The organism is Oceanobacillus arenosus (assembly GCF_003369575.1).
Classification (GTDB): Bacteria; Bacillota; Bacilli; order Bacillales; family Amphibacillaceae; genus Oceanobacillus; species Oceanobacillus arenosus.
This window is the reverse complement of sequence record NZ_PIOC01000017.1, coordinates 287885-345555: the sequence shown is the minus strand read 5'-3', so window position 1 is coordinate 345555 and position 57671 is coordinate 287885. Positions and strand designations below refer to the sequence as shown.

The following is a 57671-nucleotide window of genomic DNA, read 5'->3' as shown; positions in this document are numbered from 1 at the left end:
TAAGGGCACTTCCATTACTAATCGATCATTCACTAATCTTGTTTCAATATAATAATATTCGGAGTCCTTAAACGTATCGAGAATCTCTTTTAGCATCGGAATCTCTTCAACAGTTGATTGATTACCAAAAACATCAACCGTTGGAATTTCTTTTATCTCCTTGAGATCAAAATTAGAGACTTCACCAGTACCATTCGTCGTTCGATCAATTGTCTTATCATGCATCGCTACTAAGGAGCCGTCAGCTGTCATCCGTAAATCAATTTCAAGTGCATCGACACCATCTTCTGCCGCAATTTTATATGCACTGATGGTACTCTCATTGAACCGATCATTTGCACCGCGATGAGCAATTATCTTCGGAAAATCGGCGACCATTGGTTCAACCTCATGTTCGCTGGTAATATAAAAAACAAGCAAAATCATAAGGCCAACAAAAAGGATAAACCCAATAATTCTTTTAAACAAATGATTTTCTTTCACTGCGGTAAAATAATGCTCTTCCCGGGAAGTCGGTAATGATTGCATCTACATTTAAATCTAATAATTGTTTGATTTCATCCTTATCATTTACTGTCCAAACGCGAATTTTATCAAAAAAATCTTTTAAATAGTAAACATCCGATAAGACGACATGCTTAGATAGATGTAATGCTTCTAAGTCTAAGCTTTGAATGTAATCCAATGGATGTGAAATTCGTTGATCCAATAACCAGGCAATCTCAGCGTCTTGATCTATATTTTTAATCCGTAACAAAGTTGGTAGATGGAACGATGAATAAATTATTTTGCGCCCATTTCCAAACTGCTCGACTAAAGATAATACCTTTTCTTCAATACCCTCGTAATTTATTAAGGACGTTTTCAATTCAATATTTAATTCGGTATCATATGGAGAAAGCAATTCCAGTACTTCTTGAAGCGTCGGTACACGTTCTGCTACCCATGTTGCTTCATCATAATTAGGGAAATGTGCATAATTAGCACCAGCACTGAATTGTTTTACTTCTTGTAATTTTGAATCCTTAATGTAACCATTTCCATCTGTTGTTCTATCTAAAATTTCATCATGGATCACGACTACCTCGCCATCCTTAGTTAACTGAACATCTAATTCTAGACCATCAACACCTTGCTCAATTGCTTTACGAAATCCTAGTAAAGTATTTTCTGGATACGTACCCATACAGCCTCGGTGCCCGTATATTTTTGTAGCAGTCATCGTAATACATCCTCCTAATAGTTAATTAGAATCTTACCATTATCATTATTATTGCTTAGAAAACTTGGTTGTTACCAAAACTTTGGGTGACAACCTTAGTTGCACTTATGTAGTACGAAAGTCGTTTTACTTTCTTACCTACCAAAGAGAGAATAAAGCATATTACGTTGCTTTATTCTCTCTATTTTAGCAATCTTTATTGTACGAGTGAAAGCTTATTCTCCTCGAGCAGCATTTGCTTGTTCAATTGCAGTATTAAATTGATCAACTGCAGTATTATAAGCATCGTCTACTTCTCCGCCATTATATACGGTTTCCAGTGCAGTTTCCATAATTTTACGACCTTCAGGAATCATATCCATTAATGCACCTTGTGTCGCATAAGAAGATTTAGTTGCTTGTAATTGATCTACTGTTACTTGTAATTGTGGCATTTCTTTATGGGCATCGATTACTAGTTGTTCATCGTATGCAGCTGGATTAATTGCAAAATATCCAGTTCCTACATGCCACTGCGCTTGAATCTCTGGCGTTTGTAGATACTTCATGAAATCCCATGCAGCTTTTTGTTCTTCTTCTGATTTATCATCGATCATCCAAAGACTTGCACCACCAATGACTACACCAGCGCGATCTTTTGCTTCAGGATGTGGTAAAAATGCAATTCCAACTTCAAATGGTGCATTATCAATAACATCCCTTGAGCTTGCTGACGATTGTAAGAACATGGAAACATCACCAGCTAAGAATCCAGCCATCATATTATCTCCATTTGTACCATAGTTTGCAAATGTTTCATCATCAACCATATGTTTTACCCATTCGAAAATGGATTTACCTTCTTCTTCTGTCCAGCCAATTTCAGTAGGTGTGTCTGTACGTCCATTATCATTATTTAATAGTAATGCACCTTGGTTTGCTAATAATTGCTCATATAACCAACCATATGCTTGTAGTGCAAAACCTTTCATTTCTGGATTTGATTTTACGATTGCTTTACTTGCTTCCTCTACTTCTTCAAATGTTTCTGGTGGTGCTTCTGGGTCTAATCCTGCTGCTTCGAATGCATCTTTATTATAGTACATTACAGGTGTAGATGAGTTAAATGGCATTGAATAAAATTTTCCGTCTAATGAGTAGTAGTTCACAATATTCTCTTCTAATCCACTCATATCATAACCATCTGCATCAATTAACTCCTGAATTGGTACAATACTTCCACTATTGATCATGGACATCGTTCCAATTTCAAATGTTTGAATCATTGTTGGTGCACTATCAGTACCTGCAACACTGTTGAACTTCGTTAGTGCTTCATCATATGTTCCTTGGTATTCAGCATTAACTTGCACTGCATCTTGAGAGCTATTATAGCTATCCACGATTGCATTTAATGCCTCTTGTCCAGCTCCACCCATTGAGTGCCAGAATGTAACGTTTTGCTTCTCGCCAGTTGCTTCACTATCTCCTGCACTATCTTCTGTATCTGTTTCAGTTTCCCCTGATTCAGTTGCTCCATCTTTTTCTGGGTCTTCTGTATCTCCTTCTTGACTACATGCTGCAATGAAGAGCACTAGTCCTAACATCAATATTGCGAATAGCTTTTTCATCCTCTGTACACTCCCTGTGTTTTTAATTTATATAGTTAATCTGTCATATTAGAGACAGTATCACTCGTTGATTAGGACTTTCTATTTTAATGCACCTTCTGTTAACCCTTTTTGAAGCTTATTTTGACCTAAGAACAATAGAATCAAAGTTGGAATGACGACAATGATTGCACCCGCCATTATTACTCCCCAATCATTTAATTGCTCTTGTGTTTGTAATTGCTTTAACCCAATTTGCACTGTACGGACATTATCATTTGTTGTTGCTAGCAGTGGCCATAAGTACATATTCCAAGATGTTAAGAATCCATAAACACCTAATGTTAATAAACTCGTTCTTGAAATAGGTAAGACAACAGATAAATAGAATTTAAAATCGCCCATACCAGCAATTTGACTTGCTTCTCGTAATTCTTTCGGGATTTGTTTAAAATTCTGCCTTAGCAAGAATGTACCAAATGCAAGTGCAAAAAATGGAATCGATAATCCTTGGTACGTATCAATCCATCCCAGATCACGAATGATATGGAAGTTCGGAATGATCGATGCTTCAAACGGAACCATCATTGTTGCAATAAACACATAAAATAAAACATCTCTTCCTTTAAACTCTAAGAACACAAATGCATATGCTGCTAGACTAGACAAAATCAACTGACCTAGCATGATGACGATTGAAACAATAAGACTGTTAAATAAATATTTTAATAATGGAAATTGTCCAAATGCCTTTACATAGTTATCAAATGATAAGCTGGTTGGCAAGCTTCCCGTCATAATATCCTTGTTCGACATGAAACTCATGACAAAGGCCATAAGCGTTGGTGCAAACACGACAAGTGCCGAAATAATGAGTAAAATATAGAATATAATTTTTTTGCTGATTGGCATGGTCATTGATAATGAACCTTCCTTTCACCAAATTTAAACTGCAGAAATGTCATGATTAAAATAATAATGAATAGTAAAACAGCTTGAGCACTTGCTGAACCGAACTTATAGTTCATAAATGCTTCGCGGTAAATTGAATACACGACAAGATTGGTAGAATTCACTGGACCACCTTGAGTCAAAATATCAATCTGTCCAAATGTTTGAAATGCGTTAATGATCGTTACGGTAACGACGAAAAACAATGTTGGCGAAAGCATTGGGATGGTAATCCGTCTAACTTTATAAAAATAACCTGCACCATCAATATCCGCACTTTCATATAAATAGGAATCTATTGATTGTAATCCACCTAGCAAAATAAGAAAGGTAAATCCTAAATTCATCCAAATCGTTGTAATTGAAACAGCAAATAATGCCCAATTAGGATCTGTCAGCCAGCCAATTCCATCTGCCCCAATCGCTTTTAAAACCATATTCAGTAAGCCAATCGACGGATGGAAGAGATACAACCAGAAGACAGAGGCAGCCGCAACGGAAATTCCCATTGTAGATGAATAGACCGTACGGAAAAAGCCAATCCCTTTCAGTTTTTCATTTGCAATCATCGCTAAAAATAAACTAATGATAATCGTAATTGGAACGGTATATAAGACAAATAAAAATGTCGATTTAATACTCTGCAAAAAAATTGGTGAGGTAAACAGGTTTACATAGTTTTGCCAACCAATAAAAACGGTTGTTTCCCCAGCAGCGTTCGTTAAGAAAAAGCTTAAATAAATGGTTCGAACAAGTGGGTAGAAAAGAAATACACTAAATAATATAATGGAAGGAAGTAAGAACAACATCCCTTTAAAGAAACTGATCGTCCGTTGCTTTTTTTTCACTTTTTCAAAATCAATTTGGGTCATTGGCGTTTCTTGAATAGCAACATTGTTTACACTCATATCAATACAACCTCTTGTTTCTTACCTGCCTTTGCAGACTTAATTAAATCACCAGTATCTGAATGAAAGAAACATAGGTTATCCATATCTATTTTTACCGGCACAACGTCTCCTACAGTAATATCCCATTGTCCTGGCCATTTCGCCGTCCATAATTCGGAACCAATATCAAATGCAATGGATGTTTCATTTCCTAATTGCTCGACATTTACTACTTCCAAATGGTGTGTTGTATTCTCATCTGTTCCAGGGAATATATGCTCTGCTCGAATCCCAATCGTTACATTTTCATTTCTTGGTATATCATCCACATTAGGGTTAACCTTTAAATTGAGCATGTCTTCAATTAATAATTGACCTTGCTCTTCGTTGAGAACCGCTTTACCTAAATTCATTTTCGGTGTGCCGATAAAGGAAGCCACAAATAGGTTTGCTGGCTCATTATAGAGCGTGATTGGTTTCCCAACCTGTTGAATCTTACCATCGTTGAGGACCATAATGCGATCCCCCATCGTCATCGCTTCTACCTGATCATGTGTTACATATACCATTGTTAAACCTAATCTTTTTTGCAGGCGGCGAATCTCGATACGCATATGCGCACGAAGCTTTGCATCTAAATTAGATAATGGCTCATCCATTAAGCAAAGTGGTGCTTCACTTACCACAGACCTCGCTAATGCGACACGTTGTCTTTGACCACCAGAGAGCTCCCTCGGTTTGCGTTTTAATAATTCCGTTAGTCCCATTGTTGCCGCAGTTTCTGTAAGCCTTTTTTGTTGTTCTTGCTTGTCTATCTTCTTCGCATTTAAACCAAATAGAATATTTTGTTCTACCGATAAATGCGGATATAAGGCATAGTTTTGAAAGACCATTGACAAATTTCTATCTTTAGGTGGCATATGATTTACCACTTTATCATTAATTTTTAATGTACCAGATGTTATGTCTTCTAGTCCTGCAATCATTCGAAGCAAGGTACTTTTTCCAGAACCAGATGGCCCAACAAGTACGAAAAATTCACCTTCTTCAATTGAAAGATTAATTTCATCCAATACGCTTTTTTGCTTATCGTATGACTTGGAAATATTAATCAGATCAATTTGTCCCATAAATGTACCTCCTTTTTTCCTTGGCAAGTTCCATTTAACCATATTTTTTTCTATGAAAGCTTAGATTTACCGATTCATTACAACTAGTTAACAGTAGATTCATATTTTTAATACTGCGTTTACAATAAGCGGTATAAAAGAACTAGTATTTTTTCCGAAATCAAGAAAAGCAGATATTTTGATGCGACATTCCGACGATAGATGAGTAATACTACCCAATGTATAGTTAACAGCTTACAGGGAGGAATTAATGACGGCCAATCCAAATCAAACATGTACAAAAAGGGATAGTAACGAATCACTAGTGAATTAGAAAGTTAATATCGGAAAACATAGATTTCCAGTTCCAAGTTAGCTTCAATTTCTTCATATTAAAAAGGGAAATCGGATGCCGATTTCCCTTTTGCTATTGATTCTTTGCTACTATCCTCTACTATATATTATTGTGAGTAATAATCTACCTTACCCAGCTGTAGCTGGTGTATTTTCCTGAATCGTTTTTATCTGATCAAATAAGCTCTTCACTGTACCTAACCCAACATTATCATATTTTGCTAGAATCACTAACTCTCTAGGCAGCTGTCCTACCGTTTCTATTTGATCTTCATGTAGTTGTTTTAATAGGCTCGGAAATCCACTAAACAAGTCTGCTGTTAATGATATTGCAGCGATTTCTTCTGTGATAATTAAATAATCTGTCTTGTAGAAAAAAAGCAATTCACCTGGTCGTTCCAGCATGATATCCCTGCGATCTTTCTCCTCTTCAATATAATTGCTAAGCTCACCAAACAAGATCTCTTCATTCTTTTCACCAAAACGTTTAACATGTTTGGATAGCCCTTCAAGATTATTTGGCAGCTCACTCATAATCCGTGCTTGCTGTTCCGCACCTAGACGAATCAAGAATGTCTCTGAACGTTCAAAGCGTTGTGGCAGTAAGAATGCATCCCTAAGAAAATATGGTACTTCTAGTTCTTTCTTTTTATAGATAATCTTACGAATCGTTGTGAATCCAGGAGGGACTGGATATGAAGGACGTTCTTTACTGTCATCCATCACGGCTTCTACTTCCATTTTTGTATCCTCTTGCAATGATGTTGTTAATAGTACTTCAAGCGCTCCTAATCGCACCTCAATTTCCGAGATATCATAGGATTCCGAAGTCTGTGGCATTGGATCCTGGTAATCTGGAAAATTAAATTCTACTGGACCATATGTCTCCGAATACCATCTCACAATTAGGTATACAGCCTCCCATGACAATAATGCTTCAGAATAGCGGAATTTCCTTGTATCATGTGCTGCTTGATTTCCCAACATCCTTACTCTATGCAATGCATCTGATATTTCAGCAGTAATATAACCATTGCCGCTTAACGTGTCGATTCTTTCTACTAGTGTAATCCAGGATTCTACTGGAAGCTTTTCTTCCTTCATCACAAATTGCAAGATATTTTCTACAAAAACGCGGGCATGTGTAAGCATTGTTCGTGGACTCGTAAATATACTATTCTCTAATTCGCCTGCAATTAACGCGAGTTCTTTATTCAATGGTTCTAAAAAGTGATAGTAGTTCTGTATCTTCATATAAATTATCTCCTAATAATCCGTGCTGAATAATATTTTAACATAAATAGAGCACTGATTTATGACAAGATGGCTAAAAAACACGCAATTTATACATCGGTCGACAATTAAAAACAATTTTCACAATATACTATATTTTGTAAACAATTTGTAATCTTAACGAAACCTATTTGTTATTGGTTATGTGTTAGTATGCTAGTAATGTTAAACGAGGGGGAAATACGAATGAAAAAAATAGTAATTGCTCTTGCGTTAATAATTTTCAGCTTTATCGCCTGGTCATCAAAGGTTTCAGCAGAAGAAATCACCGTACATAAAGGAGAGACGCTTTGGGACATTGCCCAAGCACATAATATTACTGTTGAAGAATTAATAGAGACAAATAATCTCACAACTACTGTTATCTATCCAGATCAAGTAATTTTGACGAAAAATATTACGAATAAACATATTGTGGAAAAAGGCGATACACTGTGGGACATTGGCAAAGAATATAGTGTGACGGTAGAAAACCTACAGGATTGGAATAATTTAACTACCGAATTGATAGTTATTGGGCAACATTTGCTCATACACAAAGGAAATAATGCCGAAGAAATATCGCTAGAAGCAGAGTCAGTGGATAGCCAAGATAAAGAGATAGCTGCTACGACTATACAAGAAACAGATCCACCTTTAGTGATAGTTGAAGAAGAACAACCTACTAATGAAGCAGTTGAAGAAGAAAGTATTGCAGGCCACACCATCACTGTTACCGCAACAGCATATACCGTACAAAGTGCTGGTGGATCAGGTATTACCGCTACCGGAATTAATCTAAATCAAAATCCAAATATAAAGTTAATTGCCGTTGATCCAAATGTAATTCCACTTGGTACAGAGGTTTATGTTGAGGGATACGGCCACGCAATAGCTGGTGATACGGGTGGCGCAATTAGAGGAAATAAAATAGATATTTACGTACCAACAAGCAATGAAGCATTCGATTGGGGAGTTCGAACGGTTAATGTTACGATTAAATGATAATTTAATATTCTGAAAAGTAGTAATATCACAGTTACAAACTAGCAAGGAATGGCAAAATACCATTCCTTGCTGTTCTACTGTATGAATTACCTATAAAACTCATCTATAACATATAAAATCCAATTGCCATAATCGCATATGCGGCGAATAGCACAAGACCATCAAACCAATTGGAATCTCCATCAACCGTAAGCATGATGACAAGGAGTACTGCCGTTACCATACTAATTAGTTCAGGCCATGTAAAGATAAGTGGCATCGAGACAGGGAAAAACAATGAAATCAGCACGAGCACTGGTGCCACAAACATTGCCACCTGCAAAGTAGAACCAACCGCAATTTCTACTGCAACATCCATTTTATTTTTAAATGCCATCATCACGGCAGATGCGTGCTCTGCTGCATTACCAACAATCGCAACAATAATGATTCCAATAAATAATTCTGTCCAACCAAATGCTTCACCGACCGCGCTAAACGTATGGACCAGATTTTCTGAAACGTAGGCAACAGCAATTGTCGCTAATGCAAGAATGATAACTGCTTTCTTTTTACTCCATTCTGGAACTTCCTCCTTTTGACCCACTATCCCCGATTCAACATTACTTTGATAAACCCCACGATGGGTAACGAGCTTAAAGAGTAGCATGGACAAGTATAAAATAATTAAAACAATCGAAATACCAATACTAAGTCCAATTGTTTCCTGATTACTCATTGTGTGTGTAAAAACTTCCGGAATAACAAAAGCAACAATAACTGCGAATATTAGAAGTCCGGCATTATGTCGAGCATCATTCACGCTAAAAGACTGCCGTTTATATTTCAAACCGCCAACAAAGAACGATAGTCCAGCTACAAGCAATAAATTCCCTAAAACGGAACCTGTTAGAGATGCTAACACAATACCGGTCAGTCCTGCCTTTAATGAAAAAATGGAAATAATCAGTTCCACCGCATTTCCAAATGTCGCATTAAGTAGCCCGCCAATTCTAGGTCCCATCACAATCGTTAGACTTTCCGTTGCCCGTCCGATGAACCCTGCTAACGCAATAATAGTCAGACAATAGATAATAAACATCATGACAGCTGACCAATGAAAGATGGAACCAATTATGGAGAGTGGTAATCCAATCACAATGAGAATGATAAATAGTTTATTCATCATAGAAATTTGCCCCTTTATATGCTAATGTCTTTAACATTCCCATTTTGGTTGGAATTAATTTATTATTTCATCCTCTATTGTGCTGGAAAAAATGAAAAAGCAGGATCAGTTTCATCTTAATTAGGTATGTGTTCTTGCTTTCATTTACATTGACTATTTTGAGTTTTTTTTCATAAAATTGCTTCAGCCTAAATTCTTACCTAAGTTGTATTTCATAATTCTTCCTAATTTCTTTCTAGTGTTAAGAATCTGTATTTCTTATATATAAGGTTTAAGGGAAATCTTCCTTTTCGGTATGAATTCTCAAAGTTGATGCCGATTCTATCTTTTTTTGCTATATCGATGTTTGCCTCTATTATAAGAAATTCCCATTAAACGCTTCTTACTGATGTATGGTAAGATCTTTTAGCCCAATCATTTCAAATATCTCTATATGAAATACAAAGTGAATCCCTTTCTCAACTAAATTCCAAACACCCAATCCCCTTCCAAAAAATTCAATAACCATTTATCATGATTGTACAAGGAGGTGAAATACCATTGAACAGGAAACGATGTTGAAAGAGATTCTAAATGCATTGAAGCTTCATTCAACCCATATCGATGATTAAATGGAAAATTCGAAAACTTAATTAATTGCGAAAATTGATAGCTTGGAAAATCGCACAAACACATTAGAAAAGCGAATGGATGAAGGCTTCGCACAAATTGATCAACAGTTTGATCATTTAGGAAAGAAGGTTAATGGCATTCACATAGAATTAAATAAAACACAGGAAACAGTTGGATAATCTGCATCTAAGGTTATCCAGCATGAAAAAAATCTTCGCCAGATCAGTCTACAGCAAAACTAAATAATTAGCCTCATAATATTTAAATCCAATTAAATGAAAATGCCTTCGCTTTTCCCCATTTGATACAAAAATGGACTTAAGAAGAGCGAAAACATTCAAATATCCGATAACCAAACCACTATTACCCTAACCACTAAAAATACCATATATAAAACCATCTCCTCTATGTAAACGTACAAAAAGAGATGGCTTATAATATACAACTAATCCATTTTTACAGGTGTACAGACTGCATATAAATTTTCAGCTGAATCAGAGATATTTGCTTCGATAACCTTATATCCATCAATAACTGAATCATTGTTTACTGTGATTATTTGAATATTATTCATCACTTTTCTTCCTCCCTCATACATTTCTCACACAGAAGTTAATATATGCTTGAGGTTGAAAAGTGTGCATCGTAATTGTTTTGGTTTACATATTACTAATAAGATAGTCCAAAGTTATACCCGTAACGATTTCCATTTTTATCACGATAAGTATATGCCGGGACTTCGTCATATCCTGGGATATCGCCAACTTCATTATTTACTGCTTCCTGAGTTGCTGGAATAGTAAACGGAAGTCTCCCAGTTGGGTTAAACTTACCACGAATGACATCAACAAGGGCCTCTGGCTTTACTCCAAATGTGCTTATGACCGCTGCTGCGTTAGGTTCAATCTTATCAATCAGCCATGGATTAGACATATTAATAGCCGTTATTGTAGGGATCTTCTTCTGAATCTCCATAATTCGTTCAACTTGATCAATCCCTGTATCAGGTCCAATAACCAATGTTGGATTATTCTTAAACAGATTTTGCCAAGGAAGCACCCAAATAAACGCATGTGTAGCATTTTCAAGACTATCTACGATGGTAATGGATTTATCATAGTTCCGGATTCTTGCTTTTAATTTCTTCGTTTCTTCACCATTTTCTCCACTAGGAAATTTCTCAACATAGAGTTTAACATTCTTAACCTTTTCATCATTCAATGGCAAAAGATTATTATCATTTCTTAATAAAACAACTGATTTCCGGTGTGCTTCATCCGCAATTTCCTGGGATACGGGATCATTCGCAATGGCTAGCGCCTCAGCTGGATCCTTATATGGATTTTCAAACTGCCCCAATTTCATCATTTCTGTCAGCAAATATTTTACTGATCTGTTAATACTTTCTTCCTTAACTAGCCCCTGATTTACAGCAGAAATAATTGGGTCCGGATTTGGAACTCCAGAAAAAATATTTGTTCCAGCATTTATTGCTTTTGCGAATCTTTCCTCTAATGATAAATTCTGTGCACCCCATGCCCGGTCAATAATAGCACTTGTATCAGAATTAACATAACCTAAGAAATGAAGTTTATCGCGTAAGTACCCGTTAATAAAATTTTCATTTAGGGCAAATGCAACTTCTTCAAATTGCTGTTCGGCACTAAACGGAGGCAGGTTTTGTGCAGCACTATCATTACTTGGGAAGGCATAATATGGCATCATTGCCGTCGTTTCCGCTTCAATCGCTGCTTGGAAAGGCGGCATATGATACTTCAGAAGACTGCCTGGAGTCGGATAAATATTAGATTGACCTTCTTTAAAATGCGGGTCCTTACCATCTGTTCGGACGCCGCCACCAGGATAATGCCTGGTTGTTAGTGAAACACTGTTTTCATTTAATACATCACCTTGAAACCCCTTGATGATATTAGAAATCATTCCTGACACAAGCTCTGGATGTTCGCCAAACGTTTCCTCTACTCTTGCCCATAAAGGATCTGTTGCAACATCTGCAGAATAGCCATACATTTTGCGAATACCAGTAGATGTCCACTCTTTGGCTGCAATCTGGCCAAACTCCTTAGCTAGATTAGATTCACGCGTTGCTGCAAAACCTAAAGTATCTGGCCAATAGGAAAACTGACCGGATTCTTCTATATTCGGCATTCCTGAAATATGATTTCGCGGGTTGGAAATGACAACAACTGGAATACCAAGCCTGGATGACTCAGCAGCTGCCTGTAGCTCATTATTATAGTTCGTTATCACATCTGCACCCTGTGTTCCCCTAAATATAAAATAGCGTGTATGTTGATTGAGAAACTTATTTGGCAGGACGAGCTTATTATCCTTTATTTCGGGATACTCATTAATCGTCATTAGACCAACCTTCTCTTCAAGCGTCATCTGAGATAACAAATTTTCTATCCTCTCTTCAATAGATAACTCCCAGTTTTCATAGGGGTCTAATTTCCCATTATCATTTAAATCTCGGTATCGTTTCTCACCAATAGTTAATATAGCTTTATTTCTCGTTTCTACTTCGGGATTATTTTGTGCATGGACCTGTGGAACGAAAAACTGCATGGATACAAGAATCGCCACAATAAATCGAATTGAATTCCTCGAAATGGTAACCATCTAATTTCACCTCATGATAGTATTTTTTATGTGATTTTCCACCTTTCCACTTTACTATCCCATATTTGGCAATTCTTTATCCAAATTTTCGAAATGCCTGGTCACCATTATTCTTATTCCAATATTCCTATATTTACTTCCTCCCCGATTTCAAACTTTAAATGTGCAGCCATATGTGCAACAATGGTTTTCCCCGCTACTTCAACTGTGTAGTGATATTCTTTTCCTCGGAATTGCTTCGTAATGATTTTCCTGGAATTCCATTGACAAATAATAGCCACTTTTCCCTCTTTACTGTCAGTTGCACGCTACTATTTACTGCAGTAAAATAAAACGTATTTAATAATTTATATTTTTGAAAGGACTTCGAAATATGAAACGTAGAATTGGATTTATTGGTACCGGAAATATGGCAAGGGCGATCATTGGGGGCATTGTGAAATCGGGATATGCGAATTCTGATGATGTCTATGCTTCAAACCGCTCCATAGCGAAATTAATTGATATAAAAGAGGAATATGGAATAAATCTATTTGAGGAAAATGTTTCTATTGCAGAAAACTGTGACATTATTTTCCTCTCCATTACCCCAGATATGTACCCAGAAGTAATTGAGGAAATAAGGGATGCCGTTCGCGAAGATGCGATTATCATTCACATTGCAGCCGGACAAACCATTTCCCAAAGTGAAAAGCATTTTCAACGGAAGATCAAAATTGCAAAGGCAATGCCGAACACTCCTGTCAATGTTGGCGAAGGAATGACTTCAATTAGCTTCAATCAATTTGTGTCGGTTGAGGAGAAAGAAGAAGTTCGAGCATTGTTTGAAAGCTTTGGAAAAGTAGAATTCATTGATGAAAGTTTAATGGATATCGCAAGTGCTGTTGGTGGCTCCTCTCCTGCCTTCGTTTACGTGTTCATTGAAGCACTTGCAGATGCTGCAGTATTATACGGAATGCCAAGAGATAACGCCTATAAGATTGCTGCGCAAACCGTACTCGGTTCTGCTAAAATGGTATTGGATTTGGACGAGCATCCAGGAAAATTAAAAGATGATGTATGTTCACCAGGCGGAACAACAATCGCATCCGTTGCAAGTTTAGAAGAAAACGGCTTCCGATCAGCAATTATCGAAGCGGTAAAGGCAAATATGGGTAAACTTAAGAGTTAATTAACATTGTACCTTTAGTTCTATCTGTGAAAAATGGCAATTTTAAAGCTGATCTAATGTAAAAATTAGACCAGCTTTTTTCTTAGTTTGCTTCCCGATATGCGGTAGGTGTCATGCCCGTTTCTTTCTTGAATACTCTTGCAAAATAAGAAGAATCCTCATAGCCGACAATCCAAGCGATTTCTTCTATTGTTAATGGATCCGATACGAGCAAATACTTTGCACGATTAATCCGTAACATCTGCTGGTATGCAGTTATTGTCAAACCGGTTTCCTTTTTAAACCTCCTGGAAAGGTTACTTGGATGCGTATTGCACGCATCCGCTATTTCTAACATATTTAGCTGCTGATCATAAAACGTTTGGATATGTTCAATTGCCATTTGGATCATTTTTGAATAATGGCTTAATGCGTTTGCTGCAACAAGATCACAATATGCTACAATCATACTATCCTGCAACTGATTGAGCGTTGCTAATTTTTTTGAGTTTTCAATTTGCAATGCATATTTCTCGGAGATACGATGAATTAATATTGTTGGTACATTACTATTTTTTGCAGCAATTCGCAACATTGTATTCATGATAATCAAAATATTTTTTACCCTTCTAATTGGCTGATTAGGAAAACGATCTGAGAACGAGAACAATAGATTACCTGAACCAATAAGCTTTAATGCCTCTGTTTTATTTCCTTGCTCAACCGCATACATAAAATCCCTTTCAATCTTATAACGTAGTTCTACTAATTCCGTTTCTTCATCTAATTTCGTGTTTGCTATACGTGTTTGCTCAGCTTCTTTCGCTTTATTGGTAACCAAGATTATCTGCTTCGGCTCTTTCTCTATCATGAATTTGAATTGTGCGAGTACGCTAGCATAACTATTTGCCTGGTCTGTCGTTAGTACGTGAATTTCGTCAATAATTTCTCCCAGTTCTTCCCCTTTTAGACTACTCAAATTATAATTCCTGGACAAACTATATATGCTTGGTGTTACATCTAAATATGGACCAATGATAATTGTATAACGATCCAGCTTATCGGGAAAGCGGAATCCGAAATAATGTAGTCCCCATTCATTTATATAGGAATAAACACGTTCATCATGATCCATTTTTTTATGTAAATCGATTATATCTGCCTGACTTGAACCTGGCATAAAATCGGGAATCTTTAATATCTCATGATAGTAAATGAAATCTTTATATTGATCTAATATATATATATTTAAATTCGAAATCTGATTTAATTTCATTGCAGTCGGAATTAATCGTGACGGTTCCATATTTCCCCTCCAAAAATATCACATCCTAAATATTGATATTATAATCCTGTTTTTGTTAAAAAAGTCCTATCAATATTTATAAAACTTAATTATAATTGTAACATAACAACGCTTACACAAACAAAATAAAGCGCTAACCGTATAAAAGAATCATTAGAAATTTAGGTTGTTACTAGTCTTTTGGTAATAACCTTCGTCACACATATCTATCAAAGAGGAAACCTTTTGCGTTATTCAATATTAAAATGAAGTTTAGGAGAATTATTATGAGTAATCAACCAGAGCAATCAAATATCAAAAAAGAATCATTTTTATCTAAAATTTTAGATGTACTTTCTGGAAGCTTTGCACCTATCATTGGACTACTGGCAGGCGCTGGATTGTTAAAGGCACTTGTAGCGGTTTTATCGATGATAGGTTGGCTATCTTCTGAAAGCGGTACCTATATCGTCTTGTCCGCAGCTGGCGGAGCGGTCTTTTATTTTCTACCAGTATTCCTAGGAATATCCATCGCCAATAAACTTGGTGCCAATGGATATGTCGGAGGGGTTGTCGGTGCTTCACTACTCACACCTGAAATCGTACACCTTGTGGATAACGGTGTGGGTTCAATCGACTTCTTGGGAATGCCCGTCCTGTTGGCGGATTATTCTTCAACTGTGTTTCCAATTTTTATTGCAATGCTAGTTTATGCACCATTGGATAAGCTCCTGAAAAAAATAATTTATAAAGATATTCAAATGTTTATTAATCCAATGATTTCCTTAATCATACTTGTCCCATTGACAATGCTCGTATTTGGACCATTTGGGACTTTACTTGGTGAAGGTCTTGGCTCAATCATTAGTTTCTTAAGCGCTAAAAGTGGAATTCTTGCTGGGGCTGTACTAGGTAGTACATGGACGTTCCTTTCAATTGCTGGTCTGCATTGGACTGTTATTCCTATTGCTATTGCTAATCTTGCAACAGGCTCAGACCCTATTATACCAATGGCAGCTGCTGCACCATTTGCACAGGTTGGGATTGCAATCGCTGTTTTCCTTAAGACTAGAGACAAAGATTTAAAAGCACTTGCTGCAAGTGGGATCGTACCTGGTGGATTAGCCGGGACTACCGAAGCAATTAGCTATGGTATCATTTTACGGTATAGACGAACAATGATCTATATTATTATCGCTGGAGCAATCGGTGGGGCAATTAATGGTGGTCTTGGTGTAAAAATGATAGAATTTGTTCTTCCTAGCTTACTATCGATTCCAGCCTTTTCACCTATTGGGAAATATGTAATCGGGATCGGAGTAGCCTTCTTATTAGGATTTATTTTGACCTATGTATTCGGTTTTGAAGGAAAAGGTAAGAAACAAGCAGATAACTTTAATCATCTTGTCGTCGGCGTGAAACCAGAAACAATTGGCAGCCCATTAGCTGGGAAAGTTATACAGCTATCTGAGGTCGATGATTTACTATTCGCAACAGGAACTGTCGGAAAAGGGGTTGCCATCGAACCAGAAGTTGGAAAAATTATTTCACCCATTAATGGTAGGGTCACTTCCCTATTCCCAACTGGACATGCAATCGGCATTACAACAAATGCTGGTGCTGAAATATTAATTTTTATTGGTGTCGATACCATTAAACTTAATGGGCAATATTTTACATCACATGTTCAACAAGGTGATCAAATCAAACAGGGTGATTTACTTATCGAATTTGACATTAATGCAATTCAAAAAGCAGGTTATAAAACAACTACACCTGTCGTTATTACCAATTCAGAGGAATACTTGGATGTACAAGCGACCCCAGGAACAACAGTTAAACATAATGACGATTTAATTAAGTTAAGAACATTGTAATCTAATAAAGAGCGTGGCAAAGTCGAAAAGATTTGCTACGCTCTTTTCATCTACTGCACTCGTGTTATGTAAAGAGTATAATACCTTATGTTTGATCTGCCTGCATATTAGGTTGAATTCTAATTGTCTCGTGGATGGTTTTAATTTGAAATGCTCTCGATTGTTCTTGGATTACGTCGATTAGATGATTGCGGATGATGAAGTTGAAGTATGTAGAAAGGTCCCCTTTATCCGGCTCGTTTGGTTTGTGTGGACACCACATTGTAAATAGTTCACCATTATAAACTATTTGTCCTGCATCATTCATGCTTAACTTTTGAATATGCTGTATATACCGCTTCTGATTTTGTGAAACTAATTCTTGATAACTATTAAACTTCATCCCCACTCTCCCACCTTTTCCAGAAATATTGATCGCTCCCAACGATTAACATAATGATAAAGATCTCTTTTTTGTATCTTTGTACTCAAATGTAAATTACACCATACTTATTGCCAGCGTTTTCCTTACAAGACAGTAACTACTTTTTATTATAGTTAATTCGCACTATTATTTCAATACAAAATAATACAAATTAACTATTTTTTACAAATAAATTAACAAAATTAGCTAAAAATACCAACTTGAATCGACAAATCGAAATACAAAAATCTTAGTAGCCCCTTCATTCACAACTACAGCTTGCTTTTCAATGTAAGGATTAAAGTAGTCAACTCTATCAATGAGATTGTATGGAGGGAATTTATTCTTTTTATATTTATTAGAAAACTAGGGTTGAGCCAAAACTTTGGATAACAGCCATAATTGCACTTACCTGCTAAAATAAACGCTCCCTATTTCATAATTAGAGAGCGTTTAGATTTCTGATGATTCATTTGTAAAAATAAAGTGCGAGCGTAATTACGCCAATACATTTCCTTCTGTTGGAATTGGATTATTTGCTAAGATCTCCGCTAAATGTACAAGATTATAACTGGCTACTTGGGCATTATTTTTCGTAAATTCGTTTTTATATCCTTCCGCTTCAATATAGGATGGTCCTGGTCCAGCCTCACCGACCCAATAGGAAAGCGGATTTGGCGGTAACGAGAATCCATAGTGCCCAAGACTAAAGAGAATGTCTCTTGCTGCATGTTTCGCACCATCCTCATTTCCTGTCACTACAGCACCTGCAACTTTATTATAATAAACTGGTTGTCCCAGCTCATTCGTCTTAGCCCCTGATCCACTAATTCTTTCCATTACCATCTTAGCAACACTACTCTTCTCTCCAAGCCAAATTGGTGTACCAACAAGAAGAATGTCAGCTTGTTCAATTTTATCCGCAATGATGGGCCATTCATCCCCATTTCCCATATCATCATCCACGCCAAATGCGACATTATAATCTGCCACTCTGATTGTTTCAGTTTCTACTTGTTTCTCTTCAAAGGTAACAATGAAATCCTGCAAAAGCGCATCTGTATTCGATTTTTCATTAGAAGGCTTTAGCGAGCAATTCAAGATTAATGCATTCAACTTATTCAAAACTAACACTCCTTTTTCTTATATTAATATTCTCTTCCCTATCTCAATCTTAAGAAAACATTTATTCAAAGAACAAAAGCTTAAAGCTAGTTTGAGCTGTGTACGGACTGCGCCCCACAGGAAGTGGCGGCCTTAGTCGAACTTCTCCTTGCCTTTTGAGATAAAGAAAACTCTTTGGGAGCGTAAGCGGTTGACTTAGATTACGGAGGTGAGGGAAGCCTCGCTAGGAGCACGGGCGCTGGAGCTGGACGTGGCTATTCTCAGTATTAAAGTTATCTACTGCATTAGAATTTTATAGTGTCCTAAGCAATCAAAAAAATAAGCTATCTGCTGCTGATAGCTTATTTTCCTAAATTATTTCTTATCATTCAACTTCTATTTATAGCCAAGATGCTCCGACAATAATTAGTAAAATAAATAGTACAACGATTAATACAAATCCTCCACCGCCATAACCAACAGTAGGTGCACCATAACCATATCCACCGTATTCACATCCACAATTAGATCCAAACCCCATTTTGTTCTCCTCCTATATGTTTAAATTTATATTAATATACTCCTCCAACAAAGGATGTACCAACGATAATCAGTAAAATAAACAACACGACGACCAATGCAAAACCTCCACCGTAATTTCCTTGACCAACTGCTTCTCCCATGAATATCACACCTCCTCGAACTTTCAATATTAATGTATGCAACGATCACGTAATTGATATGGGCTGGTCTAATCGGATAAATATTAAGTAGCACTATAATAATTCAGCATTTCCCCTGATACACCTGTCCTCTAGATATTCTGATTACTTGCATATACTATCCTGTATTCATTAGCAGGTAATGGAGGTGGAAAGGATGTCTTATGAACAAAACCACGCACTTTGCCATAAATATATGGGAAGAGCTGTAGAGATTAGAATGCGTGACGGAAGAATTCATAGAGGAATTATCCGGCGTGTTGATAATAGAAGAGTCTATTTAACATCAATGGAGAGGAATCGAAATTTTGGCGGGTTTGGATATGGATATGGATATGGATTCGGTGGTTATGGTGGATTCGGCGCGGGATTTGCGATTGGTGCGATTACGTCCCTCGTTTTACTACCTTTTTTATTCTGGTAAAATGATTTATTCCTGCGCTGATTCGGGTTCCATCATGTAATAATAGTTAGAAGCAATGATAAACAGACGAAAAGTATTCGTCTGTTTATCATTTATTTGGGCAATTCAATATTATTTTTCTATTTGTGCCAGTATATTCGATTCAATTGCTAGTAAATCCCTACACATAAGATTTGACGATTTGGAATAATTGCCTATTAAATAATAACCAACACTGTAGCCTAACATGTCTGGATATTTCGTTAGACCAAATAGTATTTCTTTGTGTTTTCGCTCTGCTTTTGCAAGATTTCGATTCGGATAAACATCGTTTTTCCACATATTCTCTAATTTGTCTTCAGAATAATTGGATGCCCAATGTGCTACATAATCTTCCCCATATTTTTCATAAACAGCATGCTCTGCTAGTCCTTCCAAAATAACGGTATCTAGTAATACATAATCCTGTTCCTTTTTATCATAATGCTTTAAGCGGCATACATGATTATATTCATGTGTAAGCAATGCCTTGATTTCAGTGCCAGAGTTATCTGGTGATACAAATAAAAAGACTTTGTCATGAAAGGCTAAACCCGATTTTCGATTAAAACTACGAAATAGCTTGCGATTATTCGATTCCGATGGAAAAATGAATACTGGTACATTTGGGCCTTCCCAGTCTTTCTGTAGCTTTCTCCGTTCCTTCTCAACTAGTTTCCAAACTTCTCTTTCTTGTAAAGACTTCACTTGATCCAATCCACGTTTTGATGGACGATACATTCCGTGTAATGTTAAGTATTGATAAATTTCATATCCAGTAGCACCTGCAAAATATGGAATTAGCTTTTCACACATTTTAATTGGGTCATCATACGAATCGAGCAACCATTTGTCTGTCCGGATAATGCTCATCAGTACACTCCTTTCATCATTTCTATCACTAAATTATGCAAAACAACAGAATCGGTTCAATCAACCATAGGCTGCTTCACTTATTGTAAATCTGTACTTTGAATAAAATATTGGTAGAGCACTGAATAAAGGAGGTGTGTATTCCATGTTTCCACCTAGACAAAGACGTGCATTCCCCCCTCAATACCCTTCTCGGTATCAGCGGAGGCGAACCCAAAGGGCACAGTCACCTAATAATCCAAAATTATTATCTCTATTTCAAGATAATGAAGGAAAATTCGATATGAACCGTATCTTTTCATCCGTCAACCAAATGCAAAGTGCGTATAAACAAGTAAGCCCATTGATTAAAGGTTTTATTAAACGGTAAGATAACCCAATATTGTTAAAGCAGGAGTTGAATAGGCTTGGTCCACACATATCTTGATTTTTTGGCATCCTTTGGTGTTGGCGGTGCACATCCCGGTGCCCTTCAACTGACGAAGCATATCTTCTCTACGATAAATCTTGATGCAACAAAGCATGTATTGGACGCAGGCTGTGGTACTGGACAATCCACTGCATATATTGTAGAAAAATACGGTTGTCTCATAACTGCGTTAGACAATAATGAGATGATGCTCAACAAGGCAATCAAACGGTTTTCATCTAACAATCTGCCTGTTCATACCGTAAATGGGGATATTGAACATTTATTGCTTGATAATGCCTCTTTTGATCTAATTCTTTCTGAATCTGTATTAGCATTTACAACCATCCCTGTCGCATTAAATGAATTGAGGCGAATACTAAAGCCCGGTGGTATGCTCATTGCCGTTGAAATCGTACTGGAGCAACCACTTATTGAAAGTGAAAAGAAATCGATAATAGATTTCTATGGCTTTTCACAGTTACTCACGGAATCGGATTGGCATAACTTGCTAAAACAAGCCGGTTTTAAGCAAGTGTTAATCGAGACATTCAACCAGAAGATAGAAGAAGATAATGTGGAGGATGCACCAGACTTCTCTCCCTCTGATACTATTGATGAACAATTATATGAGATTTTAGCGTATCATCAACATTTATCGAGGACGTACAACGATATATTGGGTTTTCGAATATTTAGATGTACTTGAAAAGTGATCTCCTATATTGATTGGTAGTCCCAGTTTTTTTAACTGGGCTATTTTTTACATATATTGTTCATTTCCGCCTAAATTCGAGGTATGATGAAAATAAAATGTATTTGATTTATCGAAAATATATAGAATAAATGCGTCATACTTATTCACAAAGAAGGAAGTTGATTCAATGTTTTTTTTCCCAATGGCAAAAGCATTCGTGATTGGACTAGTAGGTGCGATGCTTTTTGTATTCATTGGTGCGCCGATGCCGTGGATGCTTGGTCCATTATTTGCGGTTTTACTCACCCAATTATTCACACCAATCCGGCTGAAATGGCCACCCCTATTTCGAAATATTGGGCTTGCCATCACGGGTTATTTGATTGGCTTTGCTTTCACGATTGATGCATTACATAATATGAAACAATACTTTCTACATATGATTATTATCAATATCGCCTTTTTCCTGCTATTTCTACTGATTAGTTTCTTGATAGCGAAGAGAACGGGGGCAGATCAAGGAACCACAATGACATCATGCATCCCAGGTGGATTATCTCAGGTTGTCATCTTTGCAGAAGAGCAAAAAAATATCGATGTGACAGCAGTAACGTTTTACCATGTACTAAGAGTGTTAATCATCGTCTCCATCGTACCGTTTATTGTTACAAGCGAGCAAACAAAAAACGTAACCGAAACGGTGGCTAGCGACTATTCTTTTTATTTAATCGGGATTCTCATCCTTTGTTATTTCGTTGGAATGCTTTGTAATATGCTCCATATTCCTACTGCTTATTTACTTGGAGCCGTTTTCTTAATCATGTGTTTTAATCTAGCAAATATCGACGTACCAATTATGCCAACCTCGCTCTTGCATCTCGCGCAGTTATTTCTCGGCATATACATTGGGCTTCTTTTAAAGAAGGAAGATATGAAGCTTTCCAAAAGGCATATTTTCTATTCGTTTGTATCAAGCGGCATCCTTATATTTTTTGCATTCATTATAAGTATTCTCATGCAAAAGCTGTCTAACATGAGCTTCTCAACTAGTTTTTTAAGCGTCGTTCCTGGTGGGCTTGATCAGATGGGTATCATTGCAGCTTCTGTACATGCAGATGTAACGATTGTAACTGCATTTCAGCTGTTCCGAATATTATTTCTGTCGACATTGGTTATTCCATTTGTGAAACTCGTAGTGAATCGTAAGAGCTAAAAATAGATGTTAGGCTACTTTTCATTTTTGTCTAAAATTCCCCATTATTTTATTGACACCAAAACTAACCACCGGTTATAATATAACCAGCGGTTAGTTTTGGTTTTTATTTTGGCTGAAGAACAAGTTATACCAAAGAGAAATGAGATGATAATCATCATGAATAGCAAGCAATCACACCGTTCAGAGGAAACAAAAAAAGCAATTCTTTCTGCTGCTGGAAAGCTTTTTGCGAGTAAAGGATATGACACTGTTTCGATGAGGGAAATCGCAAAGCAGGCAAACTGTTCCCATACCACTATTTATCTTTATTTCAAAGATAAGGAAACATTACTTCATCAACTTTCCATGCCTTCACTTACACATTTAAAACAAAAAATGCAAGCGATTGTTCAATTAGATGCTAAAATGCCGGAAGATAAATTAAAGGAAATTAGCAATCAATTTATACACTTTTGTTTAAATAATAAGAACCTATACACCATTTTTATTAATGTAAAATCTACACGTATAGATGAACAAAAGCCGAAGCTAGAAATTAATCAATTACGCTTAGAGATTTTTAGCATCATGAAAAATGTCCTTGGGGAATGTTTGTCTCTTCCAAATAATGATCAATTATTAGCCTACTCACGTATTTTTTTCTATAACTTATATGGTATTTTAAGTACTTACTCTTATCAGCATGAGCCTACCGAAGAATTACTCGAACGATTAATTCCAACATTCGAGCTATCATTGGAAATCCTTATTTCAGGATTTAAATCAAATTTAAAGTTAAGTGAGGAGAAACAATGAAAATAAAAAGAGTTTCAGAACATATTTGGAGTTTAAAGAGCTGGATCCCCTTCCCTATTCATGTTTGGGTTGTTATTGATGAAGACGGACTCACATTAGTAGATACTGGAATACCAATAATGGCTCAAGGAATCATGAAATTTATGAAACAGCATGCGCCACTGCAACTAAATCAAATTCTTCTCACACATGGGCATTCTGATCATGTTGGCTCTTTAAAAACAATATTGAAAGATATGGATGTACCTGTCTATGCACATCAAATTGAGATTCCTTATATGGAAGGTGAGATACTCTACCCGAGACGGAAAAAAATTGAGAAAAATGTTGAAAAAGGCATCGTTCAGGCACTACAAGTCGGTGAACAAGGAGACTTATTTACCATTTCCGGGCTTACCCCTTATTTAACCCCTGGACATTCACCCGGTCACGTCGTTTATTATCATAACGAAGACCAAGTTTTACTGTCGGGAGACTTATTTACCTCAAGGAATGGAAAACTTAAAAAGCCAATGTCTATGTTTACAGGTGATATGGAGGAAGCAATAAATAGTGGCTTGATTCTCCGACAATTAAACCCGAAACAGCTAGAGGTTTGCCATGGTAACACGGTCTTTCATCCTGTTAACCAAATAGAAGCATATATTCAACCATACGGTAAGGGGTTTAAGTAAAGAGCATTATTATTTTGCTTAAAAAATTCAAAAGGGTGTGTGTTCTTTGATTATTTTCCAATATGCTTTATATGCATTATTATTTCTCTTAGAGGTGGCAGGGCTTATTTCATTTTCCTATTGGGGATTCCATTTAGGCAAAGAATTTTTCATTAAAATTCTAATCGGTTTGGGTACTCCAGTACTAGTAGCAATCTTTTGGGGACTATTTCTTGCACCTAAAGCTACCTACCAATTAAACGAACCACTACTTTCAGTTCTTCAACTAATGGTATTTACTTTAGCTGCTGCCGCATTATACTTTTCTGGTAAAAGCTCGCTTGGAATAGCTTATCTAATCACAGTACTTTTAACTAAGTTTTTAATTTATGTAGTAGAACTTAACCATGGTGTGTAGATATTCTTAGCAAAATGAAACCCCAATGATTGGGGTTTCATTTTATCTGCTGCGTTTATTCTTCTTATTATCTAAATTCAGGAACTCACTTTCATTTTCACTTGCAATTTCCACATCACGTTTCGGGCTTGTATCGTATTTTAATCCATGGTTCTTCTGTCTGCCCTTATCTTTGTTGCGATTCTTATTTTCTTCTGACACTCAATAACCCTCCTATTCTCTATCATGTAGTAGAACTTCTCGATTATTATATCCAAGTTTGACATTCTTATTTTGAACCGTAAGTTTCGTCATTAATTAGATAAAATGCGAACTAGTTTAGTACTTAGGGCTCTAAGGATAGTCGCTCCAGAAATACACTACGCGCATCTTAGGGGAGCTGGTGAGCCAACTCACGCTAACGCGCTTCGTAGTCTCACCTAGGCTCTTCTTCCCACAGAAGTCTGCGTGTATTTCTTCCGCTGGGGTTGGAGGAGTCGTATGTAAGAGAGTGACTTATCACTGACAAACAATATTGATTGAAGTGAAAAAATCAAACTCACGTGTGAACGGTAACTACTGTCTAAATCTGAATTTAAAATTATCACTATTCCGCGTTTTATATCATATGTACATTAACATCCATCACTTGAAAAATCAACAACCTTATATAAATTGCACAATATAGATATGTAAAAAAGAGTATGCCTCCACATTATTGTGAAAGACACACTCTTTTATAATCTTTTGCTTACTCCCCACTAGCCGTTTCCATTTTCGACTGTTCATTTTGCTTCTGCCTCTTATGAAGGGTGTGCTTTACTCCCCATTCATGCATTGCATCTAGTATTGGTTCTAAACTTTTACCATATTCCGTAATAGAATACTCCACTTTTGGCGGGACCTGTGGATAGACGACACGTTGAACGATGTCTTCATCTTCTAACTCACGTAGCTGCTTTGTTAGCATTTTCTGTGTGATTTCAGGGATATTACGTTTCAGCTCACTAAACCGTTTCGTCCCTTCTTGTAATAAATGCAATAAAATAATTGGTTTCCATTTTCCAACCAAAATCCCTAGGGCATCTTCTACACGGCAATATTCCGGTAATTTTTCCATTTAACATTCTCCTTAGTATCTTTTTTAACACTATATCAAGTTACGTCTATATATCTAGACTACGCTATATAACTAATAGTAGCATCAAGAAGATAAAATCGAAAGTTAATTGGAAAACAGTGACTTATCCTTTCGTACCTCCCTGTGCCACACTGCTTACAATACTTTTTCGCATAAATAGGAACAAAATAACCATTGGTAGGATTACGATCGTTGAAGCAGCCATTAATACTTCATAACGTACGCCACTCTCAGAAATAAATGCGTATAATCCAAATGGTAATGTTCGATTATTCGTTGTATTTGTGACAAGCATTGGCCACATAAACGCGTTCCAGCTCGAGATCGCATTAAGAAGCAAGATTGTAATGATTGCAGGCTTAGCAATTGGCACCATGATCTTCCATAAATATTTCCAATTACTTGCTCCATCAATTCTAGCTGAATGGTATAGGCTATCTGGAATCGACTGAAAGAAGTTTCGTAATATATACGTGTAAAAAATGCTTGATGTGAATGGAATAATCATCGCTGACAATGTATCGATTAATCCCAAATCTGCAATCGTCGTATAGTTTGTAATAATGAGCATTTCAAATGGAATCATCATTAACGATAGCAACAAAGAAAAAAGGACCTCTTTGCCAGGGAATTTAAGCCTTGAAAAAGCAAAAGCTGCAAGTATCGTTGTAATCCCCGTTAACACAACATTAAAGAATGCAACGATTACAGAATTTAAGAAGTACCTTGCAAATGGTGCTGTTTCAAACGCGTAAATGAAATTATCAAATGTCAGTATACTTGGCCATAGTGTCGGGGGTGTCGTATTTACTTCTGCAGCAGTCTTCAGTGAAGAAATAAACATCCAGAAAAAAGGAAATACCATCGTGATTGCTCCAACTATCAGTAAAAGATAGATTAATATTTTTCCAAATTGTAATTGTTTCATCTCGAGTTCCTCCTTCCTTCCCTAATAATTACTCCATTTTCTTTGAATAAACAATTGAATCATCGTTAAGATAAACACAAGTATAAATAGAATCGTCGCACTAGCAGCGGCAGGCCCCAACTCCCATTTAACATAGAACATATCATATAAATAATACACAACCGTGTACAAGGAATATGCTGAGCCTGGACGCCCGTTAAATAACGGAAATAATTCATCAAATACTTTCGATGTATTAATAATATTAATTATTAATACAAGCCCGATAGTTGGTGCAAGCAACGGAACGGTGATCCTGCGAAATATTCTGAAAGGCTTCGCACCGTCAGCCCTAGCAGCAACATAATATTGTTCATTAATATTTTGCAATCCCGACAGTAATAAAATAATCGTAAAAGGCAAGATACTCCATATCCCGTAAATTATAAGTGCTGGCATATTATATTTTGGATCATTTAGCCAATTAATCGCATCCACATTGAAGAGGGTAAGTAAATAATTGATAATCCCATAATCAAAGTTATACATCCACTTCCATACTAGCCCTACCGCTGTAACAGATGTGACCATTGGTAAGAAATAGGCCGTTTGAAAAACGCCATTGAATTTAATCTTTTGATTTAATAATACTGCAATAATTATTGCTAGCGCAGTAGAAATCGGTACAACTGTAAACATATAGATACCTGTATTCTTTAATGAATTAATAAAGTTTTCGTCTTGGAAGATCATTCGGTAATTTTCTAAACCATAAGATAAAAACTGTTGTGATAAAAAATTATAACCCTCTTGAAAAGAAATTAATAAAACATTAATAAAAGGGTAGACGGTAAAAATAATGATTCCAATTAAAAATGGCGCTAGAAAAAGTAGTGGTTCTAAAAAGGTTCGTATTGTCAGCTTGGGTTTATCGATATCTCGCTTAATGAATTTCTTCAAAAATAACGAACTCCCGTCTCGGCATCAAATAAGAATATGCCTTTTTGCTTGAATCCTACCTGAACTCGTTCGCCAATCGCAAGCTCAATATCCTCTCCAACATAACCGCGAACAAGCTTCGTTCCAAGGTTAAATATGGCCAGCTTATCCCTTCCAAGTGTATAAATTTCCTTTACAGTTGCACTTGTTGATACTTTTTCTGGATTCATACGAATTGTCTCCGCACGAAATGCTAGCAATACCTGTTTCCCATCTTCAACGGAATGTGGTATTTCCAAATCAAGTGTCATACTTTCATCTGCCAAAACAAATTTCCTGTTCTTTACGACACCATATAGTTTATTAATTGGTGGCGCACCGAGAAAATCAGCTACAAAGGCATTTGCAGGATTATCATACAGCTCATTTGGACTTTCATATTGCTGTATTTCCCCTAATTTAAATAATGCGACTGAATCGGCAATACTACTAGCCTCCTCTTGGTCATGTGTTACAAAGATTGTCGTCACATTTGTGTCTCGCTGAATTCTGCGGATTTCTTCACGCATTTCAATCCGTAATTTTGCATCCAAATTACTTAATGGTTCATCTAGTAATAAAATATCAGGATTTTTCGCTAAGGCACGCGCAATCGCAACTCGTTGCTGCTGTCCACCAGAAAGCTGGGCAGGCTTACGCTTTACAAAATCCTCGATATGTACTAACTTTGCCAATTCCATTGCCCGCTCCCTGCGTTCTTTTTTTGGAATTTTTTTAATTTCAAGTGGAAAGCAAATATTTTCCAGTACCGTCATATGCGGATACAATGCGTAGTTTTGGAATACCATCCCGACACCACGACGATCGGGAGGTAGATTCGTTACATCTTTGCCGTCGAAAAGTATTTGTCCAGTTGTACTGGGAATGATTCCGGAAATCATGTTCAACAATGTCGTCTTACCACATCCACTTGGCCCGAGAAGTGCAACTAATTTTCCACTTTCCACTGTCATTGATAAATCATTTACCGCGGTTGTTGTGCCAAATTTCTTCGTTAAATTATTTATGTTAATTTCCATACGATTACCTCAATATCTCTTTTATTAGATTTCCGTCTGTATCTTTCATTTCCAACCCTAACATGTACGCCATTGTTACTGCCTCATCCACCATAAGTCCCTTGTCTACTACAACACCCGGCTTGATTGCTGGTCCACTTGCAATGAATGTCGTTGTTTCCTTTTTATGCGGTAATCCGCCATGCGAGCCTTCACCGATTTTCTTATCGCCACGCTTTTTCTTTCCAAAAATACGATCGCCAGACCAGTCTTCATTAAAGGAAATGGCCCCTTCCCCTTCAATTACAAAATCAAATGGTCCTGTTAACTTAAACTGAATTTCCGCTTCTTCTTTTGTAAAGATATAGCGTAAATTTATTTCTGGATCTTCTTTTAATGAAAGCAAAAATTCATGGACTTTTTGTTTCATGGCAACGTCATTCGGATCTTTCAATTCTATCCATGCCGATAGTCCATTAGAATGACATAATGCATCATAGTCTTGCAAACTTCCATCCTCATTTAGGCGTAGGAACCCATGTTGTTTTAATAGCACATTGAAATTCAACACGAGATCGACATCTGTTTGGCCATGATCACCAAGGATAATGAAATTGGTATTATCAAAATCCCCATATCTCTTAATTGATTCAAGTAAAACACCAAATTCCTCATCATGCTTACGGAGCTGTTCTTTTGTTTTTTCGTGGTAAACACCATAATTATGACGAATTGTATCAAGATCACACATTTTAACAAGCATTACATCTGGTTGCTCATAATCACGAATAATGTCAGGTGCTAAAGCCATCGTAAACAGATCTAAGCTTCGATCTTCTCCCTTTATGTACCGACCATGATTCCAGAAATACTTCTCCAGTAACTCTGCTGAAGCTGTATTTTCTAGAAATTGCTCAGGTTGATACCCTTTATACATATATGGCACAATCATCGGCATATTCAAATCATAATTAGCACCACCTGAAACGGGCCAGCTAATCGAACAGGTTGTCAGGCCATTTCTCGCTGCAATATCAAGAAGTGTATCTGCCTGAACATCGTTTTTCATTGTAAACCAAGGGGAATGGAGCTTTCCACGAGCTACTTTCTCATTTTGATTCACTCCGTGGTTCATTGGATATTTTCCAGTAATGATCGATGTATGACATACATAAGTAATCGATGGATATACTGGCTCAACATGTTCCACATAGGACCCCGTTTCAAATATTGTGCTGAAATTCTTTAATGTTTTCATATATTCAATATCGCTCGAGCATAAAGCATCCAAGCAAAAAACGAATAACTTTTGTTTATTCATCTGTTTATTCCTCCAATTAGAAAACTTTGTTGCTTTTAGGAAGTTCTTTCAAAAAATGCCCAAAAGCAAAACTGGCTCCTTGTTGTATTTGGCTGGATAGGCATTCGAAACTTCATGGTTAGATAAAGTATTTGAACGATTACCCCAATCAATTACTTAACAAGGTCAGCCAGTTTTAAAATAGTATTTTATGCCTAATCTTTTCTAATTATTGTAAATCCGCATTACTCGCAGACGCAGCATCTTCTAATGCTTTCTCAGGTGTCTTCGTTTCTAAAGCTGCAGATTGTACCATTTCATCAATATGAGTTAGTACTGAAGATGCTCCCTTAACGCTTGGAAGATAACCAATAATCTCCATTTGTGGAATCAATGCTTGAATCGCGATATTTGAATCAATGTATGCTTGATAATCTGGTGAATTAACAGCATCCTGGAACACTGGTACAGCACCATAGGCCATTGTCCATTCTGTCATTTGTTCAGGTGCTGCATGGAATCTCAGGAATTCATATGTAGCCTTTTCCTTAGCTTCATCTGACTTGAATGCAACATATCCATTCAACCATGATGGGAAAAATTCTTCTGGTCCTTCTTGAGGAATAGGTGCAACATCAAATTCAAATTGATCTGCTACTGCTGAAGCAACAAAATCTGCTCCGGCACTTGATCCAATATAACTTGCTACCGCTTGAGAGCCAAACGGATTAGAGAAATATTGATCTTCCCCAACTAAACGGAAGTTACCTTCTTTTACGTTTCCAGTAAACCATTCTAGTTTCTCTAACCCAATTTCATTATTAAACTCAACTGTTTTCGATTCTGGATTAATATAATCGGAGCCGCCTTGCATCACTAAGTCTGTAAATAAATCGGTAACAGAGTCTGCTCCAAATGCTGCATTACCAGTTTTTTCTTTAATTGCACGACTATTTTCTTCCAACTCTGTCCATGTCGCAGGTGCTTTAAGACCTAATTCATCATATAACGTTTTATTGTAGAAAAATACTTGACCTGTCACGTGAATTGGGAATAGATAAACAGAATCATCTCCCCATTGCGTAATCTCTTGGTAAATACCTTCTGGAATATTGTCTTCGAAGTTCTCCATCCCTATCTCAGCATCATTAATATAAGGTGCGAAATCAACAATCATATCTTCATCAAGATAATTAACGACATTCGAAGGGAAAGTTCGAACTAAATCAGGACCCGTGCCATTTCTTACTGCTTGCATTAATTTAGAATCAAAATCCTGGTATGGCTGTTCTTGAGCAACAACAGTAATATGATCTTGTGAATCATTAAAATCAGAAATAATTTTCTCTAATGCTTCTTTATGATGCTCTGTTAGTGTATGCCATAAAACGAGTTCCACATCTTCCTCTGACGCTTCTGCATCTTCTTTCTTTTCTTCCGCTTTTCCATCTGAACTACTTTCTGCTGTTGCATCGTTTTCTGTTCCTTCTGTTTTTGGCGCTTTCTGTGAACCACATGCCATTAGAGATAATGCGATTATGATAAAAATTGCAAGTAAGCTTAACTTTTTCATGGTAATCCTCCATTTGTTTTAATTGAAATTATCTTTAATACGATAGAACGAATATGTATACAGTATTTTCTAATGAATCATCCTTTCAGCAAGTTTCAACAATTTACTACTAATAATACAATTTCATTATATCTATAGATTGTTAATTAGAAGTAAAATAGAGGTAAATTTAGTGTGAAGATGGTTATTGCGTGTTTAGAAAGTTTTGATTATTCACAAGCACTCGCTATAGTATCTTTCAGGATACTATGCCACTTTAAAGTACATACTTTTATCATTTTTCATAAAGTACTATACTTACATTATAGCTACGAAAAATTAAATATATAAAAGGATGAATAATAGATGGAGAAATATCGAATAGATCAAAGGAAAGGATTAGAATTTGGAATTTATACATTAGGTGATCACATACCAGATCCTAATACAGGCAAAAGGATCTCAGCCGAACAACGAATTCATGAAATTATTGAATTAGCTAAAATTGCGGAGCAAGCCGGAATTGATTTCTTTAGTGTTGGTGAAAGCCATCAGGAATATTTTACAACACAAGCACATTCCGTTGTTCTAGCCGCAATTGCTCAAGCAACAGAAAAAATTAAAATCGCAAGTTCATCGACGATTATCAGTACATCTGATCCAGTTCGTGTCTATGAGGACTTTGCAACGATTGATTTGATTTCTAAAGGACGCGCAGAAATTATTGCAGGTCGTGCATCACGAGTAGGACTCTTTGATTTATTAGGCTATAAACTACGTGACTATGAAGAATTATATGAAGAGAAGTTCGAGTTATTATTGAAAATAAATAAAGAAGAAGTCGTTAATTGGAGTGGGCAATTCCGTGCACCGTTAAAAGATGCAAGCGTTCTTCCTCGTCCGAAATCAGGTCACCTGCCAATATGGCGTGCTGTCGGTGGTCCACCTGCTAGTGCGATTAAAGCTGGATATGCAGGCGTGCCAATGTTCCTCGCTACTTTAGGTGGACCAGCTACAAGCTTTAAATATTCAATTGAAGCTTATCGTGAGGCTGCTCGTCAGAACGGTCACAATCCAGCTGAGCTTCCGATTGCAACAGCTGGATTCTTCTATGCGGCAGAAACAACGCAACAAGCACAAAGAGAGTATTATCCATATATTAATGAAGGAATGAAAGTCACAAATGGACGTGGCTATCCAAAACAGCAATTTGCTCAAGGTGCAGATCCTAGAGACGTGATGAACATTGGCAGCCCTCAGCAAATCATTGAAAAGATACTTTATCAGCATGAACTATTTGGCCATCAACGTTATATCGCCCAAATGGACTTCGGTGGCGTTCCTTTTGATAAACTGAGAAAAAATATTGAGTTGATTGGCACCGAAATTTTACCAGCTATTAAGAAACATACTGCAAAATAAAGAAAGGACTTGAGAAAATGAAAATCGTTGGTATCTGCGGTTCTATCGTTGGCACAAAGACGAGAACAGCAATGAATTATACTGTTAAAGCTTTAGCAGAAAAGTATCCGTATGTTGAAGTGGCTATACTTGATTTAGCGGATTATGATCTTCAATTTAGTGATGGGCGTAGCTACCTCGAGTACGAAGGTGATACGGGATTTGTAACGAAGACGATAATGGAAGCGGACGCCATAATTATTGGGACACCAATTTTTCAGGCATCCATCCCTGCAACATTAAAGAACATATTTGATCTACTTCCTGTAGATGCACTTCGTGATAAAGTTGTCAGTATGCTTGTGACAGCGGGTTCGCCTAAACATTATTTAATTGCTGAACAGCAATTAAAGCCAATTTTGTCTTATATGAAGGCACAATTGGTGCAAACATACGTATTTATTGAGGAAAAAGACTTCTATCGAAATGAAATCATTAATGATGATATATTATTCCGGATTAATCGTTTAGTGGAAGATACCGTCGTCTTAACGGAAACATATTCAAAGATCCGTGAAGCAAAGGAAGCTGAATATGGATTCTAAATTTTTGAGATTGTCTCCCTATTACACTTATCATTTAGTCAAGTTCATTCATTAAGGATATTTACTTAAAAACCAAAGATGCGCCCCCCATTTCTATTATTCTTTAGAATGGAATGCGCATCTTTTATTCATTGCTTAGGAAACTATAAAATTGGGTGCTGTGGATAACTTAATTACTGAGAATAGCCACGTCCAGCTCCAGCGCTAAAGCTGTAGCGAGACTTCCCTCACCTCCGTAATCTAAGTCAACCGCTTACGCTCATCGTGCTTCCTTTATCTAAAAAGGCAAGGAGAAGTTCGACTAAGGCCGCCACTTCCTGTGGCAACGTCGAACCACCCCACATCCTGTGGGGCGCAGTCCGTACACAGCTCAAATGGGCGCTTGCGCTTTTGTTCTTTAAGGCTTAGCCTGCCGTTCTTTCAGAAAATTGACTATTATATAAGTCAGCATAGAATCCATTTTTCTCTAGTAATTCTACATGTGTCCCTTGTTCTATAACTTTTCCTTGGTCCATGACAAGAATGATATCTGCATCCCTTATCGTAGAAAGACGGTGGGCAATGACAAAACTTGTTCGTCCCTCCATCAATCGGTTCATTGCTTGTTGTATAAATACTTCCGTTCTTGTATCTACACTTGAGGTAGCTTCATCCAGAATCATGATTGGCGGATTTGCAAGAACAGCCCTTGCGATAGTTAGCAATTGCTTTTGTCCTTGAGAAATATTCGATGCCTCTTCATTTAGGATCGTTTCATATCCATCTGGCAATGTTCGAATAAAGTGATCAGCATGAGCTGTACGTGCAGCAGCATATATTTCTTCATCTGTCGCGCCTTCTTTCCCAAATGCCAAATTCTCCTTGATCGTCCCATTAAATAGCCATGTGTCCTGGAGTACCATACCAAAACTATTCCGAAGATCTTTTCGTGACATATTCTGTATGTCTATCCCATCAATCTTAATCTTCCCACCATTTACTTCATAGAAGCGCATCAATAGATTAATCATCGTTGTTTTTCCTGCACCCGTTGGTCCAACGATTGCAACAGTTTGTCCAGGATGCACGTCAATATTCATGTCTTGGATTAATAGGTTTTCACCATATCCGAAGTCTACATGCTCAAAAGCAACCGCACCTTTTGCTCGTGATAATTGTATAGACGTATCTTCTTTTACTTCTTCCACTTCATCAAGTAGTTCAAAGACCCGTTCAGCTGCTGCAACTGTCGCCTGAATAATATTTGCGATATTAGCAGTTTGCATTATTGGCTGTGTGAACTGTTTGGAATAAGAAATAAACGCTTGAATATCACCAATTGAAATCGCACGTTGTGTCACTAAAATACCACCAACAACACAAATAAGCACATAGCTTAAATTACCAATGAAAGACATCATCGGCATGATGATACCGGAAATAAATTGTGCTTTTGCACCAGCTTGATACAATTCCTCATTAACCGAATCAAACTGTTCTCCTGCTTTTTTTTCATATCCAAATGCCTTTACAACTTGATGACCAGTATATATTTCTTCGATATGACCATTTAATTGACCAAGCGTACGCTGCTGGTCAGCAAAATGCCTTTGCGATCGTTTTAAAATAGGCTGAATGACAAATATAGAAACAGGTAAGCTTATTACAGTTATTATAGTTAGGATTGGACTTATCGTTAACATCATAATAATCACACCTATAATCGTGACGATTGAAGTGATGAACTGTGTTAAGCTTTGCTGTAACGTCGTTCCAATTGTATCAATATCATTCGTAACCCTGCTAAGCGTCTCACCGTTCGAATGTCCATCAAAATATTTAAGCGGAAGTTTCTGAAGCTTATCATTAACATCCTCTCGAAGATCATACACCGTTTTCTGAGCAACATCAGACATTAAATACTGTTGCAAATAGGTGAATAGGCTGCTAAAAATATATAATCCGACAAGAAATAACAGAATCTCGCCAATTTTTCCGAAGTTAATTGCAGCATCTGGTATCCCTTGCAGCTTGCCATATGCCCCTTCAAATAGTTCAGTAATCGCTATACCAGTAAGCTTTGGACCGATAATCGAGAAAATTGTACTTAAAATAGCCGCAAAGAAAACTGCGATTAATTTATTACGGCGTGGTTTCAAATATTGAAGGAGACGCTTCAATGTTCCTTTAAAATCCTTTACCTTCTGTCCGCCCATGACCATGCTGCCGCCACCCGGGCCATGACCAGGACCTCTTCCGTGAGCTGTTGGCCCGCTTTTACTGCTCATGCGATCTCCTCCTCTGTCATCTGGGACTCTACAATTTCCCGGTAGACATCATTTGTTGCAAGTAGTTCTTGATGGGTACCCATGCCGACCATATGGCCGTTTTCTAACACAATGATGCGATCGGCGTCGATTACTGTGCTCACTCGTTGGGCAACCATTATTACCGTTGCATCCTTTGTTTCGCCTTTTAGTGCTGCTCGAAGGTTTGCATCTGTCTTAAAATCGAGTGCAGAGAAACTATCATCAAATAGATACAATTCTGGTTTACGCACAAGTGCTCTCGCAATTGCTAGACGTTGTTTCTGTCCACCAGATAAATTCGATCCACCTTGCTCGATTTCAGCCTGATACCTATCTTCCATTTTCATAATAAAATCTTCTGCTTGTGCAACCCTTGCAGCGTGTTCTATTTCCTCTTGTGTCGCATCCCTTTTTCCATAGCGAATATTATCGGCAACTGTACCAGTGAACAACATGGCCTTTTGTGGAACAAACCCAATTTTCGATCGAATTTCCTCTTGTGTCGCTTCACGTAAGTCAACACCATTCATTCGAATAGTTCCGCTTGAAATTTCATAAAAACGTGGAATTAAATGGACAAGCGTCGATTTTCCTGAACCTGTACCACCAATGATAGCAGTGATTTCACCAGGTCCCGCTTTAAAATTAATATCCGTTAATGCAGGTTCTTCTGCACCAGGATAACTGAAGTTTACATGTTTAAATTCAATTGTTGCTTTCTCCAGATTGGCCTCCTTATCACCTTCATCAAAGAACGAGGGTTGCATTTCTAGTACTTCATTGATCCTATTTGCAGATACTGCAGCACGTGGAATCATGACAAACATCATGGATGCCATCACAAGCGCAAACATAATTAGCATAACATATTGGATAAACGCCATTAGATCGCCAACCTGCAATACTCCATCATCGATTCGAATCCCACCAAACCAGATGATTGCAACCACTGTTAAGTTCATCACAAGCATCATGATAGGCATCATAAATGCCATCACTCTATTTACTTGAATGGAAACGTCGGTTAAACTCTTATTTGATTTTTTAAGACGTGCATTCTCTTGATTTTCACGGTTAAATGCGCGGATAACACGAATTCCCGTTAGATTTTCACGTAATACAAGATTTAAGTGATCTAATCGTGTTTGCACCTTTTTAAAGAGTGGCATTCCTTTTTTAAAAATAATTAATATAGCAGCGATTAGCACCGGCATCGTAATGATTAATACAAGTGATAATTTCGCATCCATAGATAATGCCATAATAATTCCACCAACCAACATAATTGGTGCACTAATTACCATTCGCAACATCATGATTACAACTTGTTGCACTTGCGTAATATCATTCGTTGTTCTAGTTATTAGGGATGCTGTGCCAATCTCATCAAATTCCTGCAGGGAGAATCTTTCAACATGATTAAAAACCTTTTGCCTTAGATCACGTCCAAGCCCCATTGCCGATTTAGCAGAATAATAACTTGCCAGAATCGATGCAGCAGCACCCAGTGCCGAAACGAATAACATGATCCCACCAATTTTCCAAATATAAGGAATGTCGCCGATTACAACCCCTTTATCAATAATATCTGCCATTAACGTCGGTAAAAAAAGATCTGTCATTGTTTGAGCAAAGATAAGAACACAAACAAATAATACCATCCACTTATAGCGGGATAAGTTCTTTAATATTTTTATCATTTCATTTCGTCTCCCTGTGTGGTTTGATATGCTTCTAAATTCTTAGCAATTTGAAGATGCATATTCAGAAGTTCTTCACGCTGCATGTTTGATAACGGTTTGATTGCCGCTTGAAATAACTCGTGAATTCCACCATTTTGAAGGTGAATGTCTTTAAAATAGCGCTCACCCTTTTCTGAAATTATCAAGTTCATTTCCCGCCGATTTCCAACCACTTGCTGACGCTCTAATAGCCCTAAACGAACCAGACCATCAACCGCTTGACTCAATGTACTTTTAGGAAGGAAGCTTTGTTCTCCGACTTTTTTTTGCGTCATCTCTTTAGAATGGATAACGATCATTAATATCGTATATTGCGGAACAGTTAAATCATTTTCTACCGCTATATTTTGCACGATTCGTACAATATTTTTATTAACACTGAAAAAAGAATGTAATAATTGACTAGATTGCATCAATTGATTTTTTTCATTTTCATTCACGTTTATCCCCCTATTAAACCGTCTAATTATGAACCGTTCATTTTGGAACTATTATAATTTACTTCTTTTTCTCAGATTAGTCAAGCTGCATCTTGCTCCCAAATTTTATCTAAAATAAGGTTTTATGTTTCTCGTTTCTACAAGTAAAAGGGATAAATATCATCTTCTTCTATAGCAAGATTCCTTATTTTCCACTATAATAAAACGTTGGCAAGGATAAATTGAAGAACGATCATTGTTTATGTGGCAGATGAATTTCCCGCCACCAAAATTTTCAATACAACATATACCATTTAGGAATATGTTTCACTTTTCATGGAGGTTTTATAAAAATGAGTTTACTTACAATTGATGCGCTTAGCCACAGCTTTGGTGATCGCACATTATTTAAAGATGTATCATTTCGGCTGGTAGCTGGGGAACACGTTGGTTTAGTTGGTGCGAATGGTGTTGGCAAATCAACGATGATGAATATTATTACCGGTCAATTAATCCACGACAGCGGTCAAGTCCATTGGACACCCGGCACAAATTATGGTTACTTGGATCAGCATACTGTTTTAACAAAAGGGAAAACGATTCGTGAGGTGCTTCGTGATGCATTTCTCCCCCTATTCGAACAAGAAAAACGGTTAAATGAAGTAACGGAAAAAATGGGGACAGCGACTCCAGAAGAATTAGAGGAGCTGCTTGAAGAAATGGGTATCATTCAGGATAAGCTAGAGGCTGGCGGTTTCTATACGTTAGATATTAAGATAGAAGAAGCTGCACATGGACTTGGCATTGATGCGATTGGGCTTGATAAGGACGTATCTGCACTAAGCGGAGGACAGCGGACAAAGGTACTGCTTGCGAAACTGCTATTGGAGCAGCCAGAAGTTCTCCTGCTTGATGAGCCGACAAACTATTTGGATGTGGAGCATATTCAGTGGCTAAGCAGCTATTTAAAAGAATATCCACACGCATTTTTACTAATTTCTCATGATACGGAATTTATGAATGGTGTTGTTGATGTCATCTTCCATCTTGAATTTTCGAAGCTCACTCGTTATACAGCTACATATGAGAAATTTCTCGAACTTGCAGAGATTAATAAAAATCAGCATATTAACGCATATGAAAAGCAACAAGAATATATTAAGAAACAAGAAGATTTTATTGCCAAAAACAAAGCACGGTATTCTACGACAGGACGAGCAAAAAGTCGCCAGAAGCAATTAGAGAGAATGGATAGAATTGATCGACCGGAAACAGCGATGAAGCCGACATTTAATTTTAAAGAATCACGTAGCAGTAGTCGTTTTGTATTCGAAGCAGAAGAGCTCGAGATTGGTTATGATCATCCATTATTTCCAAAGTTAACAACCGTGATTGAACGTGGGGATCGAATTGCAATTGTCGGGAGTAATGGTGTCGGAAAATCGACGCTTTTAAAAACGATACTCGGAAAGATCAAGCCACTAAGTGGAAAACGTATACTTGGTGACTTTCTATTCCCTTCCTACTACGAGCAAGAGGTACTAGCGGGTAGCACGACACCAATTGATGAGGTCTGGAATGCCTTTCCGCATTTAAATCAAGCACAGGTACGTGGAATTTTAGCAAAAGTAGGCTTAAAAAATGAGCATATAACAAGGCCGATGAAGCAGCTAAGTGGTGGAGAACAATCAAAGGTTAGAATATGTAAGTTAATGCTCAATGAAAGCAATTGGTTATTATTCGATGAACCAACAAACCATTTAGATGTCGTAGCAAAAGAAGAATTAAAACGGGCATTAAAAGAATATAAAGGAACCATTGTCATCGTCTGCCATGAACCCGAATTCTATGAAGACTGGGTAACAAAAGTATGGAATGTAGAAGACTGGGCGAAATAGGTGCCAGCATATTTTGGGGGTGCCTGGCACCTCCCGAGTTTTGTCAAAAATTGTCGATTCACTCGGTTACGGAGCGTAATCTATCCACTCGAGTACATTTAGCGTGTATGTGCTGCAGCGGAATATTCATAGTCCACCAGCATCCACACGCTAAATAGGAGTTCAAACTATTAGGAATGATCCAAGTACATAAAAGAGCACTGTAATTTCTACAGTGCTCTTTTCGTTATACAAATATTAGCGTAAACTAGTAAACCATGCTCTCAAATCTTGATAATTTTGCTGAGAAACTGTGTGTCCTGAATCATATTGCTTAAATACTACATTTGCACCATGCTCTTGGAAATATTGCTTACTTGCTGGCGCCCACGCGAATGGCAGAACAGGATCCTGTTCACCATGTGAAATAAAGATGGATAAATCACGAACATCTCTGTTATCATTTTCGTTCTTAATAAAGTCAGGAATATAACCACTTAGGGCTGCTATCCCCTTGATTCTATCATCCAGTATGAGTCCAAGACTCATAGAAAGAATTGCTCCTTGACTGAATCCCATTAAATATAGAGAGGTAGAGTCAATTGGATATTCCTCGAAACTGTAATCAATAAATGCCGTGAGCTTCGAAATTGCTTGATCAAAGACATCGCGATGTGGCTTGCCAAATTCCTCCATCGTAAAAAAGGCATATCCAGGTGGTTGTACAATTGGACCTCTCACACTGAAAATATAATATGTCTCTTCTAATCCTTCGACTAATTGCAAAAGATCCTGCTCATTACTTCCCATTCCATGGATTAAATATAATGCTGGATAGATTTTTCCTGCATCAACTACAGCTGGTTTTCTTATTTCATATGCTAAAGGTGCTTGCATGTTTATTCCTCCTTATTAATTGGTAACCAAGGAAATACTTTTCTCAAATTGATTCCACGTTAATAATATAGTACATTGTACCATTATAGGGCAAGTTAACTACACTAAATTATCGATTAAAAATAGAGGAGCAATTACATTCTAATTGCTCCTCTCCAATCAATTATTTATTTTGTAATCGTTACTTTAACTGTGCGTCTTCCCCAATTCAATGCGGCTTTATGTGTTGGAACATAAACATCGATCTTATTTCCTTTGATTGCTCCACCAATATCACCTGCAATTGCATATCCATATCCTTCAACATGGACAACAGAACCTAATGGGATAACACTCGGATCTACAGCAATTACTTTTGCGTTTGGGTTTTTTCTTAAATCAATGCCTGTTGACGTTACACCAGAACCGCCAGAGCTTTCCAGTGTGTATGCCGTTGACGTCATCGTAAAGGTTTTTCCTTCCGTTTTTTCCACAGGTTGTTGTCTTGTTTCTTCTTGTTTTCCAGCTGTATTCGACTGTTCTTTTGTCGTTACTTTTTCTTCAGATTTCACACTGTTTGTTTCAACATTAGTTGTCGCAGCGGCTAATTGTACAACAGGTTCAGCTGATTTCGCTTCTAGTTCTTTTTCTTTCGCCGCTTGTGCTGCTAATCGGGCAGCTTCCGCAATTTTTGCCTTTGTTTCTGCTTCAAGTGCAGTGAGATTCGTATCTTTCGCTTGTAAGTTATCTACTAGAGTTACTAACTCTTGTTGTTTATTTTCTAATGCTTGCCTACTTGCTTCATTTTGTTGCTTTTGTTCATTAATTGCTCTTTCTGTTTCCTCTTGTTCTTGTTTCATCGTGTTTAATTGATCTAATTTTTCTAAAGAAAGATTTTGATTTTCTTCTACTTTTTTAATGTCTGCATCAAGCTCTTCCATCAAAATTGCATCTGATTCAGCTATTTTATTTACTGAAGAGACTCGACTAAGAAAATCCCCAAAGTTTTGTGACCCAAAAATAACTTCTAAAAACGTAATAGATCCACCGGTCTTTTGATATGAAGATACTCTACTTTTTAATATTTCATAGCGTTTTTCAATTGAAATTTCTAGCTCCTGTTTTTCAGCTTGTAACGTTTCAATTTCACCGATTGTACCTTCGATATCTTGCTCGGTATCTTTCATTAAGGTTTGGTTTTCTATTAATCTTTGATTTACTTGTTCTATTTGACTATTCAATTCCTCAATTTCACTTACAACACTAGCTATCTTACCTTCTGCATCAGAAAGATTTTCTTTAATTTCTTTACGTTGATCCTGGATTGCTTCTAAATCATTCGTGGTCTCTGCGTAACTATAATTGCTTACAGGAATTCCAAGAGCAATTATTGTAGCTAAGGTAATTGCGACAAATTTCTTTTTCAATTTTCCCCCTGCTTTCTTTTTAGCATAATACCATCATTTTTTTCTCTCTTCGCTATGTATTTTCCTAATTGGAAGTATATCATTTGAAAATGACGGAACAATGTTAAAAAGATTACAGTTATGTTTCAAGGTATAACAAAACAGTAACAATCGAATCTAGCATATTAGTGATCAACCCATTACTATTACAACTTAATCATTAGCATTCCATTACAAAAATATCCCCCTTTTAAAAGAGTAATGAAATATTGTATAATGGAAACAAATACTTAGGGAGTGTGAGAGTAATGGCAAAGTCTAATGCCAATAAGAAACGCAGAAAATTAGTACGTGAAGGAAGATTAAATCCGGAAATTAATAGAAGTCCATTTTCACAGCTTGATTTACACACTAGAAAAACAAAAAATAAAAAAGATAATATGTATAAAACCAAACATAAGAATCGTCATCCACAGCAATGGGAAAACGATTCTTTTTTTATATTAAAATTGAGGTAAATTACTTAAATTGTTTTCTATTATCCCATCAGGTTGACTGCGAATAATGTCTTTTCCATACTTATGAAACACATCAATATGAGCGATTTTACCAGCCTTTGCTTCATTTAAGGCAATGAGATAATCCAGCTCACGACCCGTATTCGTTTTAAATGCAATCATATCGCCAGAATCATTTTTTCTCACTGCTATTATTTCTTCTTGTCCGTCTAACAATTCTTGCCTCGCATCAAAACTTGTTTGTTGTTCACTTTGATTCCGGTATTCATTGTATATTTTTTCAAAGTTTTTTTGCATGAGTTTCTCTGCCTCCTTTTATTACAGCTTTGACTGTTGTTTATCCCTTTTAACTTCCTCAATATGAGTGTCTCTGTAAATTCGAGTGCCATGTCCCCCAGTTGTTTGAGCAAGCCATTCCTTAACTTCATTATAGGACATGCCTGACTGCTCATTTTGCTCTTTTACCGCATCGATATTTGTACCAACGACTGTTAATTTTCCCTGATCACTATTATTATTCACCATCAACAGACCCCCCTTTAATCTTTTTCCTTATATTGTCCCAATAAGAGGTTTTTTAGCAGCATGCATTAAATGTACTTATTAATAACTCTATTTTACTTATCTGCTGTGGTCAAGAAAATGGAAAATAATAATCAGTATATATTATATGTGTTTCTATAAACTAACAATGTTCCAAAAGTATAGGAACAATATTTCCACAACAAAAATAAAGGATGGTAATAATATGAACAATCGTCAAGGTGTGATGACAGCGTTAATTACTACAGCTGCAGCAGGTGCTGCCATTTATGGTATTACTAGAGGTGTCCAAAATGGAACGTTCCAACGTTTGCCCGGTCAATTATCTAATGCGATGAACAATCCAGCTGTTCAACAACTTACGAACACACTTGGTTCCAGTAACACTCAACAGCAGAATGAAAACAATATAAATAATGCCTTTTGAAATAGTCAAACGGATGGTTTTCTGTGAAAACCATCCGTCATATTTTCAATATCTCTCGAATATCCTCTTCTGTAATTCCTGATGTCACTTTCTCTTCGGAATCAATAATTTCATCGATTAATTTTTTCTTTTTCTCCTGCAGTTCATTCATTTTTTCTTCAATAGTCCCCCTTGTGACGAGCTTAATTACCTCCACAACGTTTTCCTGCCCCATTCGATGTGCACGGTCTGCTGCTTGTTCCTCAACAGCTGGATTCCACCATAGATCATACAAAATTACAGTATCAGCACCAGTCAAATTGAGCCCTGTTCCCCCTGCCTTCAAGGAAATTAAAAAAACATCTCGTTCGCCAGCATTAAACCGATCACAAAGCTCCACTCTTTTTTGAGATGGCGTTTGTCCATCAAGATAAAAAAATGGAAGGTCTTGCTCTACCAACGCTCTGCCAATTAGATCAAGCATTTTGGTAAATTGGGAGAAAATTAATACCCGTCTGCCAGATAGCCTTGATTCCTCCATAATCCGTATTAATTGTTCAAATTTCGCTGAACTTCCCTTATAGCCTTCTACAAATAGTGCTGGATGACAACATATTTGCCGTAATCTAGTTAGTCCTGCTAGGATCTTAATTTTATTCTTACGAAATGTGCCCTTATCCATATGTTTAAACGTATCATGCCTTAATTTCGCAAGGTAGGCAGCATAGAGCTTTTTCTGCTCTGGAAGTAGTTCTACCGAATCAATCAATTCCAGCTTTTCCGGGAGCTCTTTTATGACATTCTCCTTCATCCTGCGCAGCAAAAAAGGTCGGATTCTTCGGGATACTTGCTTCCTTGTCAAATTACTAAATTCCTTTAGTCCACCGAATAATTCTGGAAAAACAACGTGAAAAATCGACCAGAGCTCTTCCAATGAATTTTCTATCGGTGTTCCAGTAAGTGCGAAATAATGTTCTGCCTGCAATTTTTTCACAGCTCTTGCAGTTTGTGTGAATGGATTCTTAAATGCCTGTGCCTCATCAAAAAATATCGTATGAAACTTATTGCTTTCATACCATTCAATATCACTTCGAAGCAATGGATAGGAAGTAATCAATACATCGATACCCTGCGCATCCTTCTGGAGTCTGGTTCTTTCATACTTATTTCCGTCTATTACAAGTGCTTCTATTTCTGGGGCAAATTTCATGATCTCATTCAACCAGTTATACGTCACAGATGATGGGGATATAATGAGAACTGGCTGCTCTTTTTTCCGTAGTTCAGGAAGTACGGAGAGAATAAAGGCAATACTTTGGACTGTTTTTCCTAATCCCATATCATCAGCAAGAATCCCACCAAATCCGTAGCCCGCAAGTGTCTTCATCCATTGGTATCCTTGTTTTTGATAATTCCGCAGTACCGTTTCCAAAATTTCAGGCACCTCAATTGATGCATTATCAGGATTTTGAATATTATCTAGGAATTGACGAAAGGATGCTTCAATCGTAAATGTAGTTTGTTCATTGATGGAATCAATTAGTTTGATTCCATTGATAATTGGTACATTCAAACCATTCTCCAAATCCACCTCCTGCATTGGTGCAGCAAGGAGAAACCGCTGGATTTCTTCAAACTCCTTAGTTTCTAGTGACAGGAGCGATCCATTTCGCAATCGATAATATTTTCGTTTTTCTTCTAGTGCGCTCAGCAGCTCACGTATTTCCTTCTCAGGGATTCCATTCATCTCAAATTTGAATTCTAACCAGTCAGTCCGATCCCTTTTATGCTTTATTCTAATTTTCGGCCAATCATTAATCCTTGCAATTCGATTTCTAACTGCAGTAGTTGCATAGATTTGTACAAGCTCCTGTAATTTGGGAACGACATGGTATAGAAATTCGTATTCTAAATCCTCATTTTGAAAGAAATACCCTTCCTCTGTCTTCGTAAATGCACTATCATCCATCAACCGTAAAATTTCTTCTTCTCGCTCAAGATCCCTTATTACCATTGTAGTTTCTCGCTCGTTCCGTTCTTCTAATGGATTTATCATGACATTGTCATAATGGAACTCAAGCCCTGCAAGCAGTCGGTTCCTTAAACGGTCTAAATACAGTTTCGCAACAAGTGGTGTTTTCATAAGCTGCGTTCGGAGCCGCTTCGTTAAATGGACATTACCAAGCTTCTTCAATCCAGCAAGTCCTTTTTTCAAAAAAGGCCGAATATGATCTTCTGAAATGAAAATCCGATCGGTTTGAGAGGCCTCTAGCATTTGTTTTAATTCCAAGAGCTGATTTGTCTTCTCCCTTTTTAAATGAACCAGTTTTCCATCATAAACGGCAAGCTGATAGTCTGTTAATACTTGCATATTGCCGAGTCCCGCGATTTTTAGTTCATATCCATTTTCTACATCCGTAAATTCAAATTGCAATGGAAGTTGGTTTTCTATAATTGAAAATGAATCCGTAACATCCCCGTTATATGAAAGCATTACAGATGGTGCTTTTGTAAGTAGAGGGGCAACTCGTTCCCATGATGATGGCGGGATTCGCAGCACTTGTTGATTGAGTTTATACTCGGTCTGGGGTTTCCCAAATAACTTTTCATCATTTATCAGTTGAATTAGCTGGTTGATAACTGCATCATTTTCATTTGAAAAACAATACAATGTTGGATCAAATATAAATGAAGGAGAAATCGTTAATGCTTTCCCCTTTTTCAGTTGTTTTAGAAATTCGCGAATATCCGCTACGATAGTCGAATCCATTATGATTTCTATTCCAATATGCTGTATTGCATTTTCACCGGAGAAAATTTTGCATAAAAAAGTTAAATCGATAACTTCTCTATTTTCAAAATGCCGTTGATATCCGCTTTTTCTAACTGGTTGATCATGAATAAGTGTCAACAAACCTTCTGCCAATTTCACATTTATGTCAACGGTGCTCGTATATTCCAACTGTTGATTACTTGATGAATTACTTTTCCTCTGCATATCTTGAATCACCAATAATACGGCAGCAATATGTTGACAATCCTTTTCATAAGAAGATAATTTTGGGCAACTACAGCTGGTTCGGAAACCACGATTGACATCTCTTTCAATAATAACCAGGAAGGCTTCCTTACCAGTTACGGTTGCTTCACAACGATCTACACTATAATTTTCAATTGATACTTTATCATTACGATAAAAAGCGTCCCCTCTCTTGAAGGAGACGATACCGCATCGCTCTTGAATAATTTTTTGACTAAGCTTTATATTCATGCCTTGCTCCTTTCAATGGGATATTTCGGTCAAAAATGCGTATATATCATTACATCATTATAGCATTAATCCTGTAGATTATATTTCATTTTAGACTTCTATCTCCGTTACTTCTCCTTCTGCATCATCCAACTCAAGGACACTTTTTCATGGGCATAATGCACGACCGCTTCTTTATCCAATAACGTATTAGAGAGAATTGGCAAGGATAGCTCTTCCATGCTTAATGTCACATTCTGAATTGCCCATTTTTCATGGTGAAGTTCTCCCCTGTATAACCTTCCACCCTTATATGTCCATAAAGTATACCGCTCGAGCAACCAGTATTCGCGAATTCCTTTCTCTGGAAAAAAAGGCTCCCCTATTGGTCGATAATGCCCTTTGAATTTAATCCGTTCTTTTCCTTCACGTACACTCGCAAATTGATAGGCATTGTCTATTTTATCCAGTTGCATCTGCGCATGAAAATAAGGCAGTGTTGCCATTCTTGCACCAATTACAGCAAGCAGATTATTTGCATCGAGACTAAAAAAGTATACTCCTGATATGCCTTTTCGTTTTACATAGGTCTGGACATTTAACTCTAAATAGGACCCTAAAAATGGAAGAGCTGACAGGTTTCGGATGCGCATTTTACTTACTTTAAATGGAATGATACTAATCCATGCCTTTCCTGCAAAAGTATCGATATCTAGTCCTGGTGGCAGGAGCCCTTTTATCATTTCAACAGAGACAGGGTAGCTGATGAACAACAAATGCTCCCATTTTTGCCTCATAATCCAGGGACCCTCCGGTAATGGATATTCACGATGGTCATTTCTTTTCAATATGTCGTCGATCATGATTTTCGCCTTCTTCACTGCTCGTTTTTTTTAGTTTTTTCCTAAACAATTGCTTTATGCAGATCCCAATTCAAATACTGGAGAATAATCTAGTTTTTTCCAGCTATAAACATTATATCCAATAGCCATAATAAAAGTATTCTATGAAAAGGAGTGAGGTAAATTAGCGGACATGGTAATCAATTTCGTGCTGGGCAAAAGGCACCAAATAATGGTGTTTATATTGAAATTGGTGAAACAGGCAGCATGGTAAACGATCCGCAACAAGTAAAACTTGAGGCTGGAGAAAAATTTCCAGAAAACAAGAACCAAAATCGAATTTGGGTAAATCAACGCAATCTTTCTAGACCAAGTGTTCAAGGATAAAAATGTTCTGTAGGCAATAAAATATTAAACACTAAGATTAAAAACGGAGGGATTTTAGATGAATAACGACCGAAAGAATTTCAATCGTAATGACCGCAACAATCAAAACAACAACAACAACAACAATAATAGAAATCAGGAAATCGATAATGTTGAATTTGCGGAAGAATTCCTTAATGAAAATGAAGAACGAAACAATCGGCAAAACAATAACAATAATCGCGATGACCGCAACAATTAATTAAGACCCTTTACCCAAAAGACCTATACCAGAATTCGTGCATCATTCATGGTATAGGTCTTTTTTAATTGCTTAGAAAACTATAAAATTTGGACGTTGTGGATAGCTTAATTACCGAGAATAGCGACGTCCAGCGTAAGCGTACCGTGCTCCTAGCGAGACTTCCCTCACCTCCGTAATCTAAGTCAACCGCTTACGCTCATCGTGTATCCTTTATCTCAAAAGGAAAGGAGAAGTTCGTACGTCGCTAAACGGGCGCTTGCGCTTTTGTTCTTGGATTACAATTTGGTGTCCACGAATATATAGGATAATAATGATACTTAGAAAAATGAGGATTTTAACATTGACCACAACCGAATTTCTCTATTTACTTATTATCCTAGTTATTTATTTGTTATAATGATATGAAACTTTATATCGATTGAATCGTAATATTAATTAAGAAGTTTTTCCTATTATACATACCCAAATTCCCATTTACTTATATTATTCGAGGAGGAAGACCATGAGTATATTGAGCCGATTCAAAGATATTATGGCAAGCAATCTTCAACCATTACTGGACAAAGCTGATAATCCAGAAAAATTGATTAAACAATATATAAAAAGTCTTAACCTTGATCTAGGTGCAGTCAAAGCAGAAACTGCCTCCGTCCTTGCTGAAGAGCAACGAGCAGCAAGGACACTTAACGATTGTAAGTCCGATATAAATAAAATGCAGCGCTATGCAGTAAAAGCAGTAGAAAATGGCAATGAGGATCAAGCAAGAACTTTCCTTGAACGAAAAGCCACACTCGTTACTTTAGAGGCTGATTTACAAGCAACCTATGACATAGCTACATCCAATTCATTAAAAATGAAACAGCTACGTGAAAAGCTTTTTGCTGATATTAAAGTGTTAGAAGATCGTTTTTCAACAATCAATAATAAGACGATAGTGGCTAAGTCTCAACAAAAAATCAACACTACTACTTTTGATGAAATGGAAGAAAAAACGAACTTTGCCTTGGACGAAGCAGCCGCACTTGCTGAGTTAAGGAGAGACCCTTTTGAAGAGGTAGCGGAAGATTTTACAAGCATTGAAAATGACCGCGATATTGATCAGGAATTAAACAATATAAAGGAACAATTAAAAGATAGAAATTAGATTTCACATTGAAATTTAAAAGCCTTGTTTAAGGGGGAATAGCAGCATGGTCATTCATTATAAATGCCCTAATTGTGGCGGAGAAATGCTTTTTGAAAGTAATACGGGATTATTGACCTGTCAGAGCTGTGGCAGAACGGATAATATTGAAGGATTTTCTGACGACTATGTTACAAAGACCTTCTCTGAAGAAGAAGCAAAAGAATACCAATGCGAAAATTGTGGTGCTGTTATTATTACAGATGCAGATACAACCGCTACAGCCTGTAGCTTCTGTGGGGCCGCCGTTGTTCTCGGTGATCGATTATCCGGTATTTTAGCACCTGCAAAAGTACTCCCTTTCACGATTAGTAAAGAAGAGGCAAAGGCAGCGTTCCAGAAGTGGTGTAAAAATGGGAGGCTTACTCCAAAAGGTTTTATGGAAGCAAACCGGATTAAAGGGATAACCGGAATTTACGTCCCCTTTTGGTTATATGATTTAGATAGCGATGCAAAAGTTGATGCAGTCGGCACTAAGGTTCGCACCTATACAAGTGGCGATTATATCTATACCGAAACGAAATATTATGATATATATCGTGACATTGATCTTAATTTTCAGAAGGTACCTGTCGATGCATCTGAAAAGTTAAATGATAAACTAATGGATAAATTAGAGCCCTTTGAATTCAAAAATTTAAAGGACTTTAAGACACCTTATTTAGCTGGATATATTGCGGAAAAATACAATTATGACGATAATGAACTCTTTCCAAGGGTAGAATTGAAGATTGATAAATATATCGATTCATATATTCGTTCAACAATATCAGGCTATCAATCAGTAAATTATCACAATAAAAGAATTAATACGAGAAACAAGAATAGTTATTACGTACTTCTGCCTGTCTGGATGTTCTATTATGATTATAATAAATCAGAACATGTTTTTGCGATGAATGGGCAAACAGGGAAAGTCGTTGGAAAACCCCCACTTAGCTTCGGAAAAATTGCTACATGGTTCACTAGTATTGCTGGCGGCGGTTTTATTGCACTTAAGCTGATCTCATGGTTATTTTTAGGGGGCTTGATTTAATGAAAAAGACAATATCATTATCCATCATTTTTTCATTTATTGCCCTTTTACTGGTGCTTCAACTTTTACCGAGAGAAGCGATAGCTGCAACAGATCCAAAGCAAAGAATCTTTGATTATGCTAACCTGTTAACAGTAGAAGAAAAGGACAATTTGGAAATAGTTGCAAATCAGTACAGTGCAGAAAGTGAAACAGATATTGTCATACTAACAACTAATGACACCCAAGGAAAAGACATTATTCCGTATATGCAGGATTTCTATGATGAGCAAGGGCTAGGTTACGATAAAAAGCACGGAAATACCGCAATTCTGACACTTGATATGAAAAATAGAGAAGTTTATTTAGCTGGATTTTATCTAGCGGAAGAATATTTAAGTGATGGTAGGCTCGATCAAATCCGAAATAAAATTACGCCGGATTTATCAGCAGCTAACTATTATGATGCATTTACTACTTTTATCGAAACATCATCTAAATATATGAGAATCAGCCCCTGGATTAATCCCGAGCTATTTATTTTCAAACTCTGGTTTCAAATCCTAGCACCGATTGCTATAGCAGCAATAATCGTTGGTACGATGGCATTCCATTCAAGTGGAAGAGTTACTGTAAACGATCGTACCTACTTAAATACGGCACAAGTCATGAATAGAAAAGATCGATATATAAGAACAACGGTCACCAAACAGAGAAAACCATCGGATAATAATAAAGGTGGGGGCGGCGGATTTGGTGGAGGCGGAACCTCCGGAGGTGGACATTCACATAGTGGAAGCCGCGGAAGTTTTTAAACAAAGCCGTTTTATAGTAAATCGTTGTTTTTCAAGTAGCAGTTGATAATGAAGGGTCAATATAAAGTGCGGACTAGTTTAATGCGCTAAGGGCTCTTCGGCCAGTCGCTCCAGAAATACACTACGCTGTCCGCAGCGGAAATCAACTTTGCGCCTAACTTAGTCCGCAGTTTGTCTAAATACCAGCAAAACATACATGAAAGATAAATGGAAAGGAATGAATTATAATATGGGATTTTTTAGCAGTCAATTTTCTGACGTAGTGGAATGGGAAGAATTTAGAGACGATATGATTTTCTGGAAATGGACAAATCGAGAAATAAAAAAAGGCAGTAAATTATTTATACGACCTGGTCAAGATGCAATATTCATCAACAACGGAAAGATTGAAGGAATATTTCAAGATGATGGGGAATATAACATCGAATCTGAGATTATCCCCTTTCTATCAACTTTAAAAGGATTCCGCTTTGGATTTAATTCAGGGCTGCGCGTCGAGGTATTATTTGTCAATACAAAAGAATTTACCGTTAAATGGGGAACAAAGAATGCAATCAATATTCCCTCCCCTTCCCTTCCTGGTGGCATGCCAATTCGTGCCAATGGAACTTTCAACTTTAAGGTAAATGATTATATCTCTTTAATCGATAACATCGCCGGGATTAAAAAAACGTATCTAGTCGAAGACATTAAGATACGGATTACTTCTATTCTTGATCAACTTCTTATGAAGTGGATTACGAAAGAAGGTAAAGATATGTTTAACTTGCAGGCAAACGCATATGAAATTGCCAAAGGAATCCAGGAAGATTTGGACATGGAAATTATGAATAACGGCATGTCCGTAACAGGTTTTACGATTATGAGCTTCAATTATCCTGAGGAAATTCAAAAGATGATTACCAAATCAGCTTCACATGGGATGATTGGCGACCTTGGCAAGTACCAACAGGTTTCCATGACTGATGGGATTGCTTCTGGGAAAGTTAAAGGTGGCGGTACAGCTTCCGATATGACTGGTATGATGATGGGCATGAATGTTGCGAATGAAATGATGAAAAATATGAAGCAACAAAATCAAGAAGCCAATTCACAAGCACCCGCACAGTCGAATCAAATTCCTACAAATAATAATGGAAAGAAGCCTAATTTCTGTCCGAACTGTGGAGAAAAAGCAACCGGAGCAAACTTCTGCCCAAATTGTGGTCAGAAACTAGCATAGGCACATGCTTTTTGAGTGCAACCTGCCAGTTATATCGGAAAATGTTGTGGTTAGTCTTATAGATACTGATATGGCGCATATCGGCCGTGTTAAACACCGCTCAGGAGGTTGAAGTGTTTGTTTACAGTTACTCATTAATTTTAACCAATAAAAAAAAGCTGTCTCACAGGATACGTAGTGTTCCTGTGAGACAGCTTTTTTTACACTTCTATGTTATATTTCATTTGGATTTTCTCCAAATCTATTTACCTAGCGTGATCCAAATCGAGCCTTACAACGATAAATAACCTGTCCCTTAGCAGAAAATTTTTCTTCATATTCCGTCATAACATTAGTTTCATCATCGATAGCATGAAGATCGAGGTTTACTTCCTCTAACTTCATGCCATAATCATTAAAGCTAACTAGCGAATATTCGAACAACCCCCGATTATCCGTTTTAAAGATAAGCTCCCCATCCTGCTCAAGTATTTCTTCGTATTGCTCTAAGAATGAACGATATGTTAACCTTCTTTTCTCATGGCGATTCTTTGGCCACGGGTCTGAGAAGTTTAAATAAATACCTGTTATTTCATTTTCTCCAAACATTTCACGTAATTCACTTGCATCTTCATTCAATAACAGAATATTATCTAAACCGGAAGCAATTACTTTTTCCGTTGCTGAAACGATAACACTCTTGGCGATTTCAATTCCGATGAAGTTTACGTCTGGATATTGTTTTGCCATTCCAATAATGAATTGACCTTTCCCCGTACCTACTTCCAAATGGATTGGCTTATCATTTCCAAATACCTTTTGCCAATTCAGGCGATGTTCTGTTGCACTTGGGATTACAAGATGATTATTTTCTTCTAAAAATTCATCTGCCCAAGGTTTATGGCGTTGACGCATGCTTCTACCTTCCTTTACTTCTAAACTTTGTATAAAAAAATAAATATGATGAAAACTAGTGCCATGAGGTGATTTCAAATGACACTTAATGTGAATAATCTATTAACATTATTACAGGACATATTAGACGAACATGCTGGTGACAATACAGGTGAAGTATCGGAATACCAACAAATAAAACGCCTCGTCAAAAATATGATGGCAAACAACCAAATATCGGATGAACAATTATTGCAGCTGCTTCCGGAAATTTACAATTACGGAAGAGAAGGCGAAATCGCCCAAAACGTACCAGAGCACATTACAACAAATTTCGACAATATCCAATCATGGATAAGCGCCATTGAACAACTAGATATTAAATAATTGTCCAACTTGTTCATTTAATTCATCTAAGTCCCTTAGTCTTTCCATTACTTTGATCGGTTCTTTTCGTTCCAAATGCCAACATAAATAATGGAGTGAATCATGCAAAAGATACCAATACATGCGTTCCTGCAAATAATTATCTTTTGTCACTCCATATTTTTTTAACCATTCAGCCCAATTTTCCCGAGGTATGTACCATTTGAGTACCATGCCGAAATCGGATGCTGGATCTGCTATCGATGCATTATCCCAATCAATTAAATAAATTCTTCCATCTTTAGAAAGCAATAAATTATTATGATTTAAATCACTATGACAAACAACTAGTTTTTGATTACGTGTCTTCGGCAATAATCGCTCAAGATAGGTTAATGCTAACTGTACATCCTCATACCGGTTAAGATACTCCAATCGGCTTACATGATTCTTTATCTTAATAAACATTTCATCTGAAGTCACTGGCTTTATTCCTAATCGCATGAGCATGTGCAATAATTCAGTGGAATGGTGAATCTTGTTTAATAAATTTGCTACTCGTTGATGTTGCATATCTGCTGGCTTTAGTTCTCTGCCTTCAAGCCATTCTTGGGCAGTAATCACATCTCCGTTTTCCATCCTTCTTGTCCATATAAGTTTCGGGACGATACCTTCCGCAGAAAGTACAGCTAAAAATGGTGAAGAATTCCGTTTTAAGAATAATCGTTTATCATCCTTTGTAGCGAAAAATGCTTCCCCTGTTAATCCACCAGCTGGTGTTAATTTCCAGCCATCCCCTAACGCACGCTCAAGCCATTCCAACATATATTCTTCACATCTTTCAAAATTAGCATTCACTTACATATTTTATAGGTAACAAGCACAAATTACAACCATGTAAATATTAAATCCTACTCCATCTTTGTCCCTAGCAGTATAACTGGGTCTACTTGCTTTGTTACGGTGCACGTCTTACACGTATCCGTCTGACCATCGACTTGAAAAAATAGCTCCTGATCAGAAATAATCGTAAAATCTGTTGCTTCTAACCGTTCCACTTCTTTAAACATCTGATGTTTCCCAATAAATACGGTGATAAAAAGCGATAGCACCTTCCATTTTGAAATATCATGAATAATTAAGATTGGTAAAATATTCGGCTGAATTTTGGCATCCGGAATTATTTTCATTCCCCCGCCGTAGTAAGGATGATTTCCTGTCGTCACCATCCAACAATTGGTTAATTTTCTTTGTTGCTGATTAACATCGACTATTACTGTCATCGGTTTAAAATGAATTAAAACTTGAATAAGTGCAATTACATAGCTTAACGTACCAATACCTAGCCGATTAAATATATTTTTGTACACCGATTTATTAACGGTATTCGCAATTTGTGCATCAAATCCGAAGCCAATCGAATTCGCAAAATTTCTTATTGGTTGTCTATCCTGTCTATAATTGCCAATCCAATACGATTTTTCATTATCTCCATTTATAATATCACGTAACACCTCTACTGGTGAACCATTAATATTACATCCTCTAGCAAAATCATTACCTGATCCTCCTGGAATAAAAGCAACTGGAGTGCTACTATCTGTTAATCCATTTAATACTTCATGAATCGTCCCGTCACCACCGATAACGATGATTGTCTTCCGTTCTGGTGTTAAACTGATTTGTTTCGCCATTTCTTCTGCATGTCCAGGATATCTCGTAAAGTGGTACGTGCTTTCCAAGCTTTGGTAAAGCTCGCTTTTAATAATTTTGGAAAAGACTCTTTTTGCACGACCATTTCCAGCCCTAGGATTAATAATAAATATGTACATTCCCTAATCCTCCAAGCCGACAAATACAGTGGGATTTCCGGTGTCATCCCATTCTGGTCGCCTCATTGACGTTGTTTTACAATGCCCTAACAGTATTTCAGCGGCTTTCAATTGTCGACTTTTTAATGGTGAAACTAATCGCCGCCTTGCATCAAACCATTGATTGTATTCCACTTTATCAATAATTGTTGTTTGATATGGTTCAGTAGCAAATACGATTGCATTCGTCCTAGATAACACTGTTTTCTTTATAGGAAAATCAAGATCATATGAATGGAGGATACTTCCCACAACCTTCTCCGTTCGTTTCAAGGCAATTAACGGGCTTAATACTTTTGACACTTGATTATCATATTCCATTGTCCATGTTCGCTCATTCCCTGCCATAATCACTGCCTCGGGTCGTTGCTCAAGAAAATATATAATTTCAATCCCAACTGGTGTAATCAAGATTATTTCCGATTCTATTGGCGCATTTTTGATTTTTAAAATCGGGTAATACATTATTAAAAAGGTATCCGGAAACCGCTGTAATAAATAGATTAGAAGTGGATCTCGATTATACTTTTCATTCACAAAAGAAGTATGTGTAACTGTTGATGTTGCCCATTTCATCTGAAAGGAAAAAAGCTTATCTAAAAAGTAACGCTTCAATCCTTCCACTGTATCTGGTAATGCAATCGGTTCTTTCTCTTCGATTGATTGCTTTGGTTGCTCTGTTATTTTATTCTTCTTCACCATGCTTTTTAGTTTAGAAAATCTCGATTCCGTGTTTTCAACTTCCGGGATATTTTCATTGATACCAGCCTCTTCGACCTCAGGTTCTGCCCATTTTCGATAGAGCTTTTGCCAATTATCTTTTTTTAATCGGATATATTGCGTAGGGTATCTGTATGTATCCCATTCATAACGTGAAATATAATCTTCTAGTTTTATTAATTGAGCTATACTGTCCACCCCACTTCCTTCTTGTTATTCATTATTCGATTGCAGCTCATAGCGATCGATTACTACATATTTCGGATTTCTCTTTGGATATATTTGAAATAACACCACATCTGCAACTAGCATGCTTTTTAATTCTTGATAATCATATTTTAGCTTGCCTATCATTCCTTCAAATTGTATATCATCATTTCCTGCCCATTTTTTGGCTAGCGTGATATGTGGATGGAAGGCACGCGTCTCTTTAATAAAACCTACATTTGCTGATGATGTCTCTACTATTTGCTGAAGTGTAAGCAATGCTTTCGTTGTTTCAACCCCAGCAAATAATACACGCGGTTTATTTGGATTACCAAATACTCCAATTGAACCAAGCAGCACCGGAAAATTTGCTAAGGATGTAAGATTTTTTGCTAATTCATATTTTAGACTCCTTAATTTATTATCGTCAATTGGTCCAAGAAACTTTAGCGTAATATGCAAATCCTGCTTCGCTGTCCATTGTTTATAAGCAAGTCTTTCCTTTAATTCAGTTTGCCAATCCGCAAAGTGGTCCTGCAATGGTCTTGATAAGTGAATCGCAATAAAATAATGGGCTAAATCAGACAAAAAAGCACCTCCACCTACTGTTACTTTAATGATAAACAGTATTGTAGTTCAACATCATTCAACTCGCGATAATCTCCCAATGCAAGCGAATGATCAAGCTTTAAAGAACCCATGCTAAGTCGTTGTAAATAGATCACCGTCTTATTAACGGACTCAAACATGCGCTTTACTTGATGATATTTCCCCTCTGTTATGATTACTTCTATTTCCGAAATCGTATCACTGCTCAAAATCGTGAGTTCCGCTGGTTTTGCTTGATAGCCGTCCTC

62 protein-coding genes (2 of these 62 running past the window's edge) are annotated in these 57671 nt (G+C 37.0%); 23 read left to right on the top strand and 39 right to left on the bottom strand.

Annotation, left to right across the window (positions count from 1 at the left end):
* The 7 genes from CWR48_RS12425 to CWR48_RS12395 form a co-directional block, all read right to left on the bottom strand.
* A protein-coding gene (locus CWR48_RS12425) for a glycerophosphodiester phosphodiesterase (RefSeq protein ID WP_170140755.1) crosses the window boundary here: on the bottom strand, positions 1-468 show its 5' portion. 366 nt of this gene lie to the left of the window's left edge; 468 of the gene's 834 nt are visible here — the first part of the coding sequence; the start codon lies at positions 466-468; its stop codon lies beyond the left edge, outside the window.
* The gene (locus tag CWR48_RS12420) at positions 461-1222 is read right to left on the bottom strand and encodes a glycerophosphodiester phosphodiesterase (RefSeq protein WP_115773546.1); all 762 of its coding nucleotides are present in this window, start codon (positions 1220-1222) and stop codon (positions 461-463) included. The genes CWR48_RS12425 and CWR48_RS12420 overlap by 8 nt, the downstream gene beginning before the upstream one ends.
* A 215-nt stretch (positions 1223-1437) precedes the next feature.
* Positions 1438-2832, bottom strand: a complete 1395-nt coding sequence (locus CWR48_RS12415; protein ID WP_115773545.1) for an ABC transporter substrate-binding protein — start codon at positions 2830-2832, stop codon at positions 1438-1440.
* Between the two features lie 81 nt (positions 2833-2913).
* The gene (locus tag CWR48_RS12410) at positions 2914-3723 is read right to left on the bottom strand and encodes a carbohydrate ABC transporter permease (protein WP_115773697.1); all 810 of its coding nucleotides are present in this window, start codon (positions 3721-3723) and stop codon (positions 2914-2916) included.
* A 2-nt stretch (positions 3724-3725) separates the two neighbouring features.
* On the bottom strand, positions 3726-4634 hold the full coding sequence (locus tag CWR48_RS12405; RefSeq protein WP_115773696.1) for a carbohydrate ABC transporter permease: 909 nt from the start codon (positions 4632-4634) through the stop codon (positions 3726-3728).
* A 32-nt stretch (positions 4635-4666) separates the two neighbouring features.
* Positions 4667-5782: an ABC transporter ATP-binding protein gene (locus CWR48_RS12400; protein WP_115773544.1), complete on the bottom strand. Its 1116-nt coding sequence runs from the start codon at positions 5780-5782 to the stop codon at positions 4667-4669.
* Positions 5783-6244: 462 nt separating this feature from the next.
* Complete coding sequence (locus CWR48_RS12395) at positions 6245-7369, bottom strand: DUF4145 domain-containing protein (RefSeq protein WP_115773543.1); 1125 nt, start codon at positions 7367-7369, stop codon at positions 6245-6247.
* A gap of 225 nt (positions 7370-7594) precedes the next feature.
* Between CWR48_RS12395 and CWR48_RS12390 the strand changes: the two genes are divergently transcribed.
* A complete protein-coding gene (locus CWR48_RS12390) occupies positions 7595-8392 on the top strand; it encodes a 3D domain-containing protein (protein WP_115773542.1) in 798 nt (265 codons plus the stop codon).
* A 106-nt stretch (positions 8393-8498) separates the two neighbouring features.
* Here the strand turns inward: CWR48_RS12390 and cax are convergent, their stop codons facing one another.
* Positions 8499-9560 (bottom strand): calcium/proton exchanger, encoded by a 1062-nt coding sequence (cax, locus tag CWR48_RS12385; protein WP_245976803.1) that lies wholly within the window; start codon positions 9558-9560, stop codon positions 8499-8501.
* A 656-nt stretch (positions 9561-10216) separates the two neighbouring features.
* Here cax and CWR48_RS20440 point away from each other — a divergent pair.
* Positions 10217-10354, top strand: a complete 138-nt coding sequence (locus CWR48_RS20440; protein WP_170140754.1) for a hypothetical protein — start codon at positions 10217-10219, stop codon at positions 10352-10354.
* Positions 10355-10620: 266 nt separating this feature from the next.
* On the opposite strand, the gene CWR48_RS21010 is transcribed toward CWR48_RS20440, so the two are convergent.
* From CWR48_RS21010 to CWR48_RS20435, 3 genes are all read right to left on the bottom strand, one after another.
* Positions 10621-10749: a hypothetical protein gene (locus CWR48_RS21010; protein ID WP_281270281.1), complete on the bottom strand. Its 129-nt coding sequence runs from the start codon at positions 10747-10749 to the stop codon at positions 10621-10623.
* A 95-nt stretch (positions 10750-10844) separates the two neighbouring features.
* A complete protein-coding gene (locus CWR48_RS12380) occupies positions 10845-12818 on the bottom strand; it encodes a glycoside hydrolase family 3 protein (protein WP_115773540.1) in 1974 nt (657 codons plus the stop codon).
* Positions 12819-12931: 113 nt separating this feature from the next.
* Positions 12932-13099, bottom strand: coding sequence for a TOBE domain-containing protein (locus CWR48_RS20435; protein ID WP_170140753.1), 168 nt, complete (start codon positions 13097-13099; stop codon positions 12932-12934).
* 92 nt (positions 13100-13191) lie between these two features.
* On the opposite strand from CWR48_RS20435, the gene proC reads away from it, so the two are divergent.
* Positions 13192-13989, top strand: a complete 798-nt coding sequence (gene proC / locus CWR48_RS12375; protein WP_115773539.1) for a pyrroline-5-carboxylate reductase — start codon at positions 13192-13194, stop codon at positions 13987-13989.
* An 82-nt stretch (positions 13990-14071) separates the two neighbouring features.
* On the opposite strand, the gene CWR48_RS12370 is transcribed toward proC, so the two are convergent.
* Complete coding sequence (locus tag CWR48_RS12370) at positions 14072-15274, bottom strand: AraC family transcriptional regulator (RefSeq protein WP_115773538.1); 1203 nt, start codon at positions 15272-15274, stop codon at positions 14072-14074.
* A 266-nt stretch (positions 15275-15540) separates the two neighbouring features.
* On the opposite strand from CWR48_RS12370, the gene CWR48_RS12365 reads away from it, so the two are divergent.
* Entirely contained in the window at positions 15541-17130 is a 1590-nt protein-coding gene (locus CWR48_RS12365; RefSeq protein WP_115773537.1) for a glucose PTS transporter subunit IIA, read from the top strand.
* 85 nt (positions 17131-17215) lie between these two features.
* Here the strand turns inward: CWR48_RS12365 and CWR48_RS12360 are convergent, their stop codons facing one another.
* The 4 genes from CWR48_RS12360 to CWR48_RS12345 form a co-directional block, all read right to left on the bottom strand.
* Positions 17216-17512 carry a hypothetical protein gene (locus tag CWR48_RS12360; RefSeq protein ID WP_115773536.1) on the bottom strand — a complete coding sequence of 99 codons (297 nt, stop codon included), beginning with the start codon at positions 17510-17512 and terminating at the stop codon, positions 17216-17218.
* A 519-nt stretch (positions 17513-18031) separates the two neighbouring features.
* Positions 18032-18658, bottom strand: a complete 627-nt coding sequence (locus CWR48_RS12355) for a flavodoxin family protein (protein ID WP_115773535.1) — start codon at positions 18656-18658, stop codon at positions 18032-18034.
* A gap of 379 nt (positions 18659-19037) precedes the next feature.
* Positions 19038-19178: a YjcZ family sporulation protein gene (locus CWR48_RS12350; RefSeq protein WP_115773534.1), complete on the bottom strand. Its 141-nt coding sequence runs from the start codon at positions 19176-19178 to the stop codon at positions 19038-19040.
* 31 nt (positions 19179-19209) lie between these two features.
* The gene (locus CWR48_RS12345; protein ID WP_115773533.1) at positions 19210-19320 is read right to left on the bottom strand and encodes a YjcZ family sporulation protein; all 111 of its coding nucleotides are present in this window, start codon (positions 19318-19320) and stop codon (positions 19210-19212) included.
* Between the two features lie 196 nt (positions 19321-19516).
* Here CWR48_RS12345 and CWR48_RS20830 point away from each other — a divergent pair, with 196 nt between their 5' ends.
* Positions 19517-19783, top strand: coding sequence for a hypothetical protein (locus CWR48_RS20830; RefSeq protein WP_115773532.1), 267 nt, complete (start codon positions 19517-19519; stop codon positions 19781-19783).
* Positions 19784-19894: 111 nt separating this feature from the next.
* Here the strand turns inward: CWR48_RS20830 and CWR48_RS12335 are convergent, their stop codons facing one another.
* Positions 19895-20674, bottom strand: coding sequence for a DUF2268 domain-containing putative Zn-dependent protease (locus CWR48_RS12335; RefSeq protein WP_115773531.1), 780 nt, complete (start codon positions 20672-20674; stop codon positions 19895-19897).
* A 145-nt stretch (positions 20675-20819) separates the two neighbouring features.
* Here CWR48_RS12335 and CWR48_RS21210 point away from each other — a divergent pair, with 145 nt between their 5' ends.
* The 6 genes from CWR48_RS21210 (at position 20820) to CWR48_RS12305 (ending at position 24862) form a co-directional block, all read left to right on the top strand.
* Positions 20820-21044 (top strand): YppG family protein, encoded by a 225-nt coding sequence (locus CWR48_RS21210; protein ID WP_115773530.1) that lies wholly within the window; start codon positions 20820-20822, stop codon positions 21042-21044.
* Between the two features lie 37 nt (positions 21045-21081).
* A complete protein-coding gene (locus CWR48_RS12325) occupies positions 21082-21792 on the top strand; it encodes a class I SAM-dependent methyltransferase (RefSeq protein WP_115773529.1) in 711 nt (236 codons plus the stop codon).
* A 175-nt stretch (positions 21793-21967) separates the two neighbouring features.
* Positions 21968-22993: an AbrB family transcriptional regulator gene (locus CWR48_RS12320; protein ID WP_245976795.1), complete on the top strand. Its 1026-nt coding sequence runs from the start codon at positions 21968-21970 to the stop codon at positions 22991-22993.
* 147 nt (positions 22994-23140) lie between these two features.
* Complete coding sequence (locus tag CWR48_RS12315) at positions 23141-23791, top strand: TetR/AcrR family transcriptional regulator (protein ID WP_245976794.1); 651 nt, start codon at positions 23141-23143, stop codon at positions 23789-23791.
* Positions 23788-24465 (top strand): MBL fold metallo-hydrolase, encoded by a 678-nt coding sequence (locus CWR48_RS12310; RefSeq protein ID WP_115773528.1) that lies wholly within the window; start codon positions 23788-23790, stop codon positions 24463-24465. The genes CWR48_RS12315 and CWR48_RS12310 overlap by 4 nt, the downstream gene beginning before the upstream one ends.
* Positions 24466-24511: 46 nt before the next feature.
* Positions 24512-24862 carry a YrdB family protein gene (locus CWR48_RS12305; RefSeq protein WP_115773527.1) on the top strand — a complete coding sequence of 117 codons (351 nt, stop codon included), beginning with the start codon at positions 24512-24514 and terminating at the stop codon, positions 24860-24862.
* A gap of 42 nt (positions 24863-24904) precedes the next feature.
* Here the strand turns inward: CWR48_RS12305 and CWR48_RS20430 are convergent, their stop codons facing one another.
* The 7 genes from CWR48_RS20430 to CWR48_RS12275 form a co-directional block, all read right to left on the bottom strand.
* Positions 24905-25063 carry a hypothetical protein gene (locus CWR48_RS20430; protein WP_170140752.1) on the bottom strand — a complete coding sequence of 53 codons (159 nt, stop codon included), beginning with the start codon at positions 25061-25063 and terminating at the stop codon, positions 24905-24907.
* Between the two features lie 529 nt (positions 25064-25592).
* On the bottom strand, positions 25593-25961 hold the full coding sequence (locus CWR48_RS12300; protein ID WP_115773526.1) for a winged helix-turn-helix transcriptional regulator: 369 nt from the start codon (positions 25959-25961) through the stop codon (positions 25593-25595).
* A 124-nt stretch (positions 25962-26085) separates the two neighbouring features.
* The gene (locus CWR48_RS12295) at positions 26086-26910 is read right to left on the bottom strand and encodes a carbohydrate ABC transporter permease (RefSeq protein ID WP_115773525.1); all 825 of its coding nucleotides are present in this window, start codon (positions 26908-26910) and stop codon (positions 26086-26088) included.
* A 21-nt stretch (positions 26911-26931) separates the two neighbouring features.
* Entirely contained in the window at positions 26932-27849 is a 918-nt protein-coding gene (locus tag CWR48_RS12290) for a carbohydrate ABC transporter permease (RefSeq protein WP_115773524.1), read from the bottom strand.
* Entirely contained in the window at positions 27846-28907 is a 1062-nt protein-coding gene (locus tag CWR48_RS12285) for an ABC transporter ATP-binding protein (RefSeq protein ID WP_115773523.1), read from the bottom strand. The genes CWR48_RS12290 and CWR48_RS12285 overlap by 4 nt, the downstream gene beginning before the upstream one ends.
* 4 nt (positions 28908-28911) lie before the next feature.
* Positions 28912-30207 (bottom strand): alkaline phosphatase family protein, encoded by a 1296-nt coding sequence (locus tag CWR48_RS12280; protein ID WP_115773522.1) that lies wholly within the window; start codon positions 30205-30207, stop codon positions 28912-28914.
* Between the two features lie 208 nt (positions 30208-30415).
* A complete protein-coding gene (locus CWR48_RS12275) occupies positions 30416-31759 on the bottom strand; it encodes an extracellular solute-binding protein (RefSeq protein WP_115773521.1) in 1344 nt (447 codons plus the stop codon).
* Between the two features lie 345 nt (positions 31760-32104).
* On the opposite strand from CWR48_RS12275, the gene CWR48_RS12270 reads away from it, so the two are divergent.
* Complete coding sequence (locus CWR48_RS12270) at positions 32105-33160, top strand: LLM class flavin-dependent oxidoreductase (RefSeq protein WP_115773520.1); 1056 nt, start codon at positions 32105-32107, stop codon at positions 33158-33160.
* A gap of 17 nt (positions 33161-33177) precedes the next feature.
* Positions 33178-33744, top strand: a complete 567-nt coding sequence (locus CWR48_RS12265) for an NADPH-dependent FMN reductase (RefSeq protein WP_115773519.1) — start codon at positions 33178-33180, stop codon at positions 33742-33744.
* A gap of 404 nt (positions 33745-34148) precedes the next feature.
* On the opposite strand, the gene CWR48_RS12260 is transcribed toward CWR48_RS12265, so the two are convergent.
* The 3 genes from CWR48_RS12260 to CWR48_RS12250 are packed head-to-tail and all read right to left on the bottom strand — an operon-like array spanning position 34149 to position 38214.
* The gene (locus CWR48_RS12260; RefSeq protein ID WP_115773518.1) at positions 34149-36011 is read right to left on the bottom strand and encodes an ABC transporter ATP-binding protein; all 1863 of its coding nucleotides are present in this window, start codon (positions 36009-36011) and stop codon (positions 34149-34151) included.
* On the bottom strand, positions 36008-37732 hold the full coding sequence (locus CWR48_RS12255; protein ID WP_115773517.1) for an ABC transporter ATP-binding protein: 1725 nt from the start codon (positions 37730-37732) through the stop codon (positions 36008-36010). The genes CWR48_RS12260 and CWR48_RS12255 overlap by 4 nt, the downstream gene beginning before the upstream one ends.
* Positions 37729-38214: a MarR family winged helix-turn-helix transcriptional regulator gene (locus CWR48_RS12250; protein WP_245976793.1), complete on the bottom strand. Its 486-nt coding sequence runs from the start codon at positions 38212-38214 to the stop codon at positions 37729-37731. The genes CWR48_RS12255 and CWR48_RS12250 overlap by 4 nt, the downstream gene beginning before the upstream one ends.
* 332 nt (positions 38215-38546) lie before the next feature.
* Between CWR48_RS12250 and CWR48_RS12245 the strand changes: the two genes are divergently transcribed.
* Positions 38547-40091 carry an ABC-F family ATP-binding cassette domain-containing protein gene (locus tag CWR48_RS12245; protein ID WP_115773516.1) on the top strand — a complete coding sequence of 515 codons (1545 nt, stop codon included), beginning with the start codon at positions 38547-38549 and terminating at the stop codon, positions 40089-40091.
* 237 nt (positions 40092-40328) lie between these two features.
* Here the strand turns inward: CWR48_RS12245 and CWR48_RS12240 are convergent, their stop codons facing one another.
* Together CWR48_RS12240 and CWR48_RS12235 are read right to left on the bottom strand one after the other, a co-directional pair.
* Positions 40329-40967 carry an alpha/beta hydrolase gene (locus CWR48_RS12240; RefSeq protein ID WP_115773515.1) on the bottom strand — a complete coding sequence of 213 codons (639 nt, stop codon included), beginning with the start codon at positions 40965-40967 and terminating at the stop codon, positions 40329-40331.
* A gap of 167 nt (positions 40968-41134) precedes the next feature.
* Entirely contained in the window at positions 41135-42373 is a 1239-nt protein-coding gene (locus CWR48_RS12235) for a PcsB-like coiled-coil domain-containing protein (RefSeq protein ID WP_115773514.1), read from the bottom strand.
* Positions 42374-42660: 287 nt separating this feature from the next.
* Here CWR48_RS12235 and CWR48_RS12230 point away from each other — a divergent pair, with 287 nt between their 5' ends.
* Entirely contained in the window at positions 42661-42870 is a 210-nt protein-coding gene (locus CWR48_RS12230) for a hypothetical protein (RefSeq protein ID WP_115773513.1), read from the top strand.
* Here the strand turns inward: CWR48_RS12230 and CWR48_RS12225 are convergent.
* Positions 42856-43167, bottom strand: a complete 312-nt coding sequence (locus CWR48_RS12225; RefSeq protein ID WP_115773512.1) for a DUF3892 domain-containing protein — start codon at positions 43165-43167, stop codon at positions 42856-42858. The genes CWR48_RS12230 and CWR48_RS12225 overlap by 15 nt on opposite strands.
* Before the next feature lie 21 nt (positions 43168-43188).
* A complete protein-coding gene (locus CWR48_RS12220; RefSeq protein WP_115773511.1) occupies positions 43189-43395 on the bottom strand; it encodes a gamma-type small acid-soluble spore protein in 207 nt (68 codons plus the stop codon).
* Positions 43396-43618: 223 nt separating this feature from the next.
* Between CWR48_RS12220 and CWR48_RS12215 the strand changes: the two genes are divergently transcribed.
* Complete coding sequence (locus CWR48_RS12215) at positions 43619-43840, top strand: hypothetical protein (RefSeq protein WP_115773510.1); 222 nt, start codon at positions 43619-43621, stop codon at positions 43838-43840.
* A gap of 37 nt (positions 43841-43877) precedes the next feature.
* On the opposite strand, the gene CWR48_RS12210 is transcribed toward CWR48_RS12215, so the two are convergent.
* Both CWR48_RS12210 and CWR48_RS12205 read right to left on the bottom strand, forming a co-directional pair.
* Positions 43878-47090 (bottom strand): DEAD/DEAH box helicase, encoded by a 3213-nt coding sequence (locus tag CWR48_RS12210; RefSeq protein ID WP_115773509.1) that lies wholly within the window; start codon positions 47088-47090, stop codon positions 43878-43880.
* A gap of 107 nt (positions 47091-47197) precedes the next feature.
* A complete protein-coding gene (locus CWR48_RS12205; RefSeq protein ID WP_115773508.1) occupies positions 47198-47932 on the bottom strand; it encodes a YqjF family protein in 735 nt (244 codons plus the stop codon).
* A 162-nt stretch (positions 47933-48094) separates the two neighbouring features.
* On the opposite strand from CWR48_RS12205, the gene CWR48_RS12200 reads away from it, so the two are divergent.
* From CWR48_RS12200 to CWR48_RS12175, 6 genes are all read left to right on the top strand, one after another.
* Positions 48095-48298: a YjzC family protein gene (locus tag CWR48_RS12200; protein ID WP_115773507.1), complete on the top strand. Its 204-nt coding sequence runs from the start codon at positions 48095-48097 to the stop codon at positions 48296-48298.
* A 58-nt stretch (positions 48299-48356) separates the two neighbouring features.
* On the top strand, positions 48357-48539 hold the full coding sequence (locus CWR48_RS12195; protein ID WP_115773506.1) for a hypothetical protein: 183 nt from the start codon (positions 48357-48359) through the stop codon (positions 48537-48539).
* Positions 48540-49044: 505 nt separating this feature from the next.
* A complete protein-coding gene (locus tag CWR48_RS12190) occupies positions 49045-49686 on the top strand; it encodes a PspA/IM30 family protein (RefSeq protein ID WP_115773505.1) in 642 nt (213 codons plus the stop codon).
* Between the two features lie 46 nt (positions 49687-49732).
* On the top strand, positions 49733-50761 hold the full coding sequence (locus CWR48_RS12185) for a TFIIB-type zinc ribbon-containing protein (protein ID WP_115773504.1): 1029 nt from the start codon (positions 49733-49735) through the stop codon (positions 50759-50761).
* Positions 50761-51555 carry a TPM domain-containing protein gene (locus CWR48_RS12180; RefSeq protein WP_115773503.1) on the top strand — a complete coding sequence of 265 codons (795 nt, stop codon included), beginning with the start codon at positions 50761-50763 and terminating at the stop codon, positions 51553-51555. Before CWR48_RS12185 ends, CWR48_RS12180 begins: the two co-directional genes overlap by 1 nt.
* 229 nt (positions 51556-51784) lie before the next feature.
* Complete coding sequence (locus tag CWR48_RS12175; protein ID WP_115773502.1) at positions 51785-52777, top strand: SPFH domain-containing protein; 993 nt, start codon at positions 51785-51787, stop codon at positions 52775-52777.
* A gap of 249 nt (positions 52778-53026) precedes the next feature.
* Here CWR48_RS12175 and trmB read toward each other — a convergent pair whose 3' ends face one another.
* Positions 53027-53671, bottom strand: coding sequence for a tRNA (guanosine(46)-N7)-methyltransferase TrmB (trmB, locus tag CWR48_RS12170; protein ID WP_115773501.1), 645 nt, complete (start codon positions 53669-53671; stop codon positions 53027-53029).
* Positions 53672-53749: 78 nt separating this feature from the next.
* On the opposite strand from trmB, the gene CWR48_RS12165 reads away from it, so the two are divergent.
* On the top strand, positions 53750-54037 hold the full coding sequence (locus CWR48_RS12165; protein ID WP_115773500.1) for a YtzH-like family protein: 288 nt from the start codon (positions 53750-53752) through the stop codon (positions 54035-54037).
* Here the strand turns inward: CWR48_RS12165 and CWR48_RS12160 are convergent.
* The 5 genes from CWR48_RS12160 to CWR48_RS12140 form a co-directional block, all read right to left on the bottom strand.
* On the bottom strand, positions 54023-54841 hold the full coding sequence (locus CWR48_RS12160) for a phosphotransferase family protein (protein WP_115773499.1): 819 nt from the start codon (positions 54839-54841) through the stop codon (positions 54023-54025). The two genes, CWR48_RS12165 and CWR48_RS12160, sit on opposite strands and share 15 nt — an antisense overlap.
* 86 nt (positions 54842-54927) lie before the next feature.
* On the bottom strand, positions 54928-55848 hold the full coding sequence (locus CWR48_RS12155) for a diacylglycerol/lipid kinase family protein (RefSeq protein WP_115773498.1): 921 nt from the start codon (positions 55846-55848) through the stop codon (positions 54928-54930).
* A 3-nt stretch (positions 55849-55851) separates the two neighbouring features.
* Positions 55852-56805 (bottom strand): NERD domain-containing protein, encoded by a 954-nt coding sequence (locus CWR48_RS12150; protein WP_115773497.1) that lies wholly within the window; start codon positions 56803-56805, stop codon positions 55852-55854.
* A 15-nt stretch (positions 56806-56820) separates the two neighbouring features.
* Complete coding sequence (thpR, locus tag CWR48_RS12145) at positions 56821-57402, bottom strand: RNA 2',3'-cyclic phosphodiesterase (protein ID WP_115773496.1); 582 nt, start codon at positions 57400-57402, stop codon at positions 56821-56823.
* A 20-nt stretch (positions 57403-57422) separates the two neighbouring features.
* A protein-coding gene (locus CWR48_RS12140; RefSeq protein ID WP_115773495.1) for a pseudouridine synthase crosses the window boundary here: on the bottom strand, positions 57423-57671 show its final stretch. The gene runs 465 nt beyond the window's last position; only the last 249 of its 714 coding nucleotides appear in the window; its start codon lies beyond the right edge, outside the window; the stop codon is at positions 57423-57425.

Coding starts and splice junctions, on each gene's coding strand:
- CWR48_RS12420 (WP_115773546.1), bottom strand. CDS start 1,222: ATGACTGCTACAAAAATATACGGGCACCGAGGCTGTATGGGTACGTAT.
- CWR48_RS12415 (WP_115773545.1), bottom strand. CDS start 2,832: ATGAAAAAGCTATTCGCAATATTGATGTTAGGACTAGTGCTCTTCATT.
- CWR48_RS12410 (WP_115773697.1), bottom strand. CDS start 3,723: ATGCCAATCAGCAAAAAAATTATATTCTATATTTTACTCATTATTTCG.
- CWR48_RS12405 (WP_115773696.1), bottom strand. CDS start 4,634: ATGACCCAAATTGATTTTGAAAAAGTGAAAAAAAAGCAACGGACGATC.
- CWR48_RS12400 (WP_115773544.1), bottom strand. CDS start 5,782: ATGGGACAAATTGATCTGATTAATATTTCCAAGTCATACGATAAGCAA.
- CWR48_RS12395 (WP_115773543.1), bottom strand. CDS start 7,369: ATGAAGATACAGAACTACTATCACTTTTTAGAACCATTGAATAAAGAA.
- CWR48_RS12390 (WP_115773542.1), top strand. CDS start 7,595: ATGAAAAAAATAGTAATTGCTCTTGCGTTAATAATTTTCAGCTTTATC.
- cax (WP_245976803.1), bottom strand. CDS start 9,560: ATGAATAAACTATTTATCATTCTCATTGTGATTGGATTACCACTCTCC.
- CWR48_RS21010 (WP_281270281.1), bottom strand. CDS start 10,749: ATGAATAATATTCAAATAATCACAGTAAACAATGATTCAGTTATTGAT.
- CWR48_RS12380 (WP_115773540.1), bottom strand. CDS start 12,818: ATGGTTACCATTTCGAGGAATTCAATTCGATTTATTGTGGCGATTCTT.
- proC (WP_115773539.1), top strand. CDS start 13,192: ATGAAACGTAGAATTGGATTTATTGGTACCGGAAATATGGCAAGGGCG.
- CWR48_RS12370 (WP_115773538.1), bottom strand. CDS start 15,274: ATGGAACCGTCACGATTAATTCCGACTGCAATGAAATTAAATCAGATT.
- CWR48_RS12365 (WP_115773537.1), top strand. CDS start 15,541: ATGAGTAATCAACCAGAGCAATCAAATATCAAAAAAGAATCATTTTTA.
- CWR48_RS12360 (WP_115773536.1), bottom strand. CDS start 17,512: ATGAAGTTTAATAGTTATCAAGAATTAGTTTCACAAAATCAGAAGCGG.
- CWR48_RS12350 (WP_115773534.1), bottom strand. CDS start 19,178: ATGGGGTTTGGATCTAATTGTGGATGTGAATACGGTGGATATGGTTAT.
- CWR48_RS12345 (WP_115773533.1), bottom strand. CDS start 19,320: ATGGGAGAAGCAGTTGGTCAAGGAAATTACGGTGGAGGTTTTGCATTG.
- CWR48_RS20830 (WP_115773532.1), top strand. CDS start 19,517: ATGTCTTATGAACAAAACCACGCACTTTGCCATAAATATATGGGAAGA.
- CWR48_RS12335 (WP_115773531.1), bottom strand. CDS start 20,674: ATGAGCATTATCCGGACAGACAAATGGTTGCTCGATTCGTATGATGAC.
- CWR48_RS21210 (WP_115773530.1), top strand. CDS start 20,820: ATGTTTCCACCTAGACAAAGACGTGCATTCCCCCCTCAATACCCTTCT.
- CWR48_RS12320 (WP_245976795.1), top strand. CDS start 21,968: ATGTTTTTTTTCCCAATGGCAAAAGCATTCGTGATTGGACTAGTAGGT.
- CWR48_RS12315 (WP_245976794.1), top strand. CDS start 23,141: ATGATAATCATCATGAATAGCAAGCAATCACACCGTTCAGAGGAAACA.
- CWR48_RS12310 (WP_115773528.1), top strand. CDS start 23,788: ATGAAAATAAAAAGAGTTTCAGAACATATTTGGAGTTTAAAGAGCTGG.
- CWR48_RS12300 (WP_115773526.1), bottom strand. CDS start 25,961: ATGGAAAAATTACCGGAATATTGCCGTGTAGAAGATGCCCTAGGGATT.
- CWR48_RS12295 (WP_115773525.1), bottom strand. CDS start 26,910: ATGAAACAATTACAATTTGGAAAAATATTAATCTATCTTTTACTGATA.
- CWR48_RS12285 (WP_115773523.1), bottom strand. CDS start 28,907: ATGGAAATTAACATAAATAATTTAACGAAGAAATTTGGCACAACAACC.
- CWR48_RS12280 (WP_115773522.1), bottom strand. CDS start 30,207: ATGAATAAACAAAAGTTATTCGTTTTTTGCTTGGATGCTTTATGCTCG.
- CWR48_RS12275 (WP_115773521.1), bottom strand. CDS start 31,759: ATGAAAAAGTTAAGCTTACTTGCAATTTTTATCATAATCGCATTATCT.
- CWR48_RS12270 (WP_115773520.1), top strand. CDS start 32,105: ATGGAGAAATATCGAATAGATCAAAGGAAAGGATTAGAATTTGGAATT.
- CWR48_RS12265 (WP_115773519.1), top strand. CDS start 33,178: ATGAAAATCGTTGGTATCTGCGGTTCTATCGTTGGCACAAAGACGAGA.
- CWR48_RS12260 (WP_115773518.1), bottom strand. CDS start 36,011: ATGAGCAGTAAAAGCGGGCCAACAGCTCACGGAAGAGGTCCTGGTCAT.
- CWR48_RS12255 (WP_115773517.1), bottom strand. CDS start 37,732: ATGATAAAAATATTAAAGAACTTATCCCGCTATAAGTGGATGGTATTA.
- CWR48_RS12245 (WP_115773516.1), top strand. CDS start 38,547: ATGAGTTTACTTACAATTGATGCGCTTAGCCACAGCTTTGGTGATCGC.
- CWR48_RS12240 (WP_115773515.1), bottom strand. CDS start 40,967: ATGCAAGCACCTTTAGCATATGAAATAAGAAAACCAGCTGTAGTTGAT.
- CWR48_RS12230 (WP_115773513.1), top strand. CDS start 42,661: ATGGCAAAGTCTAATGCCAATAAGAAACGCAGAAAATTAGTACGTGAA.
- CWR48_RS12225 (WP_115773512.1), bottom strand. CDS start 43,167: ATGCAAAAAAACTTTGAAAAAATATACAATGAATACCGGAATCAAAGT.
- CWR48_RS12220 (WP_115773511.1), bottom strand. CDS start 43,395: ATGGTGAATAATAATAGTGATCAGGGAAAATTAACAGTCGTTGGTACA.
- CWR48_RS12215 (WP_115773510.1), top strand. CDS start 43,619: ATGAACAATCGTCAAGGTGTGATGACAGCGTTAATTACTACAGCTGCA.
- CWR48_RS12210 (WP_115773509.1), bottom strand. CDS start 47,090: ATGAATATAAAGCTTAGTCAAAAAATTATTCAAGAGCGATGCGGTATC.
- CWR48_RS12205 (WP_115773508.1), bottom strand. CDS start 47,932: ATGATCGACGACATATTGAAAAGAAATGACCATCGTGAATATCCATTA.
- CWR48_RS12195 (WP_115773506.1), top strand. CDS start 48,357: ATGAATAACGACCGAAAGAATTTCAATCGTAATGACCGCAACAATCAA.
- CWR48_RS12190 (WP_115773505.1), top strand. CDS start 49,045: ATGAGTATATTGAGCCGATTCAAAGATATTATGGCAAGCAATCTTCAA.
- CWR48_RS12185 (WP_115773504.1), top strand. CDS start 49,733: ATGGTCATTCATTATAAATGCCCTAATTGTGGCGGAGAAATGCTTTTT.
- CWR48_RS12180 (WP_115773503.1), top strand. CDS start 50,761: ATGAAAAAGACAATATCATTATCCATCATTTTTTCATTTATTGCCCTT.
- CWR48_RS12175 (WP_115773502.1), top strand. CDS start 51,785: ATGGGATTTTTTAGCAGTCAATTTTCTGACGTAGTGGAATGGGAAGAA.
- trmB (WP_115773501.1), bottom strand. CDS start 53,671: ATGCGTCAACGCCATAAACCTTGGGCAGATGAATTTTTAGAAGAAAAT.
- CWR48_RS12165 (WP_115773500.1), top strand. CDS start 53,750: ATGACACTTAATGTGAATAATCTATTAACATTATTACAGGACATATTA.
- CWR48_RS12160 (WP_115773499.1), bottom strand. CDS start 54,841: ATGTTGGAATGGCTTGAGCGTGCGTTAGGGGATGGCTGGAAATTAACA.
- CWR48_RS12155 (WP_115773498.1), bottom strand. CDS start 55,848: ATGTACATATTTATTATTAATCCTAGGGCTGGAAATGGTCGTGCAAAA.